A 57,671-nucleotide genomic window follows, 5' to 3' on the forward strand; every position below is an offset into this window, starting at 1 on the left:
GACCCCGATCCCCGGCAGTTGGGTGGACTGGTGCTTGCATGGTAGACAGTCCTGTATTTTCAACAAAGCTTGAGACCCTCCATGCCCATCGTGAACCGCGTCGCCGACCTTCAACCCGATATTCAGGCCTGGCGCCGGGACATCCACGAGCATCCCGAGTTGCTGTATGACGTCCACCGCACCGCAGCATTCGTCGCGGATCGCCTGCGCGAATTCGGCTGCGATGAGGTCGTGACCGGCGTCGGACAGACCGGCGTGGTCGGTGTGATCAAGGGCAGCAAGCCGGCCGGCGAGGGCCTCAAGACCATCGGCCTGCGCGCCGACATGGACGCGCTGCCGGTCGAGGAACAGACCAACCTGCCTTACGCTTCGAAGACTCCCGGCAAGATGCATGCCTGCGGCCATGACGGCCACACCGCGATGCTGCTCGGTGCTGCGCGCTATCTCGCCGAGACCCGCAATTTTGCCGGTGATGCGGTGGTGATCTTCCAGCCGGCCGAGGAAGGCGGCGCCGGCGGCCTGGCCATGGTCAAGGACGGAATGATGGAGCGCTTCGGCATCGAGCAGGTCTACGGCATGCACAATGGCCCGGGCATTCCGATCGGCTCGTTCGCGATCCGGCCGGGTCCGATCATGGCGGCGACCGACGAGGTCGATATCATGATCGAGGGCCTCGGCGGCCATGCCGCGCGGCCGCACAAATGCGTCGATTCCGTTCTGGTCGGCGCGCAGGTGATCACCGCGTTGCAGTCGATCGTCGCGCGCAGCGTCGATCCGCTGGAATCGGCCGTGATCTCGATCTGTGAGTTTCACGCCGGCAACGCCCGCAACGTCATTCCGCAAACCGCGACATTGAGGGGCACCATTCGCACGCTGTCGCCGGAGGTGCGCAAGCTGGTCGAGAAGCGCGTGCACGAGGTTGTCGCGGGCGTGGCGCAGATCACCGGTGCCAAGATCGATCTGCACTACAAGCGCAATTATCCCGTGGTGAACAACCACGCCGCGGAGACCGAAATTGCGCGTCGCATCGCCGGGCAGGTCGCGGGCGAGGCCAACGTGCACGAGATGTCGCCGCTGATGGGCGGCGAGGATTTCGCCTATATGCTGGAAGCGCGCCCCGGCGCCTTCATCTTCTGCGGCAACGGCGACAGCGCCGGCCTGCATCACCCCGCCTACAATTTCGACGACGAGGCGATCGTTTACGGCACGTCGTACTGGGTCAAGCTGGTCGAGGAATCGCTCGCGGCGTCGTAAGGTCAAGCGTGAGGCATACATGAAAAGGGCCCGTGCATCGCACGGGCCCTTAGTGTTGTGTGCCGAGTATGAACGACAGCTTGGAGGTGGAAGTCCTCTATCCAGCCTGATGGCGGCGAAGGATTAGCGAAGCGCAAGGGCGTCATCGTGAGGTGGGGTCTGAAGACAGCGTGGAGCAAAGCCGCGGCCCGATGGACAAGCACCGGATAACGAGGCCTACCCGGCCGGACGAGCGAGCAACTGATCGCGAAGTCGACAGTCATCAAGGACCGGGGTGGTAAATCCGGCGGGGGTGCGGTGAAGGCGGTCGGTCTTACCTCGGGAGGTCTGTGCTGTGTCCCGGCAACGGGACTGAGGCCGTCGCAAGGCGGCCTGACCGCAGTGCAGAAGTCAGCCGAGGGCATAGTAGGCGGCGGCGCGCTGCCGAAGGCCTGAACGGTGGAAGAGGCCAGTAGAGCGGTAATCTCGTGCGAGCCATGCGGCAGAAGAAACAGATCGAACTGAACTTGGGCACCGGAGCGAGGGGTGAAGCCCCGAAGGCCGCCGCCCAAGAGGCCGAAGCACGTGCGGCGAAAGCCAGTCTCGAACGCCCGGCGGTCGCAGGGCCGTTGATGGAAGCAGTGGTCGAGCGTGAGAATCTGAAGGAAGCGTTGGCGCGAGTGAAGCGCAATAAAGGTGCGGCAGGCATCGACGGCATGTCCGTTGATGAGCTGCCGACCTACCTGAAGGAGCACTGGCCCACGATCCGAGCCCAGTTGCTGGAGGGCACCTACAAGCCGCAACCGGTACGACGCGTCGAGATACCGAAGGCATCGGGCGGCACTCGGCCGCTCGGCATCCCCACGGTGCTCGATCGCTTCATCCAACAGGCGGTACTGCAGGTGCTGCAGGCGGATTGGGACGGAACGTTCTCCGGAACGAGCTTCGGCTTCCGGCCGAAGCACTCGGCGCATCAGGCTGTGGCACAGGCGCAGGCGTACATCGCGTCCGGCCACGGCTTTGTCGTGGACATCGACCTGGAGAAGTTCTTCGACCGGGTCAACCACGACATCCTGATGGGGCTGGTTGCCAAGCGGGTTGCTGACAAGCGCCTCCTGAAGCTGATCCGCGGCTTTCTGACCGCGGGCGTGCTGGAAGGGGGACTGGTCAGCGCGACGGAGGAAGGTACGCCGCAAGGCGGCCCGCTCTCGCCGCTGTTGTCGAACCTGATGCTGGATGTGCTGGACAAGGAGCTGGAGAAGCGCGGCCACCGCTTCGTGCGCTACGCCGATGACTGCAACATCTATGTGCGCAGTCGAAAGGCCGGCGAGCGGGTGATGGCCGGCATCGAGAAGTTCCTCGAAAAGCGCCTCAAGCTGAAGGTCAACAAGGCCAAGAGCGCGGTTGCCAAGCCGAGCGTCCGCAAGTTCCTGGGTTTCAGCTTCACAGGCGGGAAGGAGCCGCGGCGGCGTATCGCACCGCAGGCGATTACCCGCTTCAAAGCGAGAGTCCGGGAGCTGACGCGACGCACGTGCGGACGAAGCCTCGAACAGATCGCCAAGGAGCTGTCCACTTACCTTGTCGGCTGGCGCGGATACTTCGGCTTCTGCCAAACCCCGTCAGTGTTGAGCGCACTCGATCAGTGGATCAGGCGGCGGTTGCGCGCCATCGCCTGGAAGCAGTGGAAGCGTGGTCGCACTCGCTTTGCCGAACTGCGACGCCGTGGTGTCGGCCGGGATCTGGCGGCTCAAACTGCCGGCAGCCCACATGGCCCTTGGCGGTTGGCGGCGAGCCCTGCGCTTAACATTGCCTTGCAAACTGTCTTCTTCAGGTCACTCGGCTTGGCTTCCATCGCGGCTCCGAGACCCGCATAATCCACCGAACCGCCGTATACGGACCCGTACGTACGGTGGTGTGGGAGGGGCGACGCCGCGAGGCGTCCCCCTATCCCGATTGAGTGACGTGATCAGCTTCAGAAGATCCGCGAGAAGATCACGTACAGCGTGCCCGACAACAGGATCGCGACGGGCAGGGTCAGCACCCAGGCCATCAGCATGTTCCTGATGGTGGCGACCTGGAGACCCGAACCGTTCGCGGCCATGCTGCCGGCGACGCCGGACGACAGCACGTGGGTCGTCGAGACCGGCAGGCCGAACATGTCGGCGGCGCCGATCGTGGCGGCGGCGACCAGCTCGGCAGAGGCGCCCTGCGCGTAGGTCAGGTGGGTCTTGCCGATCTTCTCGCCGACGGTGACGACGATGCGCTTCCAGCCGATCATGGTGCCGAGGCCGAGCGTGATCGCAACTGCGACCTTCACCCAGGTCGGGATGAACTTGGTCGCGCTGTCGAGGCCGCCCTTGTACGCGTTCAAGGTCGCGACCTCGTCCTTGTTGAGGTCGTTTTCCTTGTCCTTCATCAGGAAGCGGATCGCTTCCGAGGTCAGGTACATGTCGTTGCGGGTGTTGCCGACGACTTCCGCCGGCACCTTGTTCAGCGAGCCGTATTTCGCAACCTGGTCGCCGACATCCTTCACCAGCACTGACAGCGAAGGGTAGGTGCCTTCGCTGATGTGATGCGAGGTGACGTACTGCGTCACCGCAGGACGGGGGTCGCCGATAATCGCATGACCGGCGCCCTTGGCCGTAACCACCTTGGAGGCGGCATCCGAGACCTTCGCGAACTGGGCGACCTGCGACTCCGGCAATGCGCGGTTAAGCGCATAGGCGGTCGGCACGGTGCCGATCAGGATCAGCATGATCAGGCCCATGCCCTTCTGTCCGTCGTTCGAACCATGGGCGAAGCTGACGCCGGTGCAGGTCAGGATCAGCAGGCCGCGAATCCAGATCGGCGGGGCTTTGTTGCCCTCAGGGGCGGCATAGAGCGCCGGGTTCTTGATGATCATCTTGAGCAGTAGCAGCAGGCTTGCGGCGCAGACGAAGCCGACCAGCGGCGACAGCAGGAGCGCATAGCCGATCTCCGTGGCCTTGCCTCAGTCCACGCCCGAGGTGCCGTCGCGGCCGCGCATCAGCGCGTTCGCCACGCCGACGCCGATGATCGACCCGATCAGCGTGTGCGAGGAGGAGGCCGGCAGGCCGAAATACCAGGTGCCGAGGTTCCAGAGGATCGCGGCGATCAGCAGCGCGAACACCATCGCGAAACCGGCGCTCGAGCCGACCTGCAGGATCAGCTCCACCGGCAGCAGCGAGACGATGCCGAACGCGACAGCTCCGGTCGACGTCAGCACGCCGAGGAAGTTGAACAGGCCGGACCACATCACTGCGAATTCCGCCGGCAGCGAGTGGGTGTAGATCACGGTCGCAACCGCGTTGGCGGTGTCGTGGAAACCGTTGACGAATTCGAAGCCGAGCGCGATCAGGAGCGCAACGATAAGCAGGATATAGGGCAGGTAGCTCGTGACCCTGGTACCGGTCGCATCGACATCGGAATAGATGCTGTAGGCCACATAGAGCAGGCCCGCGGCCAAGATGCCGAAGAACAGGATCATCGTCAGCGGATTGAAGCCCTTGTCGAGATTTGGCCGCGAGGCCGGCTGGATCGGCGCGGGAGGGGCTACCGCGTGGTCGAATGCAACATCGGTCATGTCTGGACGCCCCTTAGCTCTGTAAGGGCTATTGTCCCCGATGGATTTGAAGGCTGGATGACAAGCGGCGCATGAAACGCGTTTTCCCGCCTGTATTTAGGCGGCGCGCGCCGCTTTCTTCTGCAGACTAGCGGCGATTTTTAGATCTTCGACAAAGCGCTGATATTCAAGCACCTTGGCTTCCGGATCGGGCAGCCGGAGCAAATAGGACGGGTGCACCGTCACCAGGGCCTTGTGACCGTCGGGAAGGTCGATCAGCCGGCCGCGGGTCTTGCCGATCGGGGTGATCTTGCCGAACACGCTCTGCGCGGCAGTCGCGCCCATCGCGACGATGAGATCGGGCTGGATTACGGAGACTTCCCGCTCATACCATTGCCGGCAGGCCTTTATCTCCGGCGTATTCGGCTTCTGATGCAGGCGGATTTTGCCGCGCGGCACGAATTTGAAGTGTTTCACCGCGTTGGTGACATAGACCTTCTTGCGGTCGACGCCGGCTTCCGCCAGTGCCCGGTCCAGCATCTGGCCGGCCGGACCAACGAAGGGATGGCCGGCGAGATCTTCCTTATCGCCGGGTTGCTCGCCGACCAGCATGATATTGGCGGACTTCGGGCCTTCGCCGAATACGGTCTGCGTCGCGTCCTTGTAGAGCGGGCAGGCGCGGCAATGCGCAGCCTCCTCGCGGAGCGCTTCGAGATCGTCGGTGGCGGACTTACGTTTCATCGGAGCCTCCGGTCGCTTATGAGGCTTGTGTGGATCGGTTGCGGCATTGGCGATCATGGCGCCGGTCATGCGTTCGGCGTCCTCGATCAGAGGCTTAATGATCGACGCCTCGGGCAGGTTCCTCCAGTATTTCTTCGGCATCTCGGCCTGCATCGCCTTCACCTTGAGGCGGGCCGGATTGAAGATGCTGGCGTAGTAACGCCGCCAGGTTTCCTCCAGCCGATCTTCGCCCGGCGCCTCGCTCTTGCTGACGCCAGAGGTGAACGAGAGCGCGTGGCCGTCCCAATGTGCGCAGAGATCCGGCGTCAGGATCGACCATGGCATGTCGGCAAAACGTTTGGCGAAGAACGGCGCGGCGAGCTCGACGATATGATGCTCCGGCTCGAACCAGGCGACGTAGTGTGCTTCGCGTTCCCGGCCGATCTCACGAAAGCGCACGAAGGCGTGCATCTTGTGCCCGTCGCGATAGACCGCCTTTGCCATGGCCGTGACTTGCGCGACATCTGCATCGGTCGCGACCTCGATGAGGTCGTGATTGCCCTTCAGCCGAAACAGCAGGCGATAGAGGATCGAAAAACGCTCGCCATCGCGATGGAGGATCGCGGCCTTGGCGAGTTCTACGAATTTTGCCGGCACGTTGAAGGTGCCATTGCCGCCCTCCGGCAGCGGAGACGGCGGGGGCGGCGCGAACAGCTCCGCTTCGCCGCCCTGCACGGCCCAGGTGATATCGGCCGGCTTCACCTGATGAAGCACGAGCGCACGCGCGGCTTTGCGCCAGCCGTCGAAATCGGTTTCGGTGTCGAGGGTGATGTACTGCATCAGAAGCCAAATCCCAGTTGCGTTGCCTTCGGCTTGAACCGTTCGATCAGCCGTGCCTCGTCGAGGCGATGCGGCGTGGGCCGGTGATCGCTGAGGACGATGAACGGCAGCGCCTTGTTACGGGGCACATGCAGCCGTGCGAGATCGGAGACGCGGATGGTGGTCGTGCGCCGCGTCGCGATGATGCGCTCGACCGTCTTGGTGCCGAAGCCCGGCACGCGCAACAATTCCTCGCGGCTGGCGCGGTTGACGTCGAGCGGGAAGCGGTCGCGGTGGCGCAGCGCCCAGGCGAGTTTTGGATCGATGTCAAGCGGCAGCATCGCGCTGTCGTCGACGATCTCGCCGACATCGAAGCCGTAGAACCGCATCAGCCAGTCGGCCTGGTAGAGTCGGTGCTCGCGCAGCAAGGGCGGCGCGCGCAGAGGCAGCGCGCGGCTGGCGTCGGGGATCGGGCTGAACGCGGAATAGTAGATGCGCCTCAGCCTGTATGAGCCGTAGAGATTGGCGCTGGTGTGGAGAATGGTGTGGTCGGAGGCCGCGTCGGCGCCGACGATCATCTGCGTGCTTTGGCCTGCCGGCGCGAAGCGCTGCGGTCTGGCTTTCGTTTTCGCGCTACGGTTTTCCTCGGCCTCGTCCAGCTTCAGCCGCAGCCGGCCCATGGTGCGGCGGATCGCGCGCACGTCTTTCTCGGGCGCGAATTGCTGCAGGCTCGCCTCTTCCGGCATCTCGATGTTGATGGAAAGACGATCGGCATATTTGCCGGCCTCGGAGATCAATGCATCGTCGGCCTCCGGGATTGTCTTGAGATGGATGTAGCCGCGGAAGTGATGCTGCTCGCGCAGTTTTCGCGCGACGCTCACCACGTGCTCCATGGTGTAGTCGGGGCTGCGGATGATGCCGGAGGAGAGAAACAGCCCCTCGATGTAATTGCGCCGGTAGAAGTCGAGCGTCAGCTTGACCACCTCGTCGACGGTGAAGCGGGCGCGCGGCACGTTGGAGGAGGCGCGGTTGACGCAATAGAGGCAATCGTAATTGCAAGCGTTGGTCAGCAGCACCTTGAGCAGCGAGATGCAGCGGCCGTCCGGGGCATAGGAATGGCAGATGCCCATGCCGGGCGCGGTCGAGCCCATGCCCTTGCCGTCGCTGGAATCCCGCCTTTCGGTGCCGCTGGAGGCGCAGGACGCGTCGTACTTGGCGGCGTCTGCCAGAATCTCCAGTTTGCGTTGCACGTCCATGTGTGAATCCCTTTGATTCTGCTCATGAATCCCGAAGAGTCCCAATTCGATTGACTCCTGGGGCGCCGTTAGCTTTATATTAGAACATACCATGAACAATTGAGCCAGCCGTTGGTTCTCTTTTGAGAGCACCGGCAATCATCCCTGAAGGAGCGGCGAGCATGCAGAGCGCGATCAGCAAAAGTGGTCGCCGGTTTTGCGTCCGATCGCGCTCTTCTTTTTAAGAGGGCGCATGATCTTGTCGCCAAACCGCTCACACTTTGGCGGATCATGCGCCACCGCACGAACAAGCGCGCTTGCGACCTTGCGCGGCCAGATCGAGCGCATCGAGACGGCGGAGGTCGTGCATCAGCGCGATCGCGTCGCGCTTGGTCACGGCGCGGCCGACGGCGCGTTGAAGGGCGGGCTCGCGCGCGCGGCGATCCACGAGGTGTTTTGCGAAGGGCGTCAGGGCGCGGCCGCGACGGGCTTTGTCACGGGACTTGCGGGGCGCGTGACGGCGCGCAAACCGCTGCTATGGGTGCGGCAGGATTTTTCAGACATTGAAACCGGCGCGCTGTCGATGAGCGGGCTCGCCGAGATCGGTCTCGATCCGCGCCGCATGGTGATGGTGCGCGCCGCCGATGTGGAGAGCGCGCTGCGCACCTCGGCCGATGCGCTCGCCTGCGATGCGCTGGGTGCGGTCGTGCTCGAGCTCTGGGGCGAAACCAGGCAGTTCGATCTCGTGGCGAGCCGCAAGCTGACGCTGGCCGCGCAATCTTCAGGCGTGACTGGCCTGTTGCTGCGGATGGCCGCGCAACCTTTGCCATCGACCGCGGAGACACGATGGATGCTGCGCGCGGCGCATTCGCCGCCGGGGTCGGTGTGGAGTGCCTGGGGCGCGCCGCGCTTCGATGCCGAGCTCCTGCGCAATCGTCATGGCCCGTGCGGCCGGTGGATCATGGAATGGAAATGTGATGAGTGCCAGTTCTCTGAACCGCCGGCGTATCCTCAGCCTGTGGCTGCCGCGCCTGCCCATCGACCGGATCCAGCGGTTCTTTGGCAACGCCGGACTGCATAAAAGCAAAGCGTTTTCAAGCGAAGTGGGGACCGGTTCGCGTGAAGAAAACGCGTCAAACCAAAAAGACGAGCCCAGCATCGTCGTTGCCAAGGACAACAGCGCGCTGGTGATCCATGCGCTGGACGAGGCCGCCGAGCGTCTCGGTCTGTATATCGGCCAGCCCCTGGCCAATGCCCGGGCGATGTGTCCGGATTTAAAGGTGTTCGACGCCGATGTCGTGACCGATGCGAAGACGCTCAGCGACATCGCCGACTGGTGCGATCGTTTCACGCCGCTGGTGGCGCTCGATCCGCCGCACGGGCTGTTTCTGGACATCACCGGCTGTGCGCATCTGTTCGGCGGTGAGACTGCGTTGTTGCAGACCCTCGTCCGTGCCCTCGATCGCCAGGGCTTTGCCGTCAGCGCGGCGATCGCCGGCACCTCGGTTTGCGCACGCACGCTGACGCGCCAGGTCACGGGCACCATCGTCGCCGATGGCAGGGAGGCGGCGGCGATCAGCCGGTTTCCGGTGTCCGCGCTTGGTGCGGGCGAGGCCATCACCACGGGCTTGCGTCGCGCCGGCCTGAAGACGATCGGCGATGTCGCCTCCCGCGAGCCACATGAAATCACGGCGCGGTTCGGCGCGCGGTTCTCCACGCTGCTCGCGCATGCGCTGGGGCAGGGCGATGCGCCGATCAGCCCGCGAAAGCCGCCGCCCGATTACATCGTGGAAAAACGCTTTGCCGAGCCGATCGCCACCGACACCATGATCGCGATGACGCTGTCGCGGCTCGCCGACACGCTGATTGCGGCGATGGAGAAGCAAGGCAAGGGCGCGCGCCGGCTCGATGCCGCCTTCTTCCGTACCGACGGCGCGGTGCGCGCGATCATGGTCGAGACCGGGCGTCCCGTGACGCGAAGCGCCGTCGTCGACCGGTTGTTCCGCGAGCGCCTCGACGCGCTCGCCGATCCGCTGGATCCCGGCTTCGGCTTTGACATGGTGCGGCTGTCGGCGAGCCGCACCGAGATCGTGGTGCAGGAGCAGCGCGATCTCGACGCCCATGTCCACGACAATGACGAGCTCGCCGCGCTGATCGACCGCATCGCCGCGCGCATCGGCGGAAAGCGCGTCGTCGTGCACCTGCCGCAGGACACCCATATCCCCGAATGTGCGGTGCTGGCCGCACCGGCGCAGCATCATCTCGCCGTGGCCATGCAGGCCGAATGGCCCGCGCGCACCGAGAGTGAGCCGCCGCTGCGTCCCTTGCGGCTGTTCGACAAGCCCGAGCCGGTCGTGGTTCCGTTCGCGACCGTGCCCGACGGCCCGCCGCATCAATTCACCTGGCGCCGCGCGCAGCATGCGGTGGTGCGGGTGGAAGGGCCTGAGCGCATCGCCATGGAATGGTGGCGGCAGGACGGCAAGCAACTGACGCGGGACTATTTCCGTATCGAGGATGCCGAGGGCCTGCGCTTCTGGATCTTTCGCGACGGTCTTTACGAGGGGGAGTGCTTCGACGACGACGGCAAGCCCGTTCCTCCCGGTTGGTATGTGCACGGTCTCTTCGCATGAATACGCCCGCTTATGCCGAGATCGGCATCACCACGAATTTCTCCTTCCTGCGCGGCGGCTCGGATCCGCGCGCCTATGTGCATCAGGCCAGTATCCTCGGCATTCCCGTGATCGGCATCGCCGATCACAACACGCTGGCCGGTGTAGTGCGCGCCTACAAGGAGCTCGACAATGACAAGGTACTGCACAAGCCAAAGCTGCTGATCGGCACGCGCATCGTCTTTATCGACGGTACGCCCGATATTCTGGTCTATCCGCGCGACCGCGCCGCCTATGGCCGGCTGTGCCAGCTTCTCACCAGGGGCAAGCGCGGCGACGACATCACGCGGATCGAGAAGGGCGAGTGCCATCTCACCTTCGCCGATCTGCTTGCGTTTTCCGAAGGTCAGCTGCTGATCCTGACGCTGCCGCATCGCTTCGATGTGGCGCAAGCGCAGGACATTCTCGCCAAGCTGAAGGCGAGCCGCGCCGAGGGCGTGTGGCTGGCGGCGAGCCTGATCTATCGCGGCGACGACCGGCGCCGCCTCGCGCAGCTCGATGATCTCGCCGCAAAAGCAAAAGTGCCGCTGCTTGCGACCAACGAGGTGCTCTATCACGATGCCGGCCGCCGTCCTCTCCAGGACGTGCTGACCTGCATCCGGGAAAAAACCACGATCGAGGCGATCGGCCGGAGGCTGGAAGCCAATGCAGAGCGGTTTCTGAAGACACCCAGGGAGATGGCGCGGCTGTTCCGCGATTTCCCTGAGGCTATCGCGGAGACCATGCGCTTTGCGGACAAGATCACCTTCTCGCTCGACCAGCTCAAATACCAGTATCCGGACGAGCCGGTGCCGCCGGGGAAGTCCGCGCAAGGGCATCTGGAAGATATGACCTGGGCGGGTGTCGACAAATATTTCGATGGTGAGATCGACGACAAGCTGCGCGCCACCCTGAAGAAAGAGCTCGCGCTGATCGCCGAGCTGAAATACGCGCATTACTTCCTCACCGTCCACGACATCGTGCATTACGCGCGCAGCCAGAACATTTTGTGCCAGGGGCGGGGATCGGCGGCGAATTCGGCGGTCTGCTACGTGCTCGGCATCACCTCGGTCGACCCGACCAAGGTCGATCTGCTGTTCGAGCGCTTCATCTCCAAGGAGCGGCTGGAGCCGCCCGATATCGACGTCGATTTCGAGCATTCGCGGCGCGAGGAGGTGATGCAATATGTCTATCGCCGTTACGGCCGCCACCGCGCCGCGATCATCGCCACCGTCATTCACTATCGTCCTCGCAGCGCCATCCGCGACGTCGGCAAGGCGCTGGGCCTGACCGAGGACGTCACCGCCGCACTCGCCGACACCGTCTGGGGCAGCTGGGGCAAGGGCCTCAACGACATGCAGGTCAGGCAGGCCGGCCTCGATCCGCAAAACTCCATGATCAACCTCGCGGTCGAGCTCGCGACCGAGCTGATCGAATTTCCGCGTCATCTGTCCCAGCATGTTGGCGGCTATGTGCTCACGCAAGACCGGCTCGACACCTATGTGCCGATCGGCAACGCCGCGATGGACGATCGGACCTTCATCGAATGGGACAAGGACGATGTCGACGCGCTCAGCATGATGAAGGTCGACGTGCTCGCGCTGGGCATGCTGACCTGCATCCGCAAGTGTTTTGATCTGATCGACCAGCACAAGGGCAAGCGCTGGCTCTTGGCGAGTGTCCCGCAGGACGACCGCAAAGTCTACGACATGCTGTGCCTCGGAGAATCGCTCGGCGTGTTCCAGGTCGAAAGCCGCGCGCAGATGAACATGTTGCCTCGGCTGAAGCCACAGACCTTCTACGATCTCGTCATCGAAGTCGCGATCGTGCGGCCGGGACCGATCCAGGGCGACATGGTGCATCCGTATCTGCGGCGGCGGAACGGCTTGGAGAAAGTGAACTATCCATCGCCGTCACCGGAGCATGGCGACAAGGACGAACTTTACAGAGTGCTGCGCAAGACGCTCGGCGTGCCCTTGTTCCAGGAGCAGGCGATGCGAATCGCGATCGAGGCCGCGAAGTTCACAGCCGAGGAGGCCAACGGCCTGCGCCGCGCGATGGCGACGTTCCGCAATGTCGGCACCATCGGCAAGTTCGAAGACAAGATGATCGGGAACATGATCGCGCGCGGCTATGCACCTGATTTCGCCAGAAACTGTTTCGAACAGATCAAGGGCTTTGGCAGTTACGGCTTTCCGGAGAGCCATGCCGCGAGCTTTGCGCAGCTTGTCTACATCTCCTCATGGCTGAAGCATTATCACCCTGATGCATTCTGCTGCGGTCTCCTGAACTCGCAGCCGATGGGCTTTTACGCCCCGGCGCAGATCGTCAGCGACGCCCGCAAGAACGGCGTCGAGGTGCGCGACATCGACGTGTCTCATAGTTCCGCACAAAACACGCTGGAAAATACAGAGGGCAAGTATTGTGCTGTCCGTCTCGGTTTCCGCCAGATCGACGGCTTTCACTGGCTCGATCCGGATGAGGACGCACTCAAAAAACAACAGGCAGAGCGGCAGGGCAAGAAATACGTCAGCCAGCAAGACTGGGCCGACCTTATCGTCGCCGCCCGCAACCGCCGGCCCTTTACCTCGCTGGAAGACTTCGCCCGCGACACCGGACTGCCCAAGCGCGCGCTGATCCTGCTCGCCGATGCCGACGCGTTCCGCTCGCTCGGACTCGACCGCCGCGAGGCGCTCTGGCAGGTGCGGCGCCTGCCCGACGATGTGCCGCTGCCGCTGTTCGAAGCGGCCACCGCACGCGAGCAGCCGGACGAGCACGCCAAGCCGTTGCCGGTGATGCCGCGCGCCGAACAGGTGGTCGCAGACTACCAGACCATTCGCCTTTCGCTCAAAGGCCATCCGATGGAATTCTTGCGCGAGATGTTTACGCGCGAGCGCATCGTCGCCTGCAAGGACATCAATCATGAGAACGAGCGGCGCCGCGTGCGCTGTGCCGGCGTCGTCCTGGTACGGCAGCGGCCGGGCAGCGCCAGCGGCGTCGTGTTCATGACGCTGGAGGACGAAACCGGCATCGCCAATGTCGTGGTATGGCCCAAGATCATGGAGCAGTACCGCAAAGAGGTGATGGGTGCGCGCCTCATCCTGGTCGAGGGCTACATCCAGAGCAGCCCCGAAAAGGTGACGCACCTCATCGCCCAGCGCATGATCGACCGCTCGCACGATCTGGTCGGCCTCGCCAACGACGCCCTGAGCCGCAAGCACCCGGTGCCGGCAGGCGCCGCCCTGATCGAGCCGCTCAACGACGATCCCCGCGCCCATGCGGATGCGCCCGCGCCAAAAATCCGCCACCCCCGCAACGTCCGCATCCTGCCGCCGTCGCGGGATTTCCATTGAGGTGATGGCGTTAAAATGCCGCCCCACCGTCATTGCGAGCGCAGCGAAGCAATCCAGACTGTCACCGCGGCAAGCCTCTGGATTGCTTCGCTGCGCTCGCAATGACGAATTTGTTGATCGATCGTCCGCCACACTATCGGTCATACCCGCGAAGGCGGGTATCCAGTACGCCGCGGCTTCTCGGTTCAATCACCGCCGTCTCCGGATACTGGATCGCCCGCCCCAGTGCGCAACAGCGCACAAGGCGGGCGATGACAGTGTGCTCCTAAAAATTCACCCGGTTCGAGATCGCGCCATCCACGACGAGATTGGAGCCTGTGGTAAACGCCGACACCGGGCTTGCCAAGAACACCGCCGCGCTCGCGATTTCTTGCGGGGTCGCCATGCGGCCGGTCGGATTGCGGCTCATCGCATCATTGTAGCGCTCTGGCATGTTCTGTTCGATCATGTTCCAGACGCCGCCCTTGAAGTAGACGGTGCCGGGCGAGACCACGTTGACGCGGATCTTCTTCTTTGCGTATTGCCGCGCCAGCCCCTTGGCCATGTGGATCAGTGCCGCCTTGATCGGGCCGTAGGAGCTGGCGAGATCGGCCTGTGCCGCTGAGATCGAGGAGATGATGACGAAGGCGGCGTCGCCACTCTTCTCACCGCCGGCCTCGAGAAACGGCCGCGCGGCGTCGAACGCATGGACGGCGCCGAGCAGGTCGAGCCGAAAATTCTGCTCCCACGATGCGGCATCATGGCCTTGCGCCATCGCCCCCGCGTTAGAGAACAGCATGTCGATGCCGCCAAGCTCCTTTGCAGCATTCTCGATCCAGGATTTCAGTGCCGTGCCGTCGGTGACGTCGACGGGGCCGCCGGTCGCGCGGATCCCGCTGGCCTTCAACTCCGTGACGGTGGCGGCAACCTGATCGGCGTTGCGTGCACACACCGCGACATTGGTGCCTTCGCCGGCCAGCGTCGCCGCAATTGCCCGCCCGATGCCGCGCGTGCCGCCGAGCACGACGGCGTTCTTGCCTTTGAGACCGAGATCCATTGTTTGGCTCCTTCTTGTTGATGCAGGGTATTGTAGCTGTTTCAGAGGATATGCTGAACTCTCCAATTCGTCATTGCGAGCGCAGCGAAGCAATCCAGAAATGCATCCGCGGAAACAGTCTGGATTGCTTCGTCGCAAGGGCTCCTCGCAATGACGAATTGGAGAGAGGCGGGCCCTCACTCCGGGGCCGCCCCCACCGGCGGGCCGCCGGGCGGGCGGTGCAGGAATGTCAACGAGACGTAGGCGCCGGCCCAGGAGCCGATCGCGGCGAAAGCCACATAGAAAGCGTTTTCGGTGTAGCTGATCACGGCGTAGGAGGAGAGCATGTACCAGACCGCGCTCCAGTTCGCCGCGGGCACGCGCTTGCGCGCGATCACGGCCGAGGTGAACATGACATAGACCGCGTCGGTGGCTGCCGTTGCGATGAACACGGCGCCTGCGGTGAGGGGATCGATGGCGGCCATTGCATTTCCTTCCGGGATAGTGAGAAGTTCGCAAAACTAAAGGGAGAGAAGCGGCTATGCAAAGCCCCGCCAACATTCTCAGGGATATCTGGACCTCCGTCGGCGGCGATATGGCCGCGCTCGAACGCGTGCGGCTGACCGGCGAGGAGCCGCAAATCCCGTCCTCATTTCGCGTCGCCGTCGCTGGACAAACCACGATCGCCGCCGCCGGCCTCGCCGCCGCCGAAATCTGGAGATTGCGCAGCGGCGAGGTGCAGGATGTCTCCATCGACATGCGCCACGCTGTCGCCGAATGCCGCTCCGAACGCTATTTACGCGTCGACGGCAAGCCGCCGCCCCCGGCCTGGGATGCCATCGCCGGCGTCTACAGGACCGGCGACAACCGCTTCGTCCGCTGCCACACCAATTTCCCGCATCATCGCGATGCCGTCTGCAAGGTGCTCGCTTGCGACCCCGAGCGCGAGAAGGTGCAGGCCGCGTTGATGCAATGGAAGGGCGAGGATTTTGAGACTGCGGCCTATGCCGCCGGCGGCGTCGTTGCCCTCATGCGCTCCTACGACGAATGGTCGGCGCTGCCGCAGGCCCGCGCGCTCGCCGAATTGCCGCTGGTCTCGATCGAGAAGATCGGCGAGGCTCCGCCAAAGCCGTGGCCGCAAGGACTGTCGAACGGCGATCGTCCGCTCGCAGGCCTGCGCGTGCTCGATCTCTCCCGCGTCATCGCGGGCCCCGTGGCCGGCCGCACGCTCGCCGCGCACGGCGCGGATGTTCTGCTCGTATCAGGCCCCGAGCTGCCGTCCATCCCGTGGCTCACCATCGACACCGGCCGCGGCAAGCTCACCACCTTCATCGAGTTGAAGAGCGAGACGGGCAGGGCGCAGATGCGCGCGCTGTTGAAGGACGCAGACATCTTCTCGCAAGGCTATCGCCCGCGCGCGCTTGCGGCTCTCGGCTTTACGCCAGAGGACGCAGCGAAAATCAATCCCGGCATCGTCTACGTGACGCTGTCGGCCTATGGCCATTCCGGTCCCTGGGCAGAGCGGCGCGGCTTCGATTCGCTGGTGCAGACCACGACCGGCTTCAACCATGCCGAGGGACAGGCCGCCGGCCTCGACGGGCCGAAGGAATTGCCGGCACAGATGCTCGATCACGCCACCGGTTATCTGATGGCGTTCGGCGCGATGATGGCTAGGGCGCGCCAGGCCCGCGAAGGCGGTAGCTGGCACGTGCGCGTGTCGCTGGCGCAGACCGGGCGCTGGCTGTGGAATCTCGGACGGCTCGAAGGCGGCCTGAACACCCCGGATATTTTGGGCGAGGCCGTACATGCTGCATTCATCGAGAGCATGCCATCTGGTTTCGGCACGTTGAAGGCGGTGCGTCATTCAGCACTGCTGTCGAAGACGCCCGCGCAATGGAGCCGTCCGGCGATGCCGCTTGGCAGTCATCCGGCACAATGGCCGGCACGAAACTGACACCGAGCTTACTTGGACCTGACGCGTTGCAGAATTTTAACGCAAACCGAAAGGCGCGCCGCGTTTTTTAGGTTGTTTGAAATCACAATTCGGCACTATTAGCGCGACCGATGAGGCAGGCATCCGCCGGTATCATCGCAGACATGACCGGGCCCCATGGTAGTTGGAAATACCAAGCGATTGCAGGTGCTTACAAAACAGCGGGTGATCACATCCGTAGTTTTACTAGCTCTTGCCGGTGCCGGGGCCTACGGCTTCCTCTATGCGGGAGCCAAGGACAAGAGCCACTCCGAGATCTCCAGCCAGTCGCGCAGGAATGCGCAGAACTTCACACCGACGCCGTCGGAATGGGCGACGCTGACGATCGAGCCGGTCAAGGCCAAGACCTTCCGGGCCGAATATGTCACCGAGGGCAAGGTCGCGGTCGACGAGGACCGTTCGACGCCGGTGTTCTCGCCCTATGCGGGGCGGGTGACCAAGCTGCTCGCCAAACCGGGCGAGATGCTGAAGCAAGGTCAACCGCTGTTCACAATCGAGGCCGCCGACACCGTGCAGGCCCAGAACGATTTCATTGCGGCGATGACCTCGCAGAACAAGGCGAAGTCGGCGATCGATCTTGCCGACATCCAGTTCAAGCGCGCCAAGGACCTCTACGAGGGGCATGCCATCCCGCTGAAGGACTATCAGCAGGCTGAAGCGACCCAGGTTCAGGCGCAGAACGACATGCGCTCCTCGGCGACGGCGCTGGAGGCCGCGCGCAACAAGCTGCGCATCCTCGGCTTCACCGACGAGACCATCAAGGCGTTCCAGGACAAGGGCGTCATCAATCCGGAAGTCACGATCTATTCGCCGATCGCGGGCACGGTCGTGCAGCGTAAGATCGGTCCCGGCCAGTACGTCAATTCCGGCGCCAGCGATCCGGTGTTCGTCGTCGGCGACCTCTCCACGGTCTGGCTCACCGCCTTCGTGCGCGAGAGTGACGCGGCTGCCGTGTGCATCGGGCAGGACATCACCGTCAACGTGATGGCGCTGCCGGGTCGTCCGCTGACTGCGAAAATCAACTACGTCGCCGCCGCGATCGACGCCAACACCCGCCGTCTGCTGGTCCGCGCCACCATCGACAACAAGGACGGCCTGCTCAAGCCGGAGATGTTCGCCAACGTCACGATCTATTCGGCCGGCGACCGCGCCGCGCCGGCGGTACCGAAGCAGGCCTTGATCTATGAAGCCGACAAGGTCCGCCTCTGGGTTGCACGCGAGGACAAGTCGGTCGAGCTGCGTGAGATCAAGATCGGGCTCATCAATGGCAACCTCGTCGAGGTCACCAGCAATCTGAAGCCCGGCGAGCAGGTCGTCACCAAAGGCAGCCTGTTCATCGACCGCGCGGCGTCCGGCAGCTGATCGACGACCCAAGAAAATTGAAGACCTGAATGGATCGCCTCGTCGCCCTTGCCGTCAATCGGCGCTTCCTGATGGTCGGCATGTTCGTCGCCGTGCTCTTCGGCGGCCTCATTGCGTTCAACCAGCTCAACATCGAGGCCTACCCCGATCCGACCCCGCCGATGGTCGACATCGTGACGCAGAGCCCGGGCCTGTCGGCGGAGGAGATCGAGCGCTACATCACGATTCCGATCGAGACCCAGGTCGCCGGTCTGAAGAACCTGACGACCATTCGCACCATCTCGCTCTACGGCCTCTCCGACGTCAAACTGCAATTTTCCTTCGCCTACACCTATGACGAGGCGTTGCAGCAGGTCTTGAACCGCCTGGCGCAGCTCGCGCCACTACCCGGCAACGTGCAGCCGCAGATCTCGCCGCTCAGCCCAATTGGCGAAATCTTCCGCTACCGTCTCGTCGGTCCGCCGAACTACAGCGTGCTCGACCTCAAGACCATCCAGGACTGGATCCTCCAGCGCCGCTTCCGTGCCGTGCCTGGTGTGATCGACGTCACCGGCTGGGGCGGCAAGAGCAAGACCTACGAGCTCCAGGTCGACTTCAACAAGCTGGTCGCCAACGGCCTGACGCTGCCGCAATTGCTTCAGGCGGTCGGCAATTCCAACGTCAATGTCGGCGGCAACACCGTCAATATCGGTCAGCAATCGGCCGTGGTGCGCGGCGTCGGCCTGATTCGCTCGATCGACGACCTCGCCAACACCATGGTGGCGCAGACCAACGGCAACCCGGTGCTGGTCAAGGACGTCGCCACCGTCACCGTCGGCCAGAAGCCTCGTCTCGGCATTGCCGGCCTCGACGATTCCGACGACATCGTGCAAGGCATCGTCCTGATGCGCCGCGGCGAGCAGAGCTCGCCAACCATCAAGCGCGTCCACCAGCTCGTTCAAACCATCAACGACTCCAGCATCCTGCCGCCGGGCGTGCGCATCGAGCGCATCTACGACCGCGGGGATCTGATTGAGCTCACCACCCACACCGTGCTGCACAACATGGTGGTCGGCATTCTGCTGATCGTGCTGCTGCAGTGGATCTTCCTCGGCGATCTCCGCAGTGCGCTGATCGTCGGCGCCACGATTCCGTTCGCGTTGTTCTTTGCCGTGATCATCCTGGTGCTGCGCGGGGAATCGGCGAACCTGCTGTCGGTCGGTGCGATCGATTTCGGCCTGATCGTCGATGCTACCGTCATCATGGTGGAGGCGATCTTCCGGCGCCTGACGCAGACGACACCGATGTCGGAATCCGAGCAGATGTCGTCCGAGACGCTGTTCGGCATGAAAAGCCACGCCATCCTCAGCGCGGCGGCCGACGTCTCACGTTCGATCTTCTTTGCCGCGGCGATCATCATCGCGGCCTTCCTGCCGCTGTTCACGCTCTCCGGCGTCGAGGGCAACATCTTCGGGCCGATGGCGCGCACCTATGCCTACGCGCTTGCAGGCGGCCTCCTTGCGACGTTCACGGTGACGCCAGCGCTGTCCGCGATCATCCTGCCGGCTCATGTCAGGGAGACCGAGACCAGGGTGATGCGGATCCTGCATCGGCTCTACATGCCATTGCTGAATTGGGCGGTCGCCAAACCGCGGCATCATGCTCGGTGGCGCGCTCGGCCTCGTGCTGATGACGGTTGCGCTCAGCCGGTTGCTCGGCCTCGAATTCCTGCCCAAGCTGGAAGAGGGTAATCTCTGGATCCGTGCGACGCTGCCGCCGACCATCTCGCTCCAGGAAGGCAACTCCTACGTCAACGAGATGCGCAAGGTGATCCGCGCGCGGCCTGAAGTGGAATCCGTGGTGTCGCAGCACGGCCGCCCCGATGACGGCACCGATGCCGCCGGCTTCTTCAACGCCGAGTTCTTCGCGCCGCTCAAGCCGGCCAGCCAATGGCCCGGCACCCGCGACAAGGAAGAGCTGACCGCGCAACTGCTCAAGCAGCTCGACGATCGTTTCCCCGGCGTCGAGTTCAATTTCTCGCAATATCTCCAGGACAACGTCTCCGAAGCCGTCTCGGGCGTGAAGGGCGAGAACTCGATCAAGCTGTTCGGCAGCGATCTCCAGGCGCTGACCGACACCGCCAATAAGATCAAGTCGGTGCTGGCCACCGTGCAGGGGGTCACCGACCTTGCGGTGTTCACCTCACTCGGGCAGCCGACCGTCCAGATCGACATCAACCGTGCCAAGGCTGCGCGCTATGGCCTTGCACCGGGCGACATCAACGCCACCATCAAGGTCGCGATCGGCGGCGACACCGCCGGCGACATCTACGAGGCCGGAAGCGACCGCCACTTTCCGATCATCGTTCGCCTTGCGCCGGAATTCCGCAGGAGCGCCGAAGCGATTCAGAATTTGCGGATCGGCGCCCCCGGGCCGAACGGCACCGTCACGCAGATACCCCTGAGCGAGGTCGCCACCATCAGCCTCGTCTCGGGCGCGGCCTACATTTATCGCGAACAGCAGGAACGCTATCTGCCGATCAAGTTCTCGGTGCGTGAGCGCGATCTCGGCAGCGCGATCCGCGAGGCGCAGCAGAAGATCGCCGATCAGGTGCAGCTGCCGCCCGGCGCGCACATGGACTGGGTCGGCGAATTCGGCAATCTCCAGGACGCGATCCGGCGATTGTCGATCGTGGTGCCGATCTCGCTCGCGCTGATCGGCGTCCTGCTCTGGTTCAATTTCGGCTCGATGACCGACACGCTACTCGCCATGAGCGTGATCCCGATGGCGATCTTCGGCGGCGTGCTCGGTCTCTTGATCACCGGCACCGCCTTCAGTGTCTCCGCGGCGATCGGCTTCATCGCGCTGTTCGGCATCGCCGTGATGGACGGCATCATCATCCTGTCGCAGTTCAACCAGTTGATCGACGAAGGCATGGACCGCATGAGCGCGGTGATCCGCACCGGCGAATTGCAGCTCCGACCCGTGCTGATGACCTGCGTGGTCGCGGGCGTCGGTCTGCTGCCGGCTGCGCTGTCTGGAGGCATCGGCTCGCAGGTGCAGAAGCCGCTCGCGGTCGTCGTCGTCACTGGCATGATGCTGGCGCCGATCGTGATCCTGGTGACGCTGCCGGTGCTGATCTCCTTCTTCTCCCGCCGCGCACGCTGACCTGTTCGAGCTGGAATCGCGTTCCGCTTCGCGGCCATCTCCGCGCGGCGAAGTCTCAACCAGTCTGGCGAATCAAAATCCGTAGAGCCGCGCCGGATTGTCGACCAGGATTTTCTTGCGCACATCCGCATCCGGTGCCCACACCGGAAGCTGATTGAGGAGACGCCCGTCGTCGATCTGGTAGAGCGGCGCGACGTCGGTTGGCTTGCGTCCCTCGACGCGGCTCGAATCCGGATGCGGCCAGTCGGTGCCCCAGACGATGCGGTCCGCGTTCGCGGTGATCAGCGCCTGCGCGAACGGCACAATGTCCTTGTAATCCGGCGCGAGCGTTGACGAGCGATAGGCGCCCGAAATCTTGACATAGGCCTTCCCCGACTTCACCAGCGCGACGAGATCGGAGAAGCCCGGCTGGCCCAGGCCGCGCGAGGCTTCGAGGCCGCCGAAATGGTCGAACACGACAGGTACCGGCGCCGTCTCGACGAGGTCCTTGATCGCCGAGATCATCGGCAGCGTGGTGTAAAGCTGCACGTGCCAGCCGCGCGCCTTCATGCGCTCGACTGCGGCGGTGAAGCGCGGTCGGCCGACATTGGGGTCGTTGACGCCGCCGGTCGCGAGATTGAGGCGGACGCCGCGGAAGCCGTCCTGATGCATCGCGTCCAGCGCGCTCTCCGGCGTCTTGTCGTCGATCACGGCCACGCCGCGAGCATTGACGCCGCGTGCTTTCATGCCGAACAGGGTCGACGAATTGTCGGTTCCGTAGACACTTGGAGTGACAATCACCACGCGTTCCATATTCAGCGACTTGTGCAGCGCGGCCATCTCCTCCGGAGATGCCAGCTCGGGCGTGTAGACACGCCCAGCGAAGAACGGAAACGTTTCGGGATCGCCGTGGATATGGGTGTGGCAGTCGCAGGCATGCAGCGGAACGTCGAAGTTGACCGGCGTCGCGGGCTGTGCCGCACGGGCGTGGGCTTTGTTGGACATGGCAACTCCGGCGGCAAGGGAGGCAAGCAGGACGCTACGTCGGCTGAGCATGATTTCTCTCCCCGCTTCGTCATTTGGAGGTAGTGACACTATCACATCAGTCCGGAACCTGCTCCGCTTCGCTGCATAGCTGCTCGACGAGGCCCGCAAGCGGGCGTGAGCCGTCAACGCGCACCACCGGGGAGGGCAAGCCCGCGAGCCACGCTTCATCCTTTGCAAGACTGCGGCCTTCGCGATCTCCGGCTTCGTAGTGCGATGCCCATTCGACAAAAGATTCAGTCTCATCATGGCGCCAGCCGCCTGGCGCGACGGCGTCAGCGCCGAAATGGGCGGCCTCGCGGGCGCGCAATCGCGTCAACCGGATTTCGCGCGGCGTGCTCACGAAGACGACCAGATCGAAAAGCGGGACAAGCTCCTCGCCCCAGCCGGTGACGGTTCCGCTCAGCACCCAATCGAGACGCGGCAGAAACATTTCGCGCATCAGGCGCAGACGCTCGGCGGCGGGGCGCGTGGTCTGGTAGGGCGGCGCGGTCGGCAGCCAGAAATAATCATCGCTGTCGTGATGCGGCAGCGCAAGCCGGCCGGCGAGCGCGCGGCCGATCGTCGTCACGCCAGAGCCTGAAGCTCCCATCAGATGGATGCGGCGGCTCGTCATCGGCACCAACCCAGACGATTTGGAATTATTGCCCAGACGGCGTGCGCAGGCCGTGCCAGGCGTCGCGGACCTGCTGGTAGTGCACCTCGGGCAGATAGTCCGGCGTGTTCAGGCTCAAGGTCTTGACATCGAGATGGCCGACGGCGCTGAGCAGCGTGTAGGAGGCGATCACGCGGTCGCGGCTGGCGCCGATCAGGCGGGCCTTGGCCTGGATCAAATCGGCCTGCGAGTTCAGCACGTCGACCGTCGTGCGCTGTCCGCCGGCGGCCTCGCGCTGCACGCCCTGGAGTGCGACGGTTGCCGCCTTCACCTCGGACTCGGAAGCGGACACCGCGATCTTGGCGCCTTCGTTGGCAACCCAGGCGCTGGTCGCCGCGGTGCGCGCCTGGTTGCGCACCTGATCGAGCACGAGCCGGCTCTGCGCCGTGATCTCCTTGGCCTGCCGGGTCTGCGCAGCAGCCTGGCCGCCGTCGTAGATCGGCGCAGTGACGTTGGCGACGATCGAGGCCTGGTCCTCGGCGAAGGTGCCGAGCGTCGGGTCGTTGTTGCGGCTCCGGCTGGCGCTGCCCTGGATGCTCGCGCTCGGCAGCAGCGCGCCTTCTGCGACGCGGATGTTGGTGGAGGCGACATCGACGTCGAAGCCCGCCGCCATCACCGCCGGGTGCTGACGGATAGCCATCATCAGCGAGTCTTCGCGGCTCTTCGGCAGATAGCGGTCGACGACTTCGGCGGCTCGAAGCTGCGACGGTGCATTGCCGATCACCTGCGCGTAGATCGCCTGGCTCACCGCCAGCGCGACTTCGGCGGCGTTGAGATCGGAAAGCCCGCGGTTGAGCCGACGCCTCGGCCTGGGCGCTGTCGGTCGGCGTGACGTCGCCGGCGTTGAGGCGGCGCTGGGTGACGGCGAGCGTTTCGCGCAGGAAGGAGACGTTGGAGCGCTGCGCCTCGACCAGCGACTGGTTGGCGAGCACGTTGGTGTAGGCGGTAACCGCGTCGAGCAGCACGCCCTGGCCGACATTGCGCAGCGCCTCGCGGCCCGACTGCACCTGGAGTTCTGCGGCGCGCACGTTGTTGGCGGTGCGGAAACCGTTGAACAGGGTCTGCGTCACAGTGACGCCGATGATCCACGGCTTCAGATTGGCGGTCTGGATGGTGTTGTCGGGCAGCAGATTGCGCACCGATTGCAGCCCGGCGCTGAGGCTTGCCACGATCTGCGGCCGATAGCCGGCGAGCGCCTGCGGCACGTTCTCGTCGGTGGCGCGCTGACGCGCGCGCTCGGCATTGAGCTGCGGGTTGGTCTGGTAGGCCTTGGCGAGCGCCTCCGGCAGGGCTTCCGCCCATGCGGCGGAGGGCAGGGCGCAACAGAGCGCCAGCGTGGTCCATGTCGCGAGCACAGGAGCCACGCCCGACCGATGCCGCGTCATCACGCGACCAACTCTGGCGGCACGCCCAATCATGTAATCCCGCAAATCCCGGCTGTCCGCCCCCGCCGACGGCGGCTCTCTTAACTGTTTAACCAGCCGACGTCCCGCAGGCAAACTGCCGCGGGGAAAACCCCCATGTATTCCGTGCTTGTTGCAGGTGCGTCACACACCAATCCCCTCCAGGATGCGTTATAGGGAGCTTGGCGGCTTCCAATCCGTCAGGTGCCTGTCATGTAGTCCGGACCCCACGGATGATGCCGAAGCTCTTCTCCGATTCCGATGCTCTCGCGGAGGAGATCGTTCGCGCTGTCGGAACCGATTTGGTGGTCGGACTGCCGCTCGGCCTCGGCAAGGCCAATCATGTGGTCAACGCTCTCTATGCGCGTGCCTGTGCCGATCCTGACGTCAAGCTGACACTGCTCTCGGCGCTGACGTTGGAAAAGCCGAGACCGAAAGGCTTGATCGAGCACCGGTTCATCGCGCCCGTGATCGACCGATTGTTCGGCGGCTATCCCGATCTTGCCTATGCCGATGCGCTGCGCGAAAGCCGGTTGCCGCCCAACGTCGAAGTCGTTGAATTCTTCTTTCTGGCGGGACGCTGGCTGCACGTGCCGGCCGCGCAGCAGAATTACATCTCGGCCAACTATACCCACGCGGCAAGCTATCTGCTGGCGCGCGGGCTCAATGTGGTGACGCAACTGGTGGCCAAGCGCGTCGTCGACGGGGTGCCGCGCTACAGCCTGTCTTGCAACACTGACACGACGCTGGACGTGCTGCGTGAACGCCGCGCCGGGCGTGCATCGTTCAAGCTGATCGCACAGGTGAATTCCGAACTGCCGTTCATGCCGGGCGCGGGCGACCTTCGGGCCGATGAATTCAGCGCCGTGCTGGAGAGCGCTGCGACCGACTTTCCGCTCTTTGCGCCGCCGTCGGAGCCGATCTCCAACGTCAAATACGCGATCGGACTGAATGCGGCATCGCTGGTACGCGATGGTGGCACGCTTCAGATCGGCATCGGACAGATCGGCGATGCGCTGGCGCAGGGTCTGATCCTGCGCCATCGCGACAGCGCTGCCTTTCAAAAAATCGTGGCTCGGCTGTCACCCGCACCACTGTCTGTTCCGCAGGAAACCGGAGCCTTCGAGGTAGGGCTTTATGGCGTCAGCGAAATGCTGACCGAAGCCTTCATCGGCTTGATCGACGCCGGCATCCTCAAGCGTGCCGTCGACGGGGTGGTGCTGCACGGCGCCTTCTTCCTCGGACCGAAACCTTTCTATCGTGCGTTGCGCGAGATGTCGCCTGACCAGATCGCGCGCATCCAGATGATGCCGGTGTCGTTCACCAACGAACTCTACGGCGAGGAGGAACGGAAGCGCCGGGCGCGGATCGATGCGCGCTTCATCAACAACACGATGATGGCCACGCTCTTAGGCGCGGCCGTCTCCGACGGCCTCGACAACGGGCAGGTGGTGAGCGGCGTCGGTGGGCAATACAATTTTGTGGCGCAGGCTTTTGCGCTCGAAGGGGCGCGATCAGTCCTGACGCTCGAGGCGACGCGCCAGGCGGGCCGTTCGCTCAAATCCAACATTCTCTGGCGCTATGGGCACGAGACCATTCCCCGGCACCTGCGGGATATCTTCGTCACCGAATACGGCGTTGCCGATCTCAGGGGGAAGTCGGATGCCGACGTCATCGCGGGGATGCTGGCGATCGCGGATTCGCGCTTCCAGGGCGAGTTGGTGCGGGTCGCGAAGGACGCCGGCAAATTGCCGCGCGGCTATGAGATACCGGCGGCCCACCGCGAAAACCATCCAGAACGGATCACGAGCGCGCTCAAGCCCGCGCGCGATGCCGGGCTGCTGCCGTCGTTCCCGTTCGGCTGTGATTTCACTGAGGTGGAACAGCGCCTCATCCCGGCGTTGGAGATGCTGCAAGGCGCGCAACGCTCGCCGCAGGCGTTGGCGAGCTTGCTGTGGCAGGGATTGATACGAACGCCCGACGGTGCCGATGAGGCGTGTCTCGCACGCCTCGGTCTTGATCGCCCCGCGACCTGGGCCGAGCGTGGATATCGCGCGCTCGTCAGCGCGGCCCTCGCGCAGAGCCGCGAGACGTAGCCGTTTTACCGGTTCTTGTTCACCGGCTTGCGCTTCTCGATGAACGCCGCCATGCCCTCGGAGCGGTCCTCCAGCGCGAAGGTCGAGTGGAACAGGTTGCGCTCCACGCTCATGCCCTCGGCGAGCGTGGTCTCGAAGGCGCGGTTGACCGCTTCCTTGGCCATCGCGACCGCGGGGCGCGACATCGCGGCGATCTTCTCGGCCGCAGCCATCACCTCGTCCATCAGCTTGTCGGCCGGCACGATGCGGCTGACGAGGCCGCTGCGCTCGGCTTCGGCTGCATCCATCATGCGGCCGGTGAGGCAAAGGTCCATCGCCTTGGACTTGCCGATCGCACGGGTCAGGCGCTGGGTTCCGCCGATGCCGGGGATGGTGCCGAGCGTGATTTCGGGCTGGCCAAATTTCGCGGTGTCGGCGGCGATGATGAAGTCGCACATCATGGCGAGCTCGCAGCCGCCGCCGAGCGCATAGCCCGCGACCGCGGCGATCGTCGGCTTGCGGCAGCGTGCGAGGCGGTCGCCGCCGATCGCGGCAAAATCCTCGGAAAACATGTCGATGAAGCCTTTCGGCTGCATCTCCTTGATGTCCGCGCCGGCGGCAAACGCCTTCTCGCTGCCGGTCACGACGATACAGCCGATGGCGTCATCGGTTTCGAGGTCGTCGACTGCCGCGGCAATCTCGCGGAAGACGCCGAAGGAGAGCGCGTTGAGCAGCTTCGGCCGGTTCAGCTTGACGATGCCGACCGCGCCTTTGCTTTCGACGATGATGTGTTCGAACGTGCTCATGCTCCACCCACGCTTTTTGATTGAGCGGGCAATGTGCCCGCTGGCGCGGTGGGCTTCAAGGGCCAAAGATGTCGGAAAGGTCGTCCGGAACACGCCGAGATGCGCGTTCCGGACGAGGTCCAGCGGGCCGGCAATCAGGCTGGATTCAAGCCATGAACATGCGCGCGGCGGAAGCCAGCGTCAGCAGTGTGCCGACGCCGATGAAGATCTTGCCGATCAGCGAGCTCTGGTCCCAGGCCGAGCTCTGCTGGCTGCTTGCCATCACCGGCGCCGGCCGCGGCTGCGCATCGGTTGCGGCAATCACCGCCTTTTGCGCCGGCGGGTTGTCCTGTTGCAAGGCGCGGTCGATGTCGTTGAGCTGATCGGGTGCGACGACCTGGCTCTCGGCGTTTGGGGCGGCGGTATTATCGGCCGCTGCCTGGACGTTGTCGTTGGCGCGGCCCGTCATCGCGGAGGCGGCAGCCGCGGTCGGCGTATCGGCGGCGGCGAGCTGCGCATTGGCGTTGGCGACTTCCGGCGACATCTGCCGCGAGGCCGGCACCTTGCTATTGTCGGCCTTCGCCTCGCCGGCCGTTGCCGCGGCGTCCTTGTTGTCGGCCTTGTCGCCGGATTTCTGCGCCGTCTTGGTGGTGTCGCGATGGCGCGACGTCTGGCGCCGCTGCTTGCTCGGCTTGACTGCGTCGGCCTGGTTGCCTGCGCTGTCCGGTTTGCTGCTTGCGGCTGAACTCGGTGCCGCCTGCGCAATGCCCCCGAACAGCAAGAAAAGCCCGGCCAGGAGAATCAGGGCCGCGCGCCCGCTGGCTTTCTTCATGTTGACGATCTCCCCAATTTCGCCTGTCCCGGAAGCGAACAGAGACCCCGGGGCGTGACGACAGCGCGGCAAAAAATGGGAATCTTCGGGCTACACGGGGCAAAAGCGGGGCAAACTAGGCCCCTCGCGGCCGGCCGCCGGGTGCGGACAGCACCGATCGGTGTTATGAGCCGTCCCAGATCTTTACGGCCGTATCGGTCGCGTGGCCCGGCACGGATCACGAGATCGTGATCTTGAAGGTGCCGCCGTAACAAATTGAAAGAACGGCCGAATTGCATGGTGAGGGCGCGCGTGCGCGGACGTGAGGACGAGTGGACCGGCCTGATGCGGTCGGCCATGGCAGGCGATGACGCGGCGTATCATCGCCTGTTGAGGGCGGTCACGCCTGTACTGCGCGCTGCCGCGAGGCGTGGCCTGGCGCGGGCTGGGCAGCCTCCCGACCAGGCCGAGGATATCGTGCAGGAGATTTTGTTGGCGGTGCATTTGAAGCGGCACACCTGGGACAACGAAGCCCCCTTCGCCCCGTGGCTGTTTGCGATCGGCCGCAACAAGCTGATCGACATGCTGCGGCGGCGGGGCAGGCGGATCTTCGTCAACATCGACGATTTCGCCGAGACTCTGCCGGGCGAGGTGCCGCAGGAGACGGCCTCGGCGGGCGAGGTCGCCAGCCAGCTCAACACGCTGCCGCAACGCCAGCGCGACGTGGTTGCAGTCGATCGCGGTCGACAGCACCTCGATCAAGGACACGGCGGCGAAATATTCGATGAGCGAGGGCGCGGTGCGGGTCGCGCTGCATCGCGGCCTTGCGGCGCTGACTGCCAAACTGCGGGACCAGTAGTCATGGATACCGATCAACTCATTCGCTCGCTCGCGGCCGATAACGCCCATCGCGCGCCGCGCGTCGGCGCGATGCTGACCATGGCGTTGCTGGTCGCCGCGCCTCTGTCGATCCTGATCTTCGCGACATTTCTCGGCGTGCGTCACGACGTGATGAGCGCGATGCACAACCCGTTCTTCGACATGAAGTTCGCGGTCACGCTGTCGCTCGCGATCCCCGCGATCATCGTCAGCCTGCATCTGTCGCGCCCCGAAGCGTTGCTGCGTGGTTGGGGCTGGTTGCTGCTGCTTCCCGTCGGGCTGCTTGCGGTGGCGATCGGCAGTGAGGCGATGATGGCGCCGGCCATGCCGATGACGATGCGATTGATGGGGCAAGAACTCCAAGGTGTGTCTGTTCGCAATCCCAGCGATGTCGCTGCCGCTGCTTGCGGGGGCGCTGTTCGGCCTGCGCCACGGCGCGCCGTCGCATCCCGCGCTCGCCGGTGCGCTCGCCGGCCTGGTGTCGGCCGGGCTCGCCGCGACGCTGTACGCCTCGCACTGCACCGACGATTCCCCGCTCTTCGTCGCGACCTGGTACACGCTCGCGACCGCGCTGGTGACCGCGATCGGCGCGCTGGTGGGGGCGAGGGTTCTGCGCTACTAGCTCGCCGGCCTCAGACCGCCGGCGTCGGGCCCTGCTGCATGCGGTGGAAGCGCAGCACCTGCTGCGCGGTCGAGCCGCGCAGGGCTTCGTAAGCGTCGCGCAGCGTCAGCATGTCGGTCTGCGAGCCGCCTGAGAGCTTCTCGCGCAGGGCGATGATCGCGCGCACGCTCGACCATTGCATGGCCGCGACCTTGGCGAGGATCATCACGCCCTCGGTCCGGCTTTCGATCATCATGGTCTCGGCGGTCTCGACCGCGACGCCCGCAAGCGCCGCGAGCCCCGCATTGGTCTCGTCGAACTTGCCTTGCTCTGCGAAGGCGGCGACCTGGAATTCGGTGAGGCGGCCGTCCTCGTGCAGCGACTTCACCAGCGCGCGCGCCATTTCGGTCTGTCGGGTCATGGCGGCGGCGCGGACCCGCTGGGCTGCTTCCTGGACCACGCTGGAGACTTCGTCTGCGAGATCCGGATGCGCGGCCTCCAGCTTCCTGCGCACGCTCAAGGAGGCCTTCGCAATCAGCTTCAGATAGTGATGGCGCGGCAAATCGGGCCGCAAGCCGATGCAGGTGGCGAGATCATCGTCGCGTTCGGCGCGCGTGACGAGGTCGGTGAAACTTCCCTCGGAGAGCTGCGCGCCCGGATTGCTGACGGTCGATTGCACCACGCCCTCGTCGCCGCGGGTCACCAGCACGTCGGTCAGTGCTTCCGACAGCACCCGCCGCAGCGAGATCGCCTTGAGATGTGCCTGCCCTCTGGTGCGCGCGATCTCGATCAGGGTCGCTTCGTCCAGTCGTTCCGATTTCGACAGCACGGGGCCGGAGACCTCGATCACCTCGTCGAGCGCGAGCGTGCGGATGATCTTCGGCGGCGCAGTCGCGATCGGTGCGAGGCGGTCGGCGAGCAGCGCCCTGGCAGACGTCTCGATCTGCTCGATCAGGCATTGGAATATGTCGTCGAAAACGCGGACGTGGTCGTCTGAATAGTCCACCGCATTGCCGATGAAGAGATCAGTGACGCGGCGCAGCGTCTCGACCCGGCGCGCAACGGTGCCGTGCGAGAGCGCAGCTTGCAGTTCCTCGAGCAAATTCTCGGATGATTTTGGGGATTTCGATCTCATTGCCCTGTCCTGGAGCGTTCGGCCCGGCGATTGCTTCTGTCGCGCCGGGAAAAAATGGATTGGTCAGCTCGTTGCGATGCGGTTGCGCCCTTGTGCCTTGGCGGAATAGAGCGCGCTGTCGGCGCGCACGAGAAACGTGTCGGCAGTATCAACGTCGCGGAGCGTCACGACGCCCGCGGAAATGGTCACGCGCATGCCCAGCGAGAATGCGCTCCAGTCCAGATCTGCGACGATGCCGCGCAGCCGATCGAGCATGCGCGACGCCGCCGCGCCATCCGTTCCCGGCAGCAGCAGCAGAAATTCCTCGCCGCCGTATCGGCCGAAGCAGTCGGCCGGGCGGATATTGGCGAAAATGGTGATCGCGAAGGTGCGCAGCACCTCGTCGCCGACGGGATGGCCGTGGGCGTCGTTGATGCGCTTGAACCAGTCGAGATCAATCAGTGCGATCGCGCAAGGGGTCGACGTCTGCCGCGATTTTTCGATCTCGGCGTCGAGAAGCCGCATGATGCAGCGGCGGTTGTAGGAGCCGGTGAGCTCGTCGAGCTCGGCCAGTTCTTCGATACGCTGATAGGCGGCCTTCAGCTCGATGCTGCGTCGGTACAGGATCTTGCGCAGTGTGGCGCCGAACAGGCCGAGGAAGGCGCACTGGCCGATCACCAGCACGAAGCAGAGCATCGAGGCGGTCCGCTGGAGCCGCGTAGCAACGGGCATGCCGATCGGCAGGTCGGAGGCGAGGAAGGCGGCGGCGAGGCCGGCGGTCGCGATTGCCCAGGTCAGCATCGCCTGGGCCGAGGTCATGCGCAGCGTGCCGAAGGCGAAAATCAGGAACAGCACGCTGAGGAAGGCGACGCCAATGGTCGGCACCGACAGCAGGAACACGAATTGCAGCGCCATATGCGCCGAGATCTGGAACACGGTGAGATAGTGGTCGGTTTGCCTGTCGCCCACGCCCGCTTCCGACATCACGACGAAGATGCCGATGATCGAGAGACCGCCGACCCAGAACAACGATGGAACGTTCATCGCAACGGCGCCGTCGTAGCCGTAGAGCAGCAGGACGAAGGCGCCGAGCGAGTAGCTGGCGACCTGGCCGATATACATCTGGCGGCGCTGCCGCGCCCGGCGCGCCCGCACCTGGGGCGCAGCTGCATCGGGCACGAGGACGAGATCCGCGACCTCAGCGGCATTCCTCTCGGGAAAGGACGTCGCGGCCGTGCTCATGGTCCCGCCAATGGTAGTTGTCAGCCCAAAAATCTACATGGCAAGCCTTTAGGTTTGGTATCCTCCGAAACCGAATCCGCACTGTCCAGCGCGGGAGCGGAGGACGGTCGCGACCGGCCGAGGATTTGTCGTCGATTAGGGATCGTGTGCGATGCGGTCGAGCCAAAGCATGGCTTCGGAAGACATACGTCGTGCAAGGCTGCTATGGTTCCAACCATGTCGGGCTGTCCAAATTGGGACGGCATTGCGCAGGAAAGTGCTTCATTACTATGTTACCGTTCTTGGGCGAGGCGGCCAGCCGCGGGTGGCAAAAGGAAATTTCGCGTATGTGTGATAGATCACACAGCCCCCCGTATGACTGCGGTAGCCTGAAGAATTTCACCCCTCCCGTCGAACCGTCTGCCGCATCGACCCGACCAACCTTGCGAGACGGCCATTGAGCGTGACACAGGCGGCTTCGGACGAGGTCCTGATCGCCAGGATCGCTCAAGGCGACCGGCTCGCCATGCAGGTGCTGTACGGGCGGCACCATGTCAGGGTGTATCGTTTCGGCCTCCGGCTCGTGCGGGACGAGCAGGCGGCGGAAGACCTCATCAGTGAGGTGTTTCTCGACGTCTGGCGTCAAGCCGGCAAGTTCGAGGGCCGATCCGCCGTTTCCACCTGGCTGCTGGCAATCACCCGATTCAAAGCCCTGTCTGCGCTCCGGCGCAGGAAGGATTTTGAGTTGGACGACGACGCCGCGAACGCGATCGAGGATACGTCCGACAATCCGGAAACGGTGGTGCAGAAGAAGGATACCAGTGAAGCGTTGCGGGAGTGTCTGACGGGCCTCTCGCCGGACCATCGGGAAATCGTCGATCTCGTCTACTATCACGAGAAGTCCGTGGAAGAGGTGGCCGAAATCGTTGGCATCCCGGAGAACACTGTGAAGACGCGCTTGTTCTATGCGCGCAAGAAATTGGCCGAACTGCTGAAGGCAGCCGGCATTGAGCGAGGCTGGCCATGATGGCATTGAGCAAGAAGATGCTGGAGCGAGAACCCAGTGAGATCGAGATGCTGCTGCCGTGGCACGCCGCCGGCACGCTGAACGCGCGCGACGCCCGCCGCGTCGAGGAAGCGCTTGCGAGCGATCCCGACCTCGCCAGGCAATATGCGGCGATCCGCGGCGAGTACGAAGAGACCATTCATCTGAATGAGAGCCTGGGTGCTCCGTCGGCGCGCGCGATGCAGAAGCTGTTCGCCGCCATTGATGCCGAGCCGGCGCGGGCCGCCGGTTCGCTGCCGCTGTCGGCGCGCATCGCCACCTTCTTTGCGAGCCTGTCGCCGCGCACTCTGGCCTGGTCGGCGAGCCTCGGCGCCATGGCGCTGGTGCTGCAAGCCGGAATTATCGGCGCCGTGCTGACGAAGAACCAGACTGCGACCTTCCAGACTGCTTCGCTCTCGACCAGCGCGCCGATCACGCGCGAACTCGGTGCGACTGCCGCGCCGTCGCGCGCGCTGGTGCGCTTCACACCCGAGGCGCGCGTCGCCGACATCACGACATTGCTCGACAGCTACCAGGCTTCGATCATCGGTGATGCCAAGGGCGGCATGTTCCGTCTCCAGTTCGACAAGGCGATGAGCCAGGACGAACTCACCTCGCTGCTCGGCAGGATGCAGCGCGAGAAGTTCGTCAATTTGGCCGTCGCGGCACCCTAGACGCGCCGCTGAACCGATGATGCGCAAGTCCGAGAGCAGGTTACGCGCCGGGGCCTACGCTTCGTCGGTCGGAGCTACGCTGCTGCTCGCCGCCTGTCTCGGCGTCGAGGTTGCGCAGGCGCAGGCGATCATGCGCACGCCGACGATCAGCGTCCCCTCGCGCATGCCGACCATTTCTCCCGGCATCGCCGCGCGCGTCAGTCCGGGTGTTGCCGCCCGAGCGGTGGCCGTCGGCCGCGGTCCCGGGCCCGGCCCGATTGTGACATCGAGGATTTCGGCGCGGATGGTACCGACGCCGGTGCTGCCTTATGCGCGCTACTCCCCGAACCTCTATCCCGCCTGTACCGCGCCCTATCGCGACGCCGGCGGCGAATGCCTGGCGCAGCCGAGCGCAGGCGGCGACGGCGCGGGCAAATCGGGCAAGAAGACCGCCGGCAAGGGGCGCGGCAACAACACGCCGGCCGCCGTGGACTTGCGCACCTTCGCCGACCAATTCGTCGCCGAGATCGACGGGGCGCTGTCGTTGGCCGAGGCCGACGAGCTCGCGCGCCGCCATGGCCTGACACGCGTGTCCTCCGAGAATTTTCCGCTGATCGGGGCAACCTTCGGACTGTTCCGCATCACCGACCGCCGCGCTTACGAGACCGTGCGGCGCGAATTCGCCGCCGACGGCAGCGTGCGCTCGGTCCAGCCGAACTTCCGCTACGTACTCCAGGACCAGAAATCGTCGGTGCCGAGCGAGGGAGATCCCGCGCAATATGCGCTGGCCAAGCTCCGCCTGCCGCAGGCACATGCGCTGGCGCATGGCGCCAACGTGACTGTTGCCGTGATCGATTCCGGCATCGACGCCCAACATCCGGAACTTGCCAATTCCATTGCCGAAAATTTCGATGCGCTCGGCAGCGCCGAGGGCCCGCATGTTCACGGCACCGGCGTTGCCGGCGCCATCGTGGCGCATGCCAAGCTGATGGGCAGCGCGCCCGAGGCGCGCATCATCGCCATCCGCGCCTTCGGCGGCACCACCGGCGGGGCCGAGAGCTCGTCCTACATCATCCTGCGCTCGCTGAACTATGCCGCCGAGCACGGCGCGCAGATCGTCAACATGAGCTTTGCCGGTCCCAAAGACGCGGTGATCGAGCGGGCCATCGCGGCGACCGCCGCGCGTGGCCTGGTGCTGATCGCAGCCGCCGGCAATGCCGGCGCAAAGTCGCCGCCGCTCTACCCGGCCGCCAATCCCAACGTGATCGCGGTCAGCGCAACCGACCAGCAGGACCGGCTGTTCACCGCCTCCAACCGTGGCAATTACATCGCGGTCGCGGCACCCGGCGTCGACATCTTCCTGCCGGCGCCTGACGGCAAATATCAGATGACGTCGGGCACCTCGTTCTCGGCCGCCTATGTCTCCGGCGTCGCGGCGCTGCTGCTCGAGCGCAACTACGCCTTGAAGCCGGAAGCGCTGCGCATGACGCTGGCGAAGACAGCGCGCGACCTCGGTGCACCCGGGCGTGACGATCTTTTCGGCGATGGCGAGACCGATGCGTTTGCCGCGGTCATGACCGTTCCCGCCAACGGCGCGACGCCGGTTGCGGCTGCGTCCGGTACAACAAAACGTGAAGATATCGAGAAGCGTCGCGACGAGCCTGGCCTCCGCGCAATAGAGCAACCCTCGTTGTCGAGCACCGGCGATAAAGCCACGGTTTCTCAGGCGGATAGGCCGGCGACGCGATAGCGGCTGCGACAACTTTGCGCGCGGTGCGAAGGTCGAAAAATCAAACGCCGCATTGAACGTTCGGCCCGCTGCCACGACCAAATTATGTGGGAGCGGTCATCCCTCCCCATAAGTCATATTAGGCGCGAGCGCCCATCCACCCCAAGCGCCCATATGGCTCGACCCGTCCGGTTGTCCCCCCGGACGGGTCTTTTCTTTTGGGGCATCCGATTTCTTGAAGCCCTGCGCGAGACCAGCTTCTGGTTGAGAGATCGCGACTCGGTCATCGGCATCGCACCGCAGGCGCGCCATGCTTGTGCGAAGCTTGACTCCAAAACCCCTTGAATCTCCGCACGACTACGGAGTTTGACGACGAAAAGGCTGTCGTTGCTGGACAAGTCGGAACTTTTCCACAAAATATTCATGTCGCGTCTAAATTGATTCGTCTGCGTTGCGTCGCGTCCGTATTTTTCTCCTGACGGGCTGGGTTATGACACATCGCCAAGAGGCTGTTCGCGACGTGGCTATTGGCCGCGACATTGCGGCACGCTGGTGCACTCTCGCCGAGCAGCGGCTGGTGCATCTCTCCGAAATGTTCGAGACCGGGCGCTGGCGCCGCTATCACTCCGAGATCGCATTTCTCGAAAACATCCAGGAGGCCAAGCGCGCCGTTCAGACCTGGCGCGCGCTTGCCACCGGCGCTGATGTCGCCACGGCGGCCGCCAGCGTGTCGCCCGCATTCGGCTGGTCGCCCGCGACGATGCCCCGCATGCTCCCGCGCGACCAACAGGCGCAGGTCATGCAGCCGAAGGCCGTGCACATCGCTCCCGAGACCGCCGTGCCGGTTGGGCTCGATCCGACACCGGACGTTCTCGCCGAAATCACCGAAGCTCCGATCGCGCCGCTTGCCGCGCCTGCAGCAATGGCACCGCTCAAAGTGCCCGCTGCCATGGCGCCGCCTGCCGCGCCCGTCGCGATGACAGGACCCAAGATACCGGCCGCGATGGCAGCGCCCAGGGCGCCTGCTGCGATGGCGGCGCTTCTGCCGCAGTTCTCTCCGTCCGCCACCGAAATTGTCGCAGTCCCCGAGCGCCTCGTTGAGTTCACCTTCAGCCTCGACGGCCTGGAGGCGAAGTATCCGCTGCTGAGGAACGCGTTCTAAGGCGAACGTTCAAGAGTGCCGTCGCAATGTCTCCAACCCCGTCATCCTGAGGCGCGAGGCATGGGACGCAACGCGGCCCATGGAGAGCCTCGAAGGATGCACGGACCGTCTGCCGACCGCGCGCCTACCGCCGCACCGCATTCCCGCCGACCACCAATTGCGCAAACCGCTGGGCGCCGTCCGCCGACAGATCGGACGTCACGGCGCGCGCGTGATCGAGGCCGACCACGGCGCCGCGCGGGGTTTCCGAGATCATGTTGTTGTTGACCAGCGCGGTGCCGGCGCCCGGCACGACGGATACGCCGACGCCAGCCAGCGCCTTGCGGATCACATTGCCCGTGATCGCGACGTCGCGGAGATATTTGCCCCAGCCGGCGACGATACCGTAGGACGGCGCATTCTCGATCACGTTGCCGGTAACCGACGCATCCGCCTCGATGTAGATGCCGACGCCGGCATCGTCGTCCGGCGCGGTGCCGATTGGGCGTCTCGGGATCAGATTGCGGATGATGTTGCCCTGGACCACGGCGATGCGGCCGCCTTCGTTGAAATTGCAGACGGAGACGCCGACGGCGGCGCCGTCGACAATGTTGTTGGCGATCACAGCGGCCTCGAACGCGAACTCCGAATAGAGCGCGACCTCGCGCACGTCGCTGACACTGTTGCCGGTGATGTGGATGTTCGATGCCGAGTTGCCGCGCACGGCGGAGTAATCGCAGTTTTTGATGCGATTGCCGCGCACGATGACGTTTCCGGCGCGGAAGGCATTGATTGCGTTGCCGTACTGGCCGGAGCCGCCGGGGCCGGCTTTGATATCCTCGATGCGGTTATCAGCGACCAGCGTGCCGTCCTCGCCGATGGCCGTGCGCAGGATCTCGATGCCGTTGTCATTGGTGCCGGTGATGGTGTTGCGGGAGACGCTGAGACCCTTGGCGTCGAACGACACCACCGCCGTCACCGCGATGTTGGTAAAAAGGTTGCCGGAGATGTCGCCCGAGACCTGCTCGAGCCAGACGCCGCTGCCGCCGGCGCCCGTGATCTCGCAATCGGCGATGCGGACGTCGCGCCCCCCGAGCACGTGGATCAGCCCACGTCGTGCCGGCAGCGGAATGCCGCCGCCATCGAAGGTGATGCCGGTGAGGCCGATCGAATCGGAGCGGTCGCTCTGGATCGCCGAGGCTCCGCCAGTGAAGATGAGCTTGGTCGCGCCGCGCACGCCGATCAGTTGCGTGCCATTCGGCAAGCGCAACAGTCCGGTGCGGTAGACGCCGGGTGGCAGCGCCAGCGGCGTCTGAGCCAGCGCGGCCTCATCGATCGCAAGCTGGAGCGCACGGGTCTGATCTTCGCTGCTGCCGGGCCGCACACCATATTGCGTGGCATCGCGGCCGAGCAGCGACGTCACCGGCGCCGCGCGCGCAGCATCGGCCGGCATGGCCAGCGCGCCGGCGATGCCTGCGGTCGAAGCTCCGATGAGATGGCGGCGATTGAGGTCCATGACGCGTCCTCCGGCGGACGCGGGGGTCCGCGATGGTTAGGTAGCGCAGGGCGGCTGGTGGCGTGAGGATTGTTCGCGGTAGGGTTAAATGTTTACGCAGTCGTGTTCCGCCCCTTCCGTGCCAACTGCACCATCTCCATCAGCATCGCCTCGCCGGCATCGACCAGTTCCTCCAGTGTGATCCGCGGCGCGCCCTTGCGGCGCACGGCGCCACTGCGCGCCAGCAGGGGAATATGGACGAATGCCGCCAGCCGCGGCCCGCCACCCCTGACGTTCTCGATCGCGCGCCAGCTCAGATAGTTGCAGAGATAGGCGCCGGCATCGCGCGAGGGGCGGGCGTCGATGCCGGTGAGGCGCGCGGCGCGCAGCAGCCTCGCCGTGTGGGGACCGAAAATCATCGCGTCCGCATTGGCGGCGATGCCGCGCTTGCTCGATCGGGTGTTGGCGGCGTCGGGCCAGAGCATGGTGACGGCGTTGCGCGCACGGCTCTCGATGCGCAGATAAGGCGTACGTGCGGCGAGGCCGAACATCAGCATCGCATCCGGGTTCTCTTTCGCTAAAACCTCCGGCAATTGCCGGTCCACCGCGGCATAGGTGACCGGGAAGATGTGGCTGGAGATCGCGGCATCGTCGAGTGCGGGACGGCGCAATTGCGCCAGCCGGGCGACCAGCGGCTGCGTCGGGTTGTAGGGCGCGCCGGGGAAGGGGCCGAAGCCGGTGAGGAGAATGCGGAGCTTGTCGCTCATTGCAGCAACTCCAAAATCTGCTCGGCGGCGAGCGCCGGCGTGAGATGGCCATTGGCCACCTCGGTCTCGATCTTCCGAACCTTCGTCCGCACCGACGCTTCGCTGCGCAGCCGTGCCAGCATACGCTGCTCCAGCATCGACCACATCCATTTCACCTGCTGCTCGCGCCGTCGCGCGGCGAACTCGCCGGACGCGTTCATCGCCTTGCGGTGATCGAGGACCTTCTGCCAGAGTTTTGCAATGCCGTCTCCGGTCAGTGCCGAATAGGTTTCGACCGGCGGATGCCAGTGCTCGGAGCGCGGCGTCAGGATATGCAGCGCGCCGCGATAATCGGCGGCGGTGATGTTGGCGCGCTTGAGATTGTCGCCGTCGGCCTTGTTGATCGCGATCATGTCGGCGAGCTCGACCAGGCCTTTCTTGATGCCTTGCAACTCGTCGCCGCCGCCGGGCAGCATCAAAGCGAGGAAGAAATCGGTCATGTCGCAGACCGCGGTCTCGGATTGGCCGATGCCGACGGTCTCGACCAGCACGACGTCGAAGCCGGCTGCCTCGCACAGCAGCATCGCCTCACGCGTCTTGGCGGCGACGCCGCCGAGGGTACCCGAGGATGGCGAGGGCCGGATGAAGGCGTGGTCGGAGGCCGAGAGCTGCGCCATCCGCGTTTTGTCGCCGAGGATCGAGCCGCCGCTGCGCGCCGAGGACGGATCGACAGCGAGCACCGCGACCTTGTGGCCCTGTTCGATCAGATGGATTCCGAGCGCATCGATGGTAGTGGACTTGCCGACCCCGGGCGAGCCGGTGATGCCGACGCGGACCGCCTTGCCGGTGTCGGGCAGGAGCATCTGCACCAGCTCACGCGCCAGCGCCTGATGGTCGCCGCGCCGGCTCTCGACCAGCGTGATGGCCCGCGCCAGCGCCGCGCGGCTGCCGACGCGGAGGTCTTGGGCGAGGGATTTGATGTCCAGTGAAGGCTTTTTCTCAACCATGCCCTGCTTTACAACGCCCGCGCGGGGCAGGCGAGGGTTGCTCGCCCGATATCACCGGGATGTCGCCGCCACTCCCGTCCGTACCGGTTTCAGCTTCCGCCACGCCCAGACCATCACCGGCCACAGCAGCGCCCCGATCGCCATGGCGGCGAGGATGGCGGCGACGGGGCGCTCGAAGAACGGCAGGATGCTGCCGTCGGACTTGATCAGCGAGGTCACGAAAGCCTGCTCGACCATGGTGCCCATGACGATGCCGAGCACCATCGCGGCGACGGGATAGCCGTTGGCCTCCATCACATAACCGATGATGCCGAAGGCGGCGACGGTGACGACGCCGAACATGTTGTTGCCGATCGCGAACGAGCCGACAGCGCAGCACAGCATGATGATCGGCATGATTGCGGAGCGCGGTGCCAGCAGGATGTAGGCGGCGATCCGGATCATGGCGATGCCCAGCGGGATCATCAAAATGTTCGCGATGATGAACATCAGGTAGATCGCGTACATGCTCGACGCTTTCTCGGTGAACAGCGTCGGCCCGGGATTGAGCCCCTTCATGTATAGCACGCCGATCGCGATCGCGGCGATGGTGTCGCCGGGAATGCCGAACAGCAGCGAGGGCACCCAGCCCGAGGCGATGCTGGCGTTGTTGCTGGCGCCGGCCTCGACCAGGCCTTCGACATGGCCGGTGCCGAATTTTTCCGGCTCCTTGGAGAAGCGCTTCGACATCGCATAGGAGACCCAGGCGGCCATGTCGGCGCCGGCGCCGGGCAGTACGCCGATGATGATGCCGACGATGTTTCCGCGCGTCATTTGCCAATGATACTTCTTCGTCAGCATCCACTGGCCGGCCATGATGCTTCCGAATTTGCGCCGCGGCAGCGGCGGCGGCTCCGGCGTCAGCATCGCGCGCATCACCTGCGCCACCGCGAACACGCCGACCAGTGCCGGGATCGGCTCAATGCCGCCGAACAGGTCCGTGAGGCCGAAGGTGAAGCGCGGCACGCCGCCGGGATTTTCGATGCCGATGCACGACACCAGCAGGCCGAGGAACATGCCCGCGATCGCCTTGACCGGCGAGGAGCGCGCCACCAGCGTCGCGCACATCAGGCCGAGCAACGCCAGCCAGAAATATTCGAAGGTCGAGAACGACAGCGCGATCTCGGCCAGTGGCGGCGCCAGGATCATCAGCGACAGCACGCCGGCGATGCCGCCGACGGCCGAGAACCAGACGCCGGCCCCGAGCGCCAGCTCGGCCTGCCCCTTGCGGGTCATGGCGTAAGCCTCGTCCGCATAGGCGGCGGAGGCTGGCGTGCCGGGGATGCGCAGCAGCGCACCCGGGATATCGCCGGAGAAGATCGCCATCGAGGACGCTGCGACGATGGTCGCGATCGCCGCGATCGGCGAGAGATAGAAGGTGACGGGGACGAGCAGGGCGGTTGCCATCGTCGCCGACAGGCCCGGCAGCGAGCCGATCACGAGCCCGTACACGGAGGCTGCGGACATCGCGATGATGACCTCCCAGGTGGAGATCAGTGCAAACGCTTCAATCAGGGTTTTCAGCATGAATTCACCAGGGCGTCGGCAGCAGGCCGGTCGGGAAGCGGCACGCGCAGCAGCTTGCCGAAGATGAGATGGATGGCGAAGGGCGACAGCGCGGCGAGCGGCAGCGCCAGCTTCCACTTCGCCCCTAACGCGGTCGAGGTGACATAGACCATGATTGCCGCGGTGATGATGAAGCCGAGCCGGTCGGCCGCGACCACGTAGAACAGCAGCAGCGCCGGCGGCAGCAGCGCGCGCAGGCTGTAGAACTTGCCCTGCGGCGGCGCTGCGGCGGCGGCTTGGCCGTCCTCGAGCGGGATCAGCTCTTCCTCCTCCTCGAAGGTGTGACCGATGCCGAACACGATCGCGAGCCCGCACAGCGCAAGGCCGATGCCGATCACGAGCGGAAACACGTTGGGGCCGACCGGCTGCCCCGGCACCGGCGGCAGCAGCCAGCCGCCATAGGCAGAAGCTGCGCCGAGCACGACGAGAAACGATCCCGTGACCGAATCGGGAAGACGCATGGGAGGAGTCCTATGAAAGAAGTTCTCCCTCTTCCCGCGCGCGGGGAGAGGCGATCAGCGCGTACAATCCCGGCATCATCCCGGTGCCGGATGCCGGATCACGCCTTGCTCAGACCCGCCGCCTTCATCGCCTCGCCCATCTGGGCGTCGCCCTTGTCCATGAAGCTGCCGAACTGGCCGGCATCGCCCCACACCGTGCCGAAGCCGCGATTGCTCATGAAGTCCTTGAACTCGGCGGAATCATAAACCTTCTTCAGCGCGGCGGTGAGCTTCGTCGCGATCTCCGGCGGCAGGTTCTTTGGCGCGCCGATCCCGCGCCAGGCGCCGGTCGCGTAGTCGATGCCCATCGCCTCCTTCAGCGTCGGCACGTCCTTGAAGATCGGATTGCGCGCCGGCGCCATGATGGCAAGGCTCCTGGCCTTGCCGGCCTCGATGATGGCGCGGGCTTCCGGCACCGAGCAAGTGGTGAGGTCGAGGCCGCCGGCGGCGAGATCCTGCATTGCGGGCGCGGCACCGTTCGACGGCACCCAGGCGACCTGGTTGGCGGGCAGGCCCATTGCCTGCATCCAGCCGACCAGCGCGAGATGCCAGATGCCGCCCTGGCCGGTGCCCGAGGCCTTGAACTTGCCGGGAGGGGCCGCCTTGATCGCCTCGGCGAGCTCCTTCACCGTCTTGTAGGGCGAGGAGGAGGAGACCTGGATACCCGGCGGGTCCTCGTTCATCAGCGCCAGCGGGGTGTAGCTCTTCGGCGCCAGCTCGGTCAGCCCCTGCCAGTGCATCATCGAGATTTCGACCGTGAGCATGCCGATGGTGTAGCCATCGGGCTGCGCGGTCGCGATCGCGGTATGGCCGACGACGCCGGACCCGCCGGTGCGATTGACGACGTTGAAGGGTTGGCCGAGATCCTTTTCCAGAAGGGCTGCGACAATCCGCGCAGTCGCGTCGGTGCCGCCGCCCGCGCCCCAGGGCACGATCACGGTGACGGGCCGCGCCGGGTAGGCTTGCGCAAATGCGGGAGTGAGGCCGAAAGCGGCGGATGCCGCGACCGCGGCAGTTGAGGCCGCAAAGGTGCGGCGCGTAATCTTGGACATGAATGCCTCCCAGCGGCGCCCGTGATACCGGGCGCTCTTGTCAATGGCGGCATTCTAGTCGGCTTTGCAGCGCCGCTGCAAGGTAGCGCTACCAGCGCGTTGTGAGCAATGCGGCGCTGCTCAAACGATGGTCACTGCGGCTCTTCCGCGTCGGCCTTCGGGCGCGCGCCGCCGAACATGCGGGTGCCTTCCGCGGTGAGATAAGGCTTCAGCGTTTCCCACGGCGCGAATGCGACATATTCGCCCTCGGCGTAGGGTCCGACTGCATAGGGCGGGTAGTGGAAGGTGAGCCCGGAACTCTTGCCCGCATCGGTCGAAGGCGCGAGCGTCACAGCGCCGATCTTGAGCAGGCTCGGCTCCACGCTTTTGAACCATTCATCGGTCGCGGTCTCGCTAGTATCGCGCTTCTTCTTCTCGAACTTCAGCGAGGCGATCACGGCCTTTACCATCGCCTTCATGGTTGGGCCGCTGTCGGCGGTCTCGGTGAAGAACGGGCGGATCGAGATGCGCTTGTTCTCTGCTTTATCCCACAGGATCGTGTTCACGTCCGAATTGGGATGGGCGCCGTGGGTATCCATGTAGTCGTTGCGGAGAATGCTGACATAGCGCTCGGCGACGACGGAGCGGATCGCATATTTGCGCTCAAAGTCCCAGCCGCCGTCCTTGAAGAACTGCGGATCCTCTTTGCGCGAGGCGGCAGCTTCAGCCGCGTTCTTGTCGAGCCACTTTTTGCCTTCGGAGAGGCAGTCGGCCGCCAACGCCGCATCGGCCTTGATCTTGTCGTCGAGGAAGACGCGGGCCTCGATGCTCTTGTTTTTGATGACGGCGTCAGGCTTGGGGTTGGCGGCGAGAGAGGGACCCAACAACGCGCCGCAAGCTGCGATCACAGCCAGTGTGTGCGTGAACGTTGGCGCGGAAAATATCACGCAATGTCCTTCTTGCCTGAGATCGACGGCGACGCTACTCCGCCGCCTCGCTATGTCCGAGCCGGGCGTTCAGCTTGCGGATCAACTCCTCGGCTGCGTCCGCGATCACCGTGCCGGGCGGGAAGATCGCTTCGGCGCCCGCGGCATAGAGCGCGTCGTAATCCTGTGGCGGCACCACGCCGCCGACGATGATCATGATGTCGTCGCGGCCCTGCTTCTTCAGCGCGGCCTTCAATTCCGGTACCGCCGTGAGGTGGGCGGCGGCGAGGGAGGAGACGCCGAGGATGTGCACGTCGTTCTCGACTGCCTGCCGCGCGGCTTCGTCGGCGGTCGCAAACAGCGGCCCGATGTCGACGTCGAAGCCGATGTCGGCGAAGGCTGACGCGATCACCTTCTGGCCGCGGTCGTGACCGTCCTGGCCGATTTTTGCGACCAGGATGCGTGGGCGGCGGCCTTCGGCTTCCTCGAAGGCGTCGATCAGCGCCTGAACCTTCTCGACCCGGTTACCCATGCTGGACGCCTCCCGCTTGTAGACGCCGGTGATCGACTTGATCTCGGCGCGGTGCCGGCCGAACACCTTTTCCATCGCGTCCGAAATCTCGCCGACGGTCGCCTTCGCGCGCGCGGCGTCGATGGCGAGCGCGAGCAGATTGCCGTTGCCTTCGCTGGCCGAGCGCGTGAGTGCTGCGAGGGCGGCGTCGACGTCCTTCTGGTCGCGTTCGGATTTCAGCCGCGTCAGCTTGTCGATCTGGAGCCGGCGGACATTGGTGTTGTCGACCTTGAGAATGTCGATCGGTGCTTCGTCCGTCGGCTTGTACTTGTTGACGCCGATCACGGCCTGCTTGCCGGCATCGATCCGGGCCTGGGTCTTGGCCGAAGCTTCCTCGATGCGCAGTTTCGGCACGCCGGCCTCGATCGCCTTCGCCATGCCGCCGAGCTCCTCGACCTCCTGGATGTGGCTCCACGCCTTGGCAGCGAGGTCGCGCGTGAGGCGCTCGACGTAATACGAGCCGCCCCAGGGGTCGATGATGCGAGTGGTGCCGCTCTCCTGCTGGAGGAAGAGCTGGGTGTTGCGGGCAATGCGCGCGGAGAAATCGGTCGGCAGCGCCAGCGCCTCGTCGAGTGCGTTGGTGTGCAGCGACTGGGTATGGCCCTGCGTCGCCGCCATCGCCTCCACGGTGGTGCGCATCACGTTGTTGAAGACATCCTGCGCGGTCAGGGACCAGCCCGATGTCTGGCAATGCGTGCGCAGCGAGAGCGAACGCGGGTCTTTCGGATTGAACGGCTTGAGCAGCTTCGCCCAGAGCAGCCGCGCGGCGCGCATCTTGGCGACTTCCATGAAGAAGTTCATGCCGGTCGCCCAGAAGAACGACAGCCGCGGCGCGAAGCGGTCGACGTCGAGGCCCGCCGCCAGGCCGGCGCGAAGATATTCGACGCCGTCGGCCAGCGTATAGGCGAGCTCGAGGTCCTGCGTCGCGCCGGCCTCCTGCATGTGATAACCGGAGATCGAGATCGAATTGTATTTCGGCATTTTCTGCGAGGTGTATGCAAAAATGTCCGAGATGATCCGCATCGAAGGCGCGGGCGGATAGATATAGGTGTTGCGCACCATGAACTCTTTCAGAATGTCGTTCTGAATTGTCCCTGAGAGCTTTTCCGGCGCCACGCCCTGTTCGCCCGCGGCGGCGACATAGAGCGCGAGGATCGGCAGCACCGCGCCGTTCATGGTCATGGACACGCTCATCTGGTCGAGCGGAATTCCCGCAAACAGCGTGCGCATGTCGTAAATGGAATCGATCGCAACGCCGGCCATGCCGACGTCGCCGCCGACGCGCGGATGGTCGCTGTCATAGCCGCGATGGGTGGCGAGATCGAAGGCGACCGAGAGGCCCTTCTGTCCGGCTGCGAGGTTGCGGCGGTAGAATGCGTTGGAATCCTCCGCCGTGGAGAAGCCGGCATATTGCCTGACGGTCCAGGGCTGGTTGACATACATGGTCGGGTAAGGGCCGCGCAGATAGGGCGCGATGCCCGGATAGGTATCGAGGAAATCAAGCCCGGCGAGATCGGCCTCGCCATAGGCGGGTTTCACCAGAATGCCCTCGGGCGTCAGCCAGGGCTCGGCGCTGCCTGATGGCGCGGCGCTTGTGGTCCGCTCGAAGGCGATGTCTGCGAAGTTCGGAATGCGGCTCATGGTTTCAACCATATCATAGGCGCTCAATCATGGTCCGGATGCTGATGGCTCACGATGGTCGCCATCTTCTCCGGTCCGTAATTCTGCTGCGTGGTCTGGCTCGGCAAATTGGAGATGCCGACCACCCAGCCCAGGCGGGATTCGGTGCCGAACTGCCGCGTCGGCACGATCTGGTCGGGGCGGTCGAAGGCGCCGGTCATGATCTCGATCCGGTCGCCGTCGATGCGGCCAAAACTCAGCGGCGTGCCGCAGGCGGCGCAATAGCCGCGGTCGGCGATGGAGGAGGAGCGGAAGAACGACGGCTTCCCCTTGGTCCAGGAAAAATCCGTCCGGTTGATGTCGGCGAACGAGGCGAACGGCGCGCCGCTCGCCTTCTGGCACATCCGGCAGTGACAGATCGAAACCTTGTAAGGTGCTTCCGTCAATGCAAAGCGGACCGCGCCGCATTGGCAGCCGCCGGTGAGAACGGGTTTGCCTGCTTCCGTCATGGCTGCTCCATCCGTCGATAGGCGTCCTGCAATGTCGCAAGCGCATCGCCACCGGCGAAGACGAAGCCCGTGACGCCGGCGGCACGCAGCGCCGCCTCGGTATCCGTCGGGCGGCCTGCCAGATAGATAAGTCTGCTACCTGCGGTTTGCAGGGCCTTCGCCGTTGCTTCGGCATGTTCCGCATAAACCTTGTCACTGGAACAAAGGCAGGCGAACTCGGCGCCGGAGGCCTTGAACGCGACAGCTAACTGGGATGGATCGGCAAAGCCCTCGCTGTCGACGGCCTGAATGCCGCCGGTCTCGAACAAGCTTTTGGCAAAGGTCGCCCGCGCCGTGAAATCGGCGGGCGTGCCGAGATTGGCCAAAAACACTTTTGGGCGCGCGCCGCGCGCCTTCAACGCCGCGTCCGATTTGTCGCGCAGCGCCTCGAACGGTTCCGCCAGCCGGATCGGCGACAGCGCGTCGAACTTGTATTTTTGCTCGCCGTAGGGCGCGAGCGCGACCGGCGTCCCGTTCAGCACCGCCGTCTCGCGCTCATGCAGGTTCGGGAACTCGCTGGCGCCGGTCAACACGTCGCGGCGATTTGCGATGCTGGCCTCACGCGCTTTTCGCGCGGCCGCGACCTTGCCCTGGAACACGCCTTGCTGAAGAGCGGCAAAAGCGCCGCCGGCTTTCTCGCTCTCCTGGAACAGTGCCCAGGCCGCGTCGCAGAGCTGCGCCGTCAGCGTCTCGATGCCGCCTGCGCCCGCCGCCGGATCGCTGACCCTGGCGAGGTTGCTTTCTTCCAGCAGCACGGCTTGCGTGTTGCGGGCCACGCGCCGCGCGAACGGATCGGGCAGACCCAGCGCCAGCGTGTGCGGCAGCACGGTGATTGCGTTGGCGCCGGCGAGTCCCGCCGCAAACGTCGCCATGGTCGCGCGTAGTATGTTCACATCGGGATCGCGCTGCGTCAGCATGCGCCAAGCGGTATCGGCGGCGACGAACAATGGCCTTGGCGTCAGCCCGCACGCCGTCTCAATGCGCGCCCAGAGCAGCCGCAGCGCGCGGAATTTTGCCATGGTGAGGAACTGGTCTGCATCCGCCGCAAGCCGCGCATAGACCATGCCCTGCGCCTGCTCCAGCGGAACGCCGGTGCCTTCAATCGCGCGCAAATAGGCGACACCGCAGGCGAGCACAAAGGCGAGCTCCTGCGCCTCGGAGCCGCCGGCATCGTGGATCACGCGTCCGTCGGCCGAAGCAAACGGCCCCTTGAAGCCGAGCGCGACGAGGCCCTTGATGCCGCCGGTCACGGCAGGAACGATCTCCTCCCAGCTATAAGGGCTGTGGCCCCACACCGCGCCCGCCGCGAGCGGGTCGAGCCCGAAGCGGATGTCGCAGGCACCGGGATCGATGCCGTTGCCCTTCACATATTCCGCGAGATGGATCGCCGCCATCCGCGATTGCGGACCGATCTCAAGCTCGAGGCCGATGCCGGCATCGAGATGGACGTCCTTCAAGATCTTTGCGACTGCGTCTGCGGTCGGTTCCAGCCCGAACCCGTGGGCGCCATTGCCGCCGGCGAACACCAGTGCAAGCCCCGTCGCGCCATTTTCGAGATCGGTCAGAGCTTGCGCATTCGCCGCACTTGCATCGGGATGGTCGATCCGCTGCATGATCTGCCAGGGCGCCGCCGCCAGCCGCCCCACCACGGGCGCAACGCCTTTGGCGCGCGGATAGAGCGGTTCGATCCTGACACCGTCATAGGTCTTGCCGACCAGCTTTTCGAACGGCGCGCCCTTCAGCACGCCATCGACCAGCTTGCGCCAGTCTTCGACGGTCGCCTTGGGAAAATCCGCCGCCAGCGGCAGGTCGTCAGTCACGGAGGTCATACGGCCAAGGGCTCCCGGAAATCTTGTTGTGCGCGGGCGAAATTGCCACGGCCGGCCGTCCCTGCAAACGGTTGTTTTTGGTTAACCGGTATCCGGAAGCCGCTCAATGCCTTGCGCCGAGACGCTGGCTAGCCCGTCGCGCACACGAATGCCGGCGATCACGCGGTCGGGCGCAATCTCGGCCAGCGGCACCAGCACGAAGGCGCGCACGAACAGGCGCGGATGCGGCAACGTCAAATCGGGCTTCTGAAACGACACATCGTCATAGGCGATCATGTCGAGATCAAGCGTGCGCGGGCCCCAGCGCCGCTCCTTGTCGCGCGTGCGGCCGAATTTCTGCTCGACCTTCTGCATTACGAACAGCAGCGCGTGCGGATCGAGATCGGTCTCGATCTCGACGCAGGCGTTGATGAATGGATCCTGGTCTTCGTCGCCCCAAGGCGGCGTCGAATAGTCCGACGAGCGCGCGATCATCGCAGCTTGCGCCATGCCGCAGATATGGGCGATCGCCTTTTGGAACGTCGCGCGGACATTGCCGACATTGCCGCCGAGTGCGATCAGCACGCTTGCCATGTCAGGGCTGCCGCGAGCGCGTCAGCATGATGCCGACGTCGTCGAAGATCGCGGCGATCGGCGCATGCGGCTTGTGCACGGTAATCTTGACCGCACGGATGCGCGGAAAGTGCGACAGGATGGCGTCGGCCACCGCGCCGGCCGCGCGCTCCAGCAGCTTGTAATTGGTGTTCTTGAACGCGGCCGTCGTGGTCGCCACGACGTCGGCGTAGGACACGGTGTCGGCTAGCCGGTCGCTGCGCGAAGGCTCCGACAGGTCCGTATAAAGCTCGAGGTCGATGACAAAACGCTGGCCGACCTCGGTCTCGTGCTCCATCACGCCGTGACGGGCATGGATCGACAGGCCGGTTACGAAGATCGTATCGGTCATGGCTTGCTCTCGATTGCATGCGCCACTCGCAGGGCCTGCAAGGTCTCGGCGACATCATGGGTCCGGATGATTTTTGCGCCGCGCTGCGCGGCGATCAGATGCGCGGCGATCGAGCCGGCGAGCCGCTCTTTCGGCTCCGACGGCGACACCGAAGCGATGAAGCGCTTGCGCGACGCGCCGACCAGGACCGGCAGGCCGAACATGTCGAACTCACGCAACCGCGCCAGCGCGGTCATGCTCTGCTCGGCCGTCTTGCCGAAGCCGATGCCGGGATCGAGCACGATCTTGTCGCGGGCGATGCCGGCTTGTGCGGCGATGTCGAGCGAGCGCTGAAAGAACACGGTCATGTCCGCGATGATGTCGATAGCGGGAACGACGCTGTCGCGGTTGTGCATGACGATGACGGGGACGCCTTTGGCGGCCACCAGCGGCGCCATGCCGGCGTCGCGTTGCAGGCCCCAGACGTCGTTGGCGATCGCAGCGCCCTGAGCGAGCGCGAACGCCACCACCTCCGCCTTCATGCTGTCGATCGAGACCGGCACGCCGAGCGACACGACGCCTGCCAGCACCGGCTTGAGCCGTACCAGTTCGTCTTCCGCCGTGACCGGCCGGGCACCCTTGTAGGGTCGGGTGGACTCGGCACCGATATCGATGATGTCGACGCCTGCCTCGATCATGGCCCGCGCCCGCGCGATTGCCTGCTCGGGCGCGATGAATTCGCCGCCGTCGGAGAAGGAATCCGGGGTGATGTTGAGCACGCCCATCACCGCCGGGATCGGCCGCTCGAGAAGCGTCCGCAGCACGTCAGGCCCGACTGAACCGGCCGCCGGGACGGATGGGGAAAGCGAGGCATTCATGCGCGTCGCTTTGCGCGGTCGGGAAGGGGGAGTCAAGAAGGGAGGGGAGCGCAAATACGTGCCACTCTATCACCATTCTGAGCTGGCCGCTTCTTCAGCGGCCCTCGAAGGGCGACGGCCCGACGCTCTCCGAGTGGTGGCAGCGGTGGCCGTTCATCCTTCAAGGCTCTCCACAGGACGCGTCGCGTCCCGTGCCTCGCACCTCAACCGACAACCGCTTCGCGGTTGCGCGGGGATGACGGAGCTACCATCAATACGAAATCTTCGGCGGCAGCTTCTTCGCCTTGGCGATGATGTCGCCGACCGACTTCTCGGAAGGAAGGATGCGGAGCAGCTTTTTCTTTTCGTTGGCATCGCGCATGCTCTGGGCGAGCCTTGCCGGATTCCGATAGGAGAGCTCGCGCACGGTGGTGACGCCGGCGGCGCGGACCAGTCCGACCTTGGCCCTGCCCATGCCGGGGATACGCATGTAGTCGGAGACGTTGGCCCATTCCAACAGCAGCTGCTCGCTGATGCCGGTCTTGGCGGAGAGCGCCTTGCGGCCCTTCACGGTTGAGGCCGCTTCGAGCAGCGCGTCGGTTGTGCGGATACCTTGCGCCTTCAACTTGTTGGCGGCAAAGGTCGACAGGCCCTCAATCTCGGAGATCGGATATGTCATGATACTCGATATGAAATGCGCAAGCTTCAGGCGAACTGGCTGAGGCCCGGTGTCCCCGCGATGATCTTGCCCATCTGATCCGCTCCGATTTTGTCTCGGCCGAAGCGAAAAAGTTCACGGGCGACGTTCTGAATCTCGGACATGCCAAGTCCCAGGCCCATCAGGCGCGTGCCGACGGCCATCAGGCCGCCGCCCATCAGCCGCGACAGTCCGCCGCCGCTCCTGGACGCCTCGATTGCGGCCTCCGCACCGGGGATATGATCGATTAGGGTCTGGACACTGTCGGAAGGCCCCTCGTTGCGGAGGAAGCCCAGGATAATGCCGATCGTCTTTTCAGCGTCAGCACTATCTATGCTGGCGATTGTCGCCAGCCGTCCGATCAGCTCGTCCATATGGCCTGCCCCTCAGCCGGTTCACATGCCGGGTATTGTTTTCGAAAATGATCTTGAGCCGGTGCGATGTGAAATACAAGCGATGAACGCCACCAACGTTCCGATTCACTCTCGAACGCGCGGCAAGTGTTGCAGCTATGCAAGAGCGGAGATGGAATCGGCGAAAAAATGCCGCGGTGCAAATGCGTCGTTCCTACTTTCGACGGATGCTGCTCGCATGTTTCCGATAATGTCGCATGCTTGGAGCGCGTTGAATGGTTTTAATCGGCGCGCAACATGCGTTAAAGTACGGAACTGGTGCATTCGAGTTTCGATACGCGAAACACGGCAGAGAGATCAGAGAGAATAATGACCGCACAGGACAGCGAGCTCGGCGACACCGACGACAAGATCTTCGTCGGCAAGGGAGACGAGCAGGCGTGGCTGACGCTGGCACTCGCCAATCGCCACGGCCTCGTCACGGGTGCAACGGGAACCGGCAAGACGGTGACGCTGCAAGTCATGGCGGAAGGATTTGCGCGCGCCGGCGTTCCGGTCTTCGCCTCCGACATCAAGGGTGACCTCTCCGGCATCTCCGAGGTTGGCGAAGCCAAAGACTTCATCCTCAAGCGCGCCACCCGAGATGGGGCTGACATTCCAGCCGGACCAGTTCTCGACGGTGTTCTGGGACGTATTCGGCGAGCAGGGACACCCGGTGCGGGCGACCGTCACGGAAATGGGCCCGCTGCTGCTTGCACGCATGCTCGACCTGAACGACGTGCAGGAAGGCGTGCTCAACGTCGCCTTCCGCGTCGCCGACGACAACGGCCTTGTCCTGATCGACATGAAAGATTTGCGGGCGCTACTCGATGCCATCGTGCCCGACAGCAGCAAGAAGGGGCCGGACGCCGCGGCGGATCCGCTCGCCGAGATTCGCAAAGCCGCGCAGGGTTTTGGCAACGTCACCAAGGCCACCGTCGGCACCATCCAGCGCCAGCTTCTGGTGCTGGAGAACCAGGGCGGCACCAAATTCTTTGGCGAGCCGGCGCTGACGCTGAAAGACTTCATGAAGACCGACCGCGACGGCCGCGGCATGGTCAACATTCTCGTCGCCGACAAGCTGCTCCAGAGCCCACGGCTTTACGCGACATTCCTGCTGTGGATGTTGTCAGAACTGTTCGAGGAGCTGCCGGAGGCCGGCGATTTGCCAAAGCCGAAGCTGGTATTCTTCTTCGACGAGGCGCATCTGCTTTTCAACGACGCGCCCAAGGCGCTGATGGACAAGATCGAGCAGGTGGTGCGTCTGATCCGCTCCAAAGGCGTCGGCGTTTATTTCGTGACGCAAAACCCGGTCGACGTGCCCGACCGCGTGCTCGGGCAATTGGGCAACCGGGTGCAGCACGCGCTGCGCGCCTTCACGCCGCGCGACCAGAAGGCGGTCGCCGCCGCGGCCCAGACTTTTCGGCCCAACCCGAAGCTCGACACCGCCAAGGTGATCATGGAGCTCGGCAAGGGTGAGGCGCTGGTGTCCTTTCTCGAAGGCAACGGCACGCCCGCGATGGTCGAGCGGGTGATGATCCGGCCGCCCTCGGCCCGGATCGGACCGATTACGCCGGCAGAGCGGAAGGCGATCATGGATGCAAGCCCGGTGAAGGGCAAATACGACACCGCCGTTGATGATGAGTCCGCCTACGAGATGATCCAGAAGCGCATTGCCGGCACGGCTGCGCCTGCCGATCCAGGCGCGGCGGGCGGTGGAGGCGGCGGCATCCTCGGCCAGATCGGCTCGATCGTCGGCACCATCTTCGGCACCAACGTCAAGCGCGGCCGCCTGTCGACGGGCCAGGTCATCGCGCGCGACATGACCCGATCGGTGACCAACCAGGTGATCGGGGGGATGGCGGCCAATATCGGCAAATCGGTCGCCGGCAAGCTCGGTGGCTCGATCGGCCGCACGCTGGTCCGCGGCGCGCTCGGCGGCTTGCTGCGGCGCTAGGCATGCAGTCGCCGTTTTAGGCCGTTCGCCGTATCAGGCCGTTTTCGGGAAGTTGCCTGATGCGCGACGGGAACAAATTCGGGTGAACAGGACTCTCCAAGCGTCCATCGGTCTGCTAGGTGCTATGGCCCATGACTGGACCACACCGTGACCTCACCTGAATCTTTCGCCGAACCCGGCGCACTCCGAACCCTGTCGCTGCGTGCGCCGCTCGACCTGCTCTTCCTGCTCTGCTGCTTCATCCTGGCCGCCGACGTCCTCGGTCCCGAGATCTTCGGGCATGGCAAGACCAAGGATTACGGGCTGTGGTACTGGGCCGGGCAGCAGGTCTTGCAGGGTGGGCCGCTCTATCCCGACGACATCCATGAGTACTTCGAGTTCATCTACCCACCGCTGCCGGCAATCCTGCTGGCGATCCCGAGCTGGTTCGGCAAGGTCGCGCTCTACACCGTGCTGTCGATCCTGAATATTGTGGCGTGGTGGTACACGGGAATGTTTTCCAACGCCATGACCGGTTCGGGCCACAGGCCCGGCCCCTGGCTGGAGGCGCTGCCCGCTTTCGTCACCGTGACTTTCGTGTTCGACATGTTCGATCTCGGCCAGCCGAACCTCGTCCTGCTGGCGATGATGCTCTACGGCTTCTGGAGCTTGCAGCATCAGCGCTCCTGGCTTGCAGGCTTCATGTTCGCGCTCGCCACCGCCATCAAGGTGTTTCCCATTGCGGTGCTGCCCTATCTGGTCTGGCGACGGAAGTGGGGGGCCGCCGTTGCAACAATTACCTTCACCGGCATGCTTCTCTATGTCGTGCCGGCACCCATTCGCGGCTCCGAGCGCAACGCCGCCGAGCTCAAGACCTGGTATCAGGGCATGGTCGGGTCGAGCTCGGAAAAGGGATTTGGCCAGCGCGACGAGCAGAACTGGTCGTGGGTGAACCAGTCCCTCATTGCTGTCACGCACCGGCTGGTCCGGCCGATCAACTACAATCAGGAAGATGCCAACAAGCCGCCGCGCACGATGAATGTCATTGACGTCGATTACAGGACGGCGAACTGGATCGTGCTGGTGCTGTCGGCGTTGCTCGGACTCGCCTTCGTCGCGATCATGCCACGGCAGGGGCGGCGAACGGCGCGGTCGGACGCCGAAGAGCTCGGCATCCTGTTCTGCCTGATGACGGTGGCATCGCCCCTGGCGCGGCAATACTACTTCATGTGGCTGTTCTTCCCGATGACGGTGCTGATGCATCGCGCCGCCTTCGACGAGCGGGCGAACGTACGCCTGGGAACCTGGCTCGCCCTAGGCGCCGCCGGCGTGCTCATGCTGCTGTCGCTGCCGTGGTTTCCCAATGTCTTTCAGGCCTGGGGCAATAACCTCGTCGCCACGGCGGTCCTCGCAGGTAGCCTCGCATGGAACATCCGCCATCCGCCGGATGCGGCTGGTCCCAAGGCCGCGGCAGCGCTAAAAGCCAAGACATCTTGAACGCAGGGAACACGACCATGGCCAATGCACAGCTTCAATCCGTGCTCGACCACATCGACAAGGATTTCGACAACAGCCTGGAGCGTCTGTTCTCGCTGTTGCGGATCAAGTCGATCTCCGCCGATCCCGCCTTCGCGGCGGATTGCAAGGCGGCGGCCGAACATCTGGCCAAGGACATCGCGAGCCTCGGCGTTGCGACTGAAGTGAGGCCGACCGCCGGCCATCCCGCGGTCGTCGGCAAGAGTGTCGCCGGTGGCCGGCCGCATGTGCTGTTCTACGGTCACTACGACGTGCAGCCCGTCGATCCGCTCGATCTCTGGCACCGTCCGCCATTCGAGCCTGTTGTCACCGACCATGCAGACGGCCGCAAGATCATCGTCGCGCGCGGCGCCGAAGACGACAAAGGCCAGGTCATGACCTTCGTCGAGGCCTGCCGTGCCTGGAAGAAGGTGACGGGCTCGCTGCCGATTGACGTCACTTTCCTGATCGAAGGCGAGGAAGAGGTCGGCTCGAAGAATTTCGTGCCATTCATCGAAGCCAACAAGGCCGAGTTTGGGGCGGACTACGTGCTGGTCTGCGACACCGGCATGTGGGATCGCGACACGCCGGCGATCACGACGTCGTTGCGCGGCCTGCTCTACGAAGAGCTGAAGATCACCGCCGCCAATCGCGACCTGCATTCAGGCGTGTTCGGCGGTACGGCGATGAACCCGATCCGGGTGCTGACCAAAATTCTGGGCAGCCTGTTCGACGACGACAACCGCATCACCATCTCCGGCTTCTATGACGGGGTGAAGGATGCACCGCCGGACATTCTCGCGCAGTGGAAGAAGCTCGACTTCACGCCGGAGACGTTCCTCAAGCCAGTCGGGCTATCGATACCGGCCGGCGAGAAGGGCCGGCTCCTGGTCGAGCAGGCTTCCACGCGTCCGACCTGCGACGTCAACGGCATCTGGGGCGGCTATATCGGCGAGGGCTCCAAGACGGTGATTCCGTCACACGCATCGGCAAAGGTGTCGTTCCGATTGGTCGAAGGCCAGGATCCCGCGAAGATCCGCAAGGCTTTCCGCGAGTATGTGTCGGCGCGGATTCCGGGAGATTGCAGAGTTGAATTCGGCGACCATTCCGCCGGGCCTGCGATTGCGCTCGACTGGAACATGAAGCCGCTCGCCGCGGCCAAGACCGCGCTGACCGAGGAATGGGGCAAGGAGACCGTGCTGATGGGATCGGGCGCCTCGATCCCGATCGTCGCCGACTTCAAGCGCGCGCTGGGGCTCGACTCACTGCTCGTCGGCTTCGGTCTGGACGACGACAATATCCACTCGCCGAACGAGAAGTACGACCTGCGCAGCTTCCAGAAAGGCATCCGCTCCTGGGCCCGCATCCTCGCCGCGCTCGCGGAGGTGAAGTAGGAACGCCCCCTATCCCCGTCATTGCGAGCGAAGCGGCGAAGCGAAGCAATCCAGTATCCCTCCGTGGAAACAGTCTGGATTGCTTCGTCGCAAGAGCTCCTCGCAATGACGAGCAGAGCAGGCCGCACCAAATAAAAACGCCGCCCGGAATTGGACGGCGTTTTATTCGAAAAGGTGTAGAGGTTAGTTGACCGCTACCTTACACCAAATCCGGAAAATCTCAAGACCGGTAGCCCGGAAGCTCGCGGTCGAGCTTGCGGAGCAGCGGCGGCCACACCAGGTTGGTAGCGCGCAGCTCGGCGCGGTCGCGGTTGGCGAGCAGCTCGGTGTTCTTGTCGATCGCGATGTCGTCGACCGGATAGACCGGCGTGCCCAGCGCGCGCGTACGCACCTGCATCGAGCAGGCGCGCTCGAGGTGATACATGCGCTCGAAGGCCGAGGCGACCGAGCGGCCGACCGTCATCGTGCCGTGGTTGCGCAGCAGCATGTGGTTGTGGTCGCCGAGATCCTTCTGGAGCCGCGGCCGCTCGTCATGGTCGAGCGCGATGCCTTCATAGTCATGATAGGCGAGGTCGTGGGTGACGAGCTGGGCGGTCTGGTTCAGCGGCAGCAGGCCTTCGGCGCTGCTCGACACCGCGGTGCCGTCGAGGGTGTGGAGATGCAGCACGCAGATCGCGTCCTCGCGCACCTCGTGGATCGCCGAATGGATGGTGAAGCCAGCCGGGTTGATGCTGTACTCGCTCTCGGAGAGCTGGCTGCCGTGCAGATCGACCTTGACGAGGCTCGACGCCGTAATCTCGTCGAACATCAGCCCGTAGGGATTGATGAGGAAGTGATGCTCCGGGCCGGGTACGCGCGCAGAGATGTGCGTGTCGACCAGATCGTCCCAGCCGTAGAGCGAGACAAGCCGATAGCAGGCGGCGAGATTGACCCGTTGCTGCCACTCGGCCTCCGTCATGTTCGACGGCACTTCCTTCAGACGAGCTTCCGCTGGCGACATGGCCTATCTCTCCGAACATCGTTGTTGCGGAGCGGGAGCGTAGCCTTGGTGATGGCCGGCGGCAAGGCGCTGAAAGCGCGGCAGTTAGGCGTGGCCCGCATAGAGAAAAATTATTACGGCGCCGGGATCGAGAGCAGGCTGGAAATGCTGCTGCCGCGGATGTCGTAGACGCGGGCGAACACCACGTCGTCGCGCTTGATCTCGACCAGCACAGGCGCGGTGAGGCCCTTGCAGTAGAACTCACCGAGCGTCAATGGCGAAATCGGCGGCATGGGAATCCCAGCCGATGGTGAAGTCGGGGCCGAGCGCGACCTGGGCGGGGCGCTGCGGGCCGCACACGGCGACCTTCCATTTGCGGTTGCGCGGCGGCACTTCCTGGCGCTCGACGAGCTGCTCACGCAATTCGTCGGAGGCCTGCTTCAGCGCGAGGCCCCAATAATCCAGCATGAAGCGATCGTCGGCGCCGCGCACGGTGCCGGCGATGTGGTTGAAGTGGGTGTATTGATACGGATGCAGCCGGATCATCTCGGCGAGCGAGAGCGCAAGGCCAAAGCAGAAGGTCGCGAGCACGACCGGCTGCCAGGTGCGGTGATTGGCGCGCAGGCGCTCCATGGCCCAGCCAAAGGCGACGCCGCCGAGCACCGCCATCGGCGGGATCACAAAGACGAAGTGGCGGATGCCGTTGTACAGCGCCGGCCGCTTCACCATCGCGATCGCGAGCGGCAGGGTCGCGGCGAGCGTCAGCATCAAGAGGATGGTTTTGCGGCGGGCGGGAATCTCGCGACGCGGCAGCATCGCGAAGGTGCCGATCACGGCGCCGAACATCAGCACCAGCATCAC

General features: G+C 64.6%; 40 protein-coding genes and 7 pseudogenes (1 of these 47 only partly in view). 18 read left to right on the top strand and 29 right to left on the bottom strand.

Going from position 1 to position 57,671, the window contains the following annotated elements:
• Positions 1 to 81 precede the first annotated feature (81 nt).
• Both ACVWYI_RS14540 and ltrA read left to right on the top strand, forming a co-directional pair.
• Positions 82 to 1,254 (top strand): M20 aminoacylase family protein, encoded by a 1,173-nt coding sequence (locus ACVWYI_RS14540; RefSeq protein WP_354047067.1) that lies wholly within the window; start codon positions 82 to 84, stop codon positions 1,252 to 1,254.
• A gap of 476 nt (positions 1,255 to 1,730) precedes the next feature.
• Positions 1,731 to 3,107 carry a group II intron reverse transcriptase/maturase gene (gene ltrA, locus ACVWYI_RS14545; protein ID WP_456662405.1) on the top strand — a complete coding sequence of 459 codons (1,377 nt, stop codon included), beginning with the start codon at positions 1,731 to 1,733 and terminating at the stop codon, positions 3,105 to 3,107.
• 98 nt (positions 3,108 to 3,205) lie between these two features.
• Here ltrA and ACVWYI_RS14550 read toward each other — a convergent pair.
• The 3 genes and pseudogenes from ACVWYI_RS14550 to ACVWYI_RS14560 all read right to left on the bottom strand — a co-directional run bounded on the left by ACVWYI_RS14550 (position 3,206) and on the right by ACVWYI_RS14560 (position 7,608).
• Positions 3,206 to 4,834, bottom strand: a pseudogene (locus ACVWYI_RS14550) (inorganic phosphate transporter).
• Positions 4,835 to 4,930: 96 nt separating this feature from the next.
• A complete protein-coding gene (locus ACVWYI_RS14555) occupies positions 4,931 to 6,373 on the bottom strand; it encodes a UdgX family uracil-DNA binding protein (protein WP_456662406.1) in 1,443 nt (480 codons plus the stop codon).
• Entirely contained in the window at positions 6,373 to 7,608 is a 1,236-nt protein-coding gene (locus ACVWYI_RS14560) for a putative DNA modification/repair radical SAM protein (RefSeq protein WP_456662407.1), read from the bottom strand. Before ACVWYI_RS14560 ends, ACVWYI_RS14555 begins: the two co-directional genes overlap by 1 nt.
• 394 nt (positions 7,609 to 8,002) lie before the next feature.
• On the opposite strand from ACVWYI_RS14560, the gene ACVWYI_RS14565 reads away from it, so the two are divergent.
• From ACVWYI_RS14565 to ACVWYI_RS14575, 3 genes are read left to right on the top strand one after another with little or no spacing between them, the layout of a single operon-like run.
• The gene (locus ACVWYI_RS14565) at positions 8,003 to 8,668 is read left to right on the top strand and encodes an ImuA family protein (RefSeq protein WP_456662408.1); all 666 of its coding nucleotides are present in this window, start codon (positions 8,003 to 8,005) and stop codon (positions 8,666 to 8,668) included.
• The gene (locus ACVWYI_RS14570) at positions 8,565 to 10,217 is read left to right on the top strand and encodes a Y-family DNA polymerase (protein ID WP_456662409.1); all 1,653 of its coding nucleotides are present in this window, start codon (positions 8,565 to 8,567) and stop codon (positions 10,215 to 10,217) included. Before ACVWYI_RS14565 ends, ACVWYI_RS14570 begins: the two co-directional genes overlap by 104 nt.
• Complete coding sequence (locus ACVWYI_RS14575; RefSeq protein ID WP_456662410.1) at positions 10,214 to 13,588, top strand: error-prone DNA polymerase; 3,375 nt, start codon at positions 10,214 to 10,216, stop codon at positions 13,586 to 13,588. The genes ACVWYI_RS14570 and ACVWYI_RS14575 overlap by 4 nt, the downstream gene beginning before the upstream one ends.
• 265 nt (positions 13,589 to 13,853) lie before the next feature.
• Here the strand turns inward: ACVWYI_RS14575 and ACVWYI_RS14580 are convergent, their stop codons facing one another.
• Positions 13,854 to 14,624 carry an SDR family NAD(P)-dependent oxidoreductase gene (locus tag ACVWYI_RS14580; RefSeq protein WP_456662411.1) on the bottom strand — a complete coding sequence of 257 codons (771 nt, stop codon included), beginning with the start codon at positions 14,622 to 14,624 and terminating at the stop codon, positions 13,854 to 13,856.
• Positions 14,625 to 14,800: 176 nt separating this feature from the next.
• Positions 14,801 to 15,088, bottom strand: a complete 288-nt coding sequence (locus ACVWYI_RS14585; protein WP_007593600.1) for a hypothetical protein — start codon at positions 15,086 to 15,088, stop codon at positions 14,801 to 14,803.
• Between the two features lie 56 nt (positions 15,089 to 15,144).
• Between ACVWYI_RS14585 and ACVWYI_RS14590 the strand changes: the two genes are divergently transcribed.
• The 3 genes and pseudogenes from ACVWYI_RS14590 to ACVWYI_RS14600 all read left to right on the top strand — a co-directional run bounded on the left by ACVWYI_RS14590 (position 15,145) and on the right by ACVWYI_RS14600 (position 21,105).
• Complete coding sequence (locus ACVWYI_RS14590) at positions 15,145 to 16,557, top strand: CoA transferase (protein WP_456662412.1); 1,413 nt, start codon at positions 15,145 to 15,147, stop codon at positions 16,555 to 16,557.
• A 156-nt stretch (positions 16,558 to 16,713) separates the two neighbouring features.
• Positions 16,714 to 17,958, top strand: coding sequence for an efflux RND transporter periplasmic adaptor subunit (locus tag ACVWYI_RS14595; RefSeq protein WP_354047083.1), 1,245 nt, complete (start codon positions 16,714 to 16,716; stop codon positions 17,956 to 17,958).
• Positions 17,959 to 17,987: 29 nt separating this feature from the next.
• Positions 17,988 to 21,105, top strand: a pseudogene (locus ACVWYI_RS14600) (efflux RND transporter permease subunit).
• Between the two features lie 72 nt (positions 21,106 to 21,177).
• Here ACVWYI_RS14600 and ACVWYI_RS14605 read toward each other — a convergent pair.
• The 3 genes and pseudogenes from ACVWYI_RS14605 to ACVWYI_RS14615 form a co-directional block, all read right to left on the bottom strand.
• Positions 21,178 to 22,140: an amidohydrolase family protein gene (locus ACVWYI_RS14605; RefSeq protein ID WP_247349878.1), complete on the bottom strand. Its 963-nt coding sequence runs from the start codon at positions 22,138 to 22,140 to the stop codon at positions 21,178 to 21,180.
• A gap of 46 nt (positions 22,141 to 22,186) precedes the next feature.
• The gene (locus tag ACVWYI_RS14610; RefSeq protein ID WP_456662413.1) at positions 22,187 to 22,744 is read right to left on the bottom strand and encodes a hypothetical protein; all 558 of its coding nucleotides are present in this window, start codon (positions 22,742 to 22,744) and stop codon (positions 22,187 to 22,189) included.
• A gap of 25 nt (positions 22,745 to 22,769) precedes the next feature.
• Positions 22,770 to 24,201, bottom strand: a pseudogene (locus tag ACVWYI_RS14615) (TolC family outer membrane protein).
• 221 nt (positions 24,202 to 24,422) lie between these two features.
• Here ACVWYI_RS14615 and ACVWYI_RS14620 point away from each other — a divergent pair.
• Positions 24,423 to 26,282, top strand: a complete 1,860-nt coding sequence (locus tag ACVWYI_RS14620) for an acetyl-CoA hydrolase/transferase C-terminal domain-containing protein (RefSeq protein ID WP_456664525.1) — start codon at positions 24,423 to 24,425, stop codon at positions 26,280 to 26,282.
• Between the two features lie 5 nt (positions 26,283 to 26,287).
• On the opposite strand, the gene ACVWYI_RS14625 is transcribed toward ACVWYI_RS14620, so the two are convergent.
• Together ACVWYI_RS14625 and ACVWYI_RS14630 are read right to left on the bottom strand one after the other, a co-directional pair.
• A complete protein-coding gene (locus ACVWYI_RS14625) occupies positions 26,288 to 27,067 on the bottom strand; it encodes an enoyl-CoA hydratase (RefSeq protein ID WP_354047089.1) in 780 nt (259 codons plus the stop codon).
• A gap of 145 nt (positions 27,068 to 27,212) precedes the next feature.
• Positions 27,213 to 27,878, bottom strand: a complete 666-nt coding sequence (locus ACVWYI_RS14630) for a hypothetical protein (protein WP_456662414.1) — start codon at positions 27,876 to 27,878, stop codon at positions 27,213 to 27,215.
• Between the two features lie 291 nt (positions 27,879 to 28,169).
• Here ACVWYI_RS14630 and ACVWYI_RS14635 point away from each other — a divergent pair.
• Positions 28,170 to 28,716: pseudogene (locus ACVWYI_RS14635) on the top strand (sigma-70 family RNA polymerase sigma factor).
• A 2-nt stretch (positions 28,717 to 28,718) separates the two neighbouring features.
• Positions 28,719 to 29,358, top strand: a pseudogene (locus tag ACVWYI_RS14640) (NrsF family protein).
• 10 nt (positions 29,359 to 29,368) lie between these two features.
• On the opposite strand, the gene ACVWYI_RS14645 reads toward ACVWYI_RS14640, so the two are convergent.
• Entirely contained in the window at positions 29,369 to 30,472 is a 1,104-nt protein-coding gene (locus ACVWYI_RS14645; RefSeq protein ID WP_456662415.1) for a DUF2336 domain-containing protein, read from the bottom strand.
• 63 nt (positions 30,473 to 30,535) lie between these two features.
• A complete protein-coding gene (locus ACVWYI_RS14650) occupies positions 30,536 to 31,693 on the bottom strand; it encodes a GGDEF domain-containing protein (RefSeq protein WP_456662416.1) in 1,158 nt (385 codons plus the stop codon).
• 436 nt (positions 31,694 to 32,129) lie between these two features.
• Here ACVWYI_RS14650 and ACVWYI_RS14655 point away from each other — a divergent pair, with 436 nt between their 5' ends.
• From ACVWYI_RS14655 to ACVWYI_RS14670, 4 genes are all read left to right on the top strand, one after another.
• Complete coding sequence (locus ACVWYI_RS14655) at positions 32,130 to 32,699, top strand: sigma-70 family RNA polymerase sigma factor (protein ID WP_247349887.1); 570 nt, start codon at positions 32,130 to 32,132, stop codon at positions 32,697 to 32,699.
• On the top strand, positions 32,696 to 33,391 hold the full coding sequence (locus tag ACVWYI_RS14660) for a hypothetical protein (protein WP_456662417.1): 696 nt from the start codon (positions 32,696 to 32,698) through the stop codon (positions 33,389 to 33,391). Before ACVWYI_RS14655 ends, ACVWYI_RS14660 begins: the two co-directional genes overlap by 4 nt.
• Positions 33,392 to 33,407: 16 nt before the next feature.
• Positions 33,408 to 35,120: a S8 family serine peptidase gene (locus ACVWYI_RS14665; RefSeq protein WP_456662418.1), complete on the top strand. Its 1,713-nt coding sequence runs from the start codon at positions 33,408 to 33,410 to the stop codon at positions 35,118 to 35,120.
• Between the two features lie 469 nt (positions 35,121 to 35,589).
• Entirely contained in the window at positions 35,590 to 36,261 is a 672-nt protein-coding gene (locus tag ACVWYI_RS14670; protein ID WP_456662419.1) for a TIGR03809 family protein, read from the top strand.
• Between the two features lie 124 nt (positions 36,262 to 36,385).
• Here the strand turns inward: ACVWYI_RS14670 and ACVWYI_RS14675 are convergent, their stop codons facing one another.
• The 15 genes from ACVWYI_RS14675 to ACVWYI_RS14745 all read right to left on the bottom strand — a co-directional run bounded on the left by ACVWYI_RS14675 (position 36,386) and on the right by ACVWYI_RS14745 (position 50,968).
• On the bottom strand, positions 36,386 to 37,756 hold the full coding sequence (locus tag ACVWYI_RS14675) for a TIGR03808 family TAT-translocated repetitive protein (protein ID WP_456662420.1): 1,371 nt from the start codon (positions 37,754 to 37,756) through the stop codon (positions 36,386 to 36,388).
• A gap of 92 nt (positions 37,757 to 37,848) precedes the next feature.
• Positions 37,849 to 38,502, bottom strand: coding sequence for a pyroglutamyl-peptidase I family protein (locus tag ACVWYI_RS14680; RefSeq protein ID WP_456662421.1), 654 nt, complete (start codon positions 38,500 to 38,502; stop codon positions 37,849 to 37,851).
• Entirely contained in the window at positions 38,499 to 39,488 is a 990-nt protein-coding gene (gene meaB / locus ACVWYI_RS14685) for a methylmalonyl Co-A mutase-associated GTPase MeaB (protein WP_456662422.1), read from the bottom strand. The genes ACVWYI_RS14680 and meaB overlap by 4 nt, the downstream gene beginning before the upstream one ends.
• A gap of 51 nt (positions 39,489 to 39,539) precedes the next feature.
• Positions 39,540 to 41,054, bottom strand: a complete 1,515-nt coding sequence (locus tag ACVWYI_RS14690; protein WP_456662423.1) for a tripartite tricarboxylate transporter permease — start codon at positions 41,052 to 41,054, stop codon at positions 39,540 to 39,542.
• Entirely contained in the window at positions 41,048 to 41,554 is a 507-nt protein-coding gene (locus ACVWYI_RS14695) for a tripartite tricarboxylate transporter TctB family protein (RefSeq protein ID WP_456662424.1), read from the bottom strand. Before ACVWYI_RS14695 ends, ACVWYI_RS14690 begins: the two co-directional genes overlap by 7 nt.
• Positions 41,555 to 41,652: 98 nt before the next feature.
• On the bottom strand, positions 41,653 to 42,645 hold the full coding sequence (locus ACVWYI_RS14700) for a tripartite tricarboxylate transporter substrate binding protein (RefSeq protein ID WP_247447780.1): 993 nt from the start codon (positions 42,643 to 42,645) through the stop codon (positions 41,653 to 41,655).
• 131 nt (positions 42,646 to 42,776) lie between these two features.
• The gene (locus ACVWYI_RS14705) at positions 42,777 to 43,511 is read right to left on the bottom strand and encodes an RsiV family protein (protein WP_456662425.1); all 735 of its coding nucleotides are present in this window, start codon (positions 43,509 to 43,511) and stop codon (positions 42,777 to 42,779) included.
• A gap of 94 nt (positions 43,512 to 43,605) precedes the next feature.
• Positions 43,606 to 45,762 (bottom strand): methylmalonyl-CoA mutase, encoded by a 2,157-nt coding sequence (gene scpA / locus ACVWYI_RS14710; protein ID WP_456662426.1) that lies wholly within the window; start codon positions 45,760 to 45,762, stop codon positions 43,606 to 43,608.
• A 23-nt stretch (positions 45,763 to 45,785) separates the two neighbouring features.
• Positions 45,786 to 46,250: a GFA family protein gene (locus tag ACVWYI_RS14715; protein ID WP_354107164.1), complete on the bottom strand. Its 465-nt coding sequence runs from the start codon at positions 46,248 to 46,250 to the stop codon at positions 45,786 to 45,788.
• Positions 46,247 to 48,118, bottom strand: a complete 1,872-nt coding sequence (locus ACVWYI_RS14720) for a methylmalonyl-CoA mutase family protein (RefSeq protein ID WP_456662427.1) — start codon at positions 48,116 to 48,118, stop codon at positions 46,247 to 46,249. The genes ACVWYI_RS14715 and ACVWYI_RS14720 overlap by 4 nt, the downstream gene beginning before the upstream one ends.
• Before the next feature lie 81 nt (positions 48,119 to 48,199).
• A complete protein-coding gene (folK, locus tag ACVWYI_RS14725; RefSeq protein WP_354107166.1) occupies positions 48,200 to 48,691 on the bottom strand; it encodes a 2-amino-4-hydroxy-6-hydroxymethyldihydropteridine diphosphokinase in 492 nt (163 codons plus the stop codon).
• A 1-nt stretch (position 48,692) separates the two neighbouring features.
• Positions 48,693 to 49,061: a dihydroneopterin aldolase gene (gene folB / locus ACVWYI_RS14730; protein WP_247349902.1), complete on the bottom strand. Its 369-nt coding sequence runs from the start codon at positions 49,059 to 49,061 to the stop codon at positions 48,693 to 48,695.
• Positions 49,058 to 49,918: a dihydropteroate synthase gene (gene folP / locus ACVWYI_RS14735; protein ID WP_354107167.1), complete on the bottom strand. Its 861-nt coding sequence runs from the start codon at positions 49,916 to 49,918 to the stop codon at positions 49,058 to 49,060. The genes folB and folP overlap by 4 nt, the downstream gene beginning before the upstream one ends.
• Before the next feature lie 250 nt (positions 49,919 to 50,168).
• The gene (locus tag ACVWYI_RS14740) at positions 50,169 to 50,576 is read right to left on the bottom strand and encodes a DUF4332 domain-containing protein (RefSeq protein ID WP_211394090.1); all 408 of its coding nucleotides are present in this window, start codon (positions 50,574 to 50,576) and stop codon (positions 50,169 to 50,171) included.
• 26 nt (positions 50,577 to 50,602) lie between these two features.
• Positions 50,603 to 50,968: a DUF2267 domain-containing protein gene (locus tag ACVWYI_RS14745; RefSeq protein ID WP_247349904.1), complete on the bottom strand. Its 366-nt coding sequence runs from the start codon at positions 50,966 to 50,968 to the stop codon at positions 50,603 to 50,605.
• 348 nt (positions 50,969 to 51,316) lie between these two features.
• Between ACVWYI_RS14745 and ACVWYI_RS14750 the strand changes: the two are divergent.
• The 3 genes and pseudogenes from ACVWYI_RS14750 (at position 51,317) to ACVWYI_RS14760 (ending at position 55,831) form a co-directional block, all read left to right on the top strand.
• A pseudogene (locus tag ACVWYI_RS14750) lies at positions 51,317 to 52,943 on the top strand (helicase HerA-like domain-containing protein).
• 147 nt (positions 52,944 to 53,090) lie between these two features.
• Complete coding sequence (locus ACVWYI_RS14755; RefSeq protein ID WP_456662428.1) at positions 53,091 to 54,419, top strand: glycosyltransferase family 87 protein; 1,329 nt, start codon at positions 53,091 to 53,093, stop codon at positions 54,417 to 54,419.
• 17 nt (positions 54,420 to 54,436) lie between these two features.
• Positions 54,437 to 55,831, top strand: coding sequence for a M20/M25/M40 family metallo-hydrolase (locus ACVWYI_RS14760; protein WP_456662429.1), 1,395 nt, complete (start codon positions 54,437 to 54,439; stop codon positions 55,829 to 55,831).
• Between the two features lie 220 nt (positions 55,832 to 56,051).
• Here ACVWYI_RS14760 and ACVWYI_RS14765 read toward each other — a convergent pair whose 3' ends face one another.
• Together ACVWYI_RS14765 and ACVWYI_RS14770 are read right to left on the bottom strand one after the other, a co-directional pair.
• A complete protein-coding gene (locus ACVWYI_RS14765) occupies positions 56,052 to 56,831 on the bottom strand; it encodes a class II aldolase/adducin family protein (protein ID WP_456662430.1) in 780 nt (259 codons plus the stop codon).
• A gap of 113 nt (positions 56,832 to 56,944) precedes the next feature.
• Positions 56,945 to 57,671 (bottom strand): annotated as a pseudogene (locus ACVWYI_RS14770) (ArnT family glycosyltransferase); it runs 924 nt beyond the window's last position.

This window comes from Bradyrhizobium sp. LB13.1, assembly GCF_054056815.1.

Coding starts and splice junctions, on each gene's coding strand:
- ACVWYI_RS14540 (WP_354047067.1), top strand. CDS start 82: ATGCCCATCGTGAACCGCGTCGCCGACCTTCAACCCGATATTCAGGCC.
- ltrA (WP_456662405.1), top strand. CDS start 1,731: ATGCGGCAGAAGAAACAGATCGAACTGAACTTGGGCACCGGAGCGAGG.
- ACVWYI_RS14555 (WP_456662406.1), bottom strand. CDS start 6,373: ATGCAGTACATCACCCTCGACACCGAAACCGATTTCGACGGCTGGCGC.
- ACVWYI_RS14560 (WP_456662407.1), bottom strand. CDS start 7,608: ATGGACGTGCAACGCAAACTGGAGATTCTGGCAGACGCCGCCAAGTAC.
- ACVWYI_RS14570 (WP_456662409.1), top strand. CDS start 8,565: ATGAGTGCCAGTTCTCTGAACCGCCGGCGTATCCTCAGCCTGTGGCTG.
- ACVWYI_RS14575 (WP_456662410.1), top strand. CDS start 10,214: ATGAATACGCCCGCTTATGCCGAGATCGGCATCACCACGAATTTCTCC.
- ACVWYI_RS14580 (WP_456662411.1), bottom strand. CDS start 14,624: ATGGATCTCGGTCTCAAAGGCAAGAACGCCGTCGTGCTCGGCGGCACG.
- ACVWYI_RS14585 (WP_007593600.1), bottom strand. CDS start 15,088: ATGGCCGCCATCGATCCCCTCACCGCAGGCGCCGTGTTCATCGCAACG.
- ACVWYI_RS14590 (WP_456662412.1), top strand. CDS start 15,145: ATGCAAAGCCCCGCCAACATTCTCAGGGATATCTGGACCTCCGTCGGC.
- ACVWYI_RS14595 (WP_354047083.1), top strand. CDS start 16,714: ATGGTAGTTGGAAATACCAAGCGATTGCAGGTGCTTACAAAACAGCGG.
- ACVWYI_RS14605 (WP_247349878.1), bottom strand. CDS start 22,140: ATGCTCAGCCGACGTAGCGTCCTGCTTGCCTCCCTTGCCGCCGGAGTT.
- ACVWYI_RS14610 (WP_456662413.1), bottom strand. CDS start 22,744: ATGACGAGCCGCCGCATCCATCTGATGGGAGCTTCAGGCTCTGGCGTG.
- ACVWYI_RS14620 (WP_456664525.1), top strand. CDS start 24,423: ATGCCGAAGCTCTTCTCCGATTCCGATGCTCTCGCGGAGGAGATCGTT.
- ACVWYI_RS14625 (WP_354047089.1), bottom strand. CDS start 27,067: ATGAGCACGTTCGAACACATCATCGTCGAAAGCAAAGGCGCGGTCGGC.
- ACVWYI_RS14630 (WP_456662414.1), bottom strand. CDS start 27,878: ATGAAGAAAGCCAGCGGGCGCGCGGCCCTGATTCTCCTGGCCGGGCTT.
- ACVWYI_RS14645 (WP_456662415.1), bottom strand. CDS start 30,472: ATGAGATCGAAATCCCCAAAATCATCCGAGAATTTGCTCGAGGAACTG.
- ACVWYI_RS14650 (WP_456662416.1), bottom strand. CDS start 31,693: ATGAGCACGGCCGCGACGTCCTTTCCCGAGAGGAATGCCGCTGAGGTC.
- ACVWYI_RS14660 (WP_456662417.1), top strand. CDS start 32,696: ATGATGGCATTGAGCAAGAAGATGCTGGAGCGAGAACCCAGTGAGATC.
- ACVWYI_RS14665 (WP_456662418.1), top strand. CDS start 33,408: ATGATGCGCAAGTCCGAGAGCAGGTTACGCGCCGGGGCCTACGCTTCG.
- ACVWYI_RS14670 (WP_456662419.1), top strand. CDS start 35,590: ATGACACATCGCCAAGAGGCTGTTCGCGACGTGGCTATTGGCCGCGAC.
- ACVWYI_RS14675 (WP_456662420.1), bottom strand. CDS start 37,756: ATGGACCTCAATCGCCGCCATCTCATCGGAGCTTCGACCGCAGGCATC.
- ACVWYI_RS14680 (WP_456662421.1), bottom strand. CDS start 38,502: ATGAGCGACAAGCTCCGCATTCTCCTCACCGGCTTCGGCCCCTTCCCC.
- meaB (WP_456662422.1), bottom strand. CDS start 39,488: ATGGTTGAGAAAAAGCCTTCACTGGACATCAAATCCCTCGCCCAAGAC.
- ACVWYI_RS14690 (WP_456662423.1), bottom strand. CDS start 41,054: ATGCTGAAAACCCTGATTGAAGCGTTTGCACTGATCTCCACCTGGGAG.
- ACVWYI_RS14695 (WP_456662424.1), bottom strand. CDS start 41,554: ATGCGTCTTCCCGATTCGGTCACGGGATCGTTTCTCGTCGTGCTCGGC.
- ACVWYI_RS14700 (WP_247447780.1), bottom strand. CDS start 42,645: ATGTCCAAGATTACGCGCCGCACCTTTGCGGCCTCAACTGCCGCGGTC.
- scpA (WP_456662426.1), bottom strand. CDS start 45,762: ATGAGCCGCATTCCGAACTTCGCAGACATCGCCTTCGAGCGGACCACA.
- ACVWYI_RS14715 (WP_354107164.1), bottom strand. CDS start 46,250: ATGACGGAAGCAGGCAAACCCGTTCTCACCGGCGGCTGCCAATGCGGC.
- ACVWYI_RS14720 (WP_456662427.1), bottom strand. CDS start 48,118: ATGACCTCCGTGACTGACGACCTGCCGCTGGCGGCGGATTTTCCCAAG.
- folK (WP_354107166.1), bottom strand. CDS start 48,691: ATGGCAAGCGTGCTGATCGCACTCGGCGGCAATGTCGGCAATGTCCGC.
- folB (WP_247349902.1), bottom strand. CDS start 49,061: ATGACCGATACGATCTTCGTAACCGGCCTGTCGATCCATGCCCGTCAC.
- folP (WP_354107167.1), bottom strand. CDS start 49,918: ATGAATGCCTCGCTTTCCCCATCCGTCCCGGCGGCCGGTTCAGTCGGG.
- ACVWYI_RS14740 (WP_211394090.1), bottom strand. CDS start 50,576: ATGACATATCCGATCTCCGAGATTGAGGGCCTGTCGACCTTTGCCGCC.
- ACVWYI_RS14745 (WP_247349904.1), bottom strand. CDS start 50,968: ATGGACGAGCTGATCGGACGGCTGGCGACAATCGCCAGCATAGATAGT.
- ACVWYI_RS14760 (WP_456662429.1), top strand. CDS start 54,437: ATGGCCAATGCACAGCTTCAATCCGTGCTCGACCACATCGACAAGGAT.
- ACVWYI_RS14765 (WP_456662430.1), bottom strand. CDS start 56,831: ATGTCGCCAGCGGAAGCTCGTCTGAAGGAAGTGCCGTCGAACATGACG.